Here is a 48,286-nt window from a genome sequence, read left to right as displayed (position 1 = left end):
GGGCCTGAAAGTCAGATTGACCGGCCCGACACGGAACATCCGTTCGTCGCGCTCATGGAAGTACGAGTGTGTGACGTCGCGCAACGTAAGGGTCTGGTACGGCGCGTGTGACGCGTTTTCATCCGGCGGCGGCGCGGTGCGCAGTGCGCCGAATTCGCTCATCACCTTTTCGATGCGGTCGAGCGAGACACGGGCGGCATTCAGCGTCGGCACGTTGTTCAGTAAGCCGTCCAGCGGCAGCAGCATGAACAGGAACACCACCACGTAGCCCGATGCGGAAGGCGCGTCGGCATGCACGCCGAGCGCCGGCCAGAATGCGGCGACGCCTAGAAACACATAGAACAGGAACACGATCCAGCCGACCCCGACCGCATAGGCGCTAAACGCCTGACGCCGGTGGTCGCGCACTTCGTCGATGGCCGAGCCGAGCTGACCGTCGACGAATTGACGCGAGCGGGCCTGGTGCAGTTTCAGTTCCTTCGCGCCCGTGAACAGCGCGCCGAGATAGCCGAACAGTTTGTCCTGCGAGCGGCCGGCGGCTTCGAGCGACGCGATGGCCCGCTTGTCACCTGCGTGATAGCCGAGCGAACCGACCAGGATTGCGGCGACCGCGAGCAGGCAGACCGGCCAGGACAGCCACGCCAGATAGCCGAGGCAGCCGAATACGATCGAGCCGTGCATCACGAGATTGGGCAGCGCGAAGAACAGCATCGACACGTTGGTGGCGTCGTCGGTCAATACCGACTGCACGGGCGCCGCGCCGATCCGTTCGACGTCGCGCAACTCGGCCTCGGCGACGCGCCGCGCGACATGCTCGCGCAACTGCGCCATTGTGTCCTGCGAGAGTCGCGCAAACAGCACACCGGTGACGACGCGCGTGACGAGCGCAATCACCGCGCATAGCGCGAAACGCATGGCGAGCGACATATCGCCGGCGCCCGGTTGTGACAGCGCCCGGCTCAAGGTTGCGACGAGCAGCACACTCGCGATGCCGTTCAGCACGCAGGCGGTGAGCGCGATCGCAAAGGCGCCGCGCGAGCGCTTGAGCAACGCCACGATCAGGCGCATGGCCGGTTTGCCGGGGGTTTGACTGGCGATTGAGGGAGAAAGCGAGGGTGGCGCGTCGTAGCGCTCGTTGGCAGCGGTCATCGGCAAAGGGTCGCAGTGGGTCGCAATGGATCGGTGTGCGGCGCATGCGGCAACACATGCGGGCGGCAAATCAGCAGGGCGCAAAGACACGCCCCTCGCCTGATTGACGAATGGCCGCCGCAAACATTTACCGTCTATCGCCGTTTTCCTCCGAAGCGATGCAGTCCGAATAAATCGACGGCGGCGGTAAAGATTTTCAATCGCGGAACGTCACACCAATGAAGCGGCCCATTGCGGCCTGCGACTTGGCCAATGCGGCCAGTTCTAACGGATTTCATGCCCATGAAGAGCTTCCCGATTGCGTTGCACCATCGAATCCACGCTTTGGCGCGTATCGAACCCGATGCGCCCGCGCTGGCGTCGTTCACGCCGCGTACCGTGCGGCTGACGCGAGGAGAGCTGGATAGCCGCGCGGCGCGGCTTGCCGCGCAACTGAGGGCGGCAGGCGTCACGACGGAGGTGCGCGTTGGCGTGTGTGTCGCGCGTTCATGCGATCTGTTTGTCGCATTACTCGCCGTGCTGAAGGCGGGCGGCGTGTTCGTTGCGCTCGATCCGCGACATCCGGCGGCACGCCTTGACTGGGTCGCGCAAGATGCGGGCCTTGCTCACGGGATTGTCGACGCTTCCGCCGATGTGGCCATGCGCACGCGTTTCGCGCAGTGTTTCGACGTTGAAAACACCGCTTTGGCAGATGTGGCCGCAGCGCGTTTCGATGGCGATGACGAGCCGGTGCATCCGCGCGCGGCCGCCTACATGATTTACACATCCGGTTCGACGGGCACGCCGAAAGCGGTTGCCGTCGAACATGGGCCGCTTGCCGCGCACGGCGACGCGCTTGCTGAATCGTTACCGATCGACGGCACGGATCGCGTGCTGCATTTCGCTTCGGTGAATTTCGATGTTTCGATCGAAGCATGGCTGGTGCCGCTTGCAGTGGGTGGCAGCGTGGTGATCAGCGATCCGCCGCCGTTTCCGCCGGAGGCCACACATGCCTTCATGCTGCGAGAGGGCGTGACCAACACCACACTGCCGCCTGCTTATCTGCGCGAGTTCGCGAACGTTTGCGAGCGCCTCGGCGTGCCGACTTCGCTGCGCGTGCTGCTGTTCGGTGGCGAAGCGATGTCGCAGGACAGCTTCGACGAGATTCGCCGTGTGTTCCCGTCGATCCGGCTCGTCAACGGCTATGGGCCGACCGAGGCGGTGATTTCGCCGATGCTGTGGCCGGTTGACCCGTGCACGACACCGGCGCTCGAGACGGGCAACGGTTATGCGTCGCTGCCGATCGGCTGGCCGATCGGGCGCCGCGTGGCGCGTATCGAAGGCGCGGCGCAGCGCGGTGAGACCGGCGAGCTACTGCTCGGCGGTGCGTGTCTCGCGCGTGGCTATCATGGCCGCGCGGCGCTTACCGCCGAACGTTTTCTGCCGGACGAGAACGGCGAACCGGGTGAACGGATCTACCGCACCGGCGACCTCGCGCGCGAACGCGTGGACGGCTCGTTCGATTATCTTGGCCGCATCGACGATCAGGTGCAAGTGCGCGGCGTTCGTGTGGAACCTGGCGAGATCGCTGCGTGCCTGTTGATGCATCCGGCGATCGCCGATGCGGGTGTGCTCGCGGAGACGACGGGTGGCAGGACGCAGTTGACCGCTTGCGTGGCGCTGAAGGAAGCACCCGGCGGAAAGGTGCAAGGCGAGGATGCGTGCGGTGCCGCACACGGCGACGTTGCACTCAGCAAAGCGGTCCGCGGCGACGAGGCTTGCGACGAAACAGCACTCAGCGACGCCGCATTGCAGGCGCATCTCGCGGCGCATTTGCCGCAAGCGTGGTTGCCGCATCGCTTCGCGCGCTTCGCACGTCTGCCCTATACGCTGAACGGTAAGCTCGATCGTGCTGCGTTGCGCGATACCGTGGCGGCGCTGCCCGTTGCGGCTGCTGCCGATTATGTCGGGCCTCAAACCGCCACTGAGGAGCGGCTTGCCAACATCTGGCAAACACTCCTGAACGATCTCACGCCGATCGGTCGCACCGACCGGTTCTTTGCGCGCGGCGGCGATTCGCTCGCGGCGATGCAATTGCAGGCAGCGATCCGGATCGAATGGCACGTGAATCTACGGCTCGATGCATTGTTCGACGATCACGCGCTCGAGACGCTCGCGGCGCTGATCGATAGCAGCGAGACTGAATCGGCTGTGAACAGGCACCAGCAGATCCTGGCACTACAGCCTTCAACTGCCGCGTTTGTCGACCGTGCTGCTTCATTCGCGCAGCAGCGTTTCTGGATTCTCGCGCAAACTCAGGACGCCGGCTCGGCGTATCACGTTGCCGTGCAATGGGACGTGCAGGGCGCGCTCCATCTGGGCACGCTGCAACGCGCGCTCGATTGTCTGATCGAGCGTCAGGAGGCCGGGCGCACTACGCTTGTCGAAACCGACGACGGCATCGTCATGCAGCGCATTCATGCCGCGTTGCCCGTGCGGATTGCCGAAAGCGATCTGCATACCAGTAGTGAGGCCGAGCGCGCATCGCGGCTCGCGGCATTGACGGAGCAACACGTCGGCGCGGCGTTCGATCTGTCGAATGGCCCCCTCGTGCGTGCCGCGCTCATCACGCTGACCAACAACACGCAACGCTTCCTGTTGACGACCCATCACGCGATCAGCGACGGCTGGAGCTCGCGTTGCGCTTTCGACGAACTGCAGGCGGCCTACGCGGCGATCGCCCAGGGACGCACGCTGCAATTGCCCGCGCTGCCAGTCCAATACGCCGACTATGCGCAATGGCAGCGGGACTGGCTCGCCGCGGGCGAAGGCGAGCGCCAGCTCGCGTATTGGCGCGACGCGTTGCGCGCTGCGCCCGAACCGCTGGCATTGCCGCTCGACCGGGCGCGCTTGCCGCAACGCGACTATCGCGGCGGTCGACTCGCATTGCGATTGCCGGAAGCGCTCTCCGACGCAGTGCGCGAAACGGCGCGGCGCGCGCAGGCGTCGCCCTTTACCGTGCTGCTGGCCGCTTTCAACGCATGGCTCTATCGACTGACCGGCGTAACCGACATTGCAGTGGCTGTACCGATTGCGCATCGGCAACGTGCGGAAACCGCACCACTAGTCGGCTTGTTCCTCAACACGCTCGCATTGCGCGCGCGTGTCGCGCCGGGCCAATCGTTCGCCGCCTTGCTCGACGGCGTGCGCCGCTCGACGTTCGATGCCTTCGCGCATCAGGATGTGCCGTTCGATCAGGTGCTCGATGCGATCAAGCCGCCGGTGCGGCGTGGCGAAGAATGGCTCAAGGTCAAATTCGCACAGCAGTTCGATCTGGAATTGACGGCTGAATTGCCGGGCGCGTCGGTGCGGATGTCGCCGGGGCTCGATCTTGCCGCGCGCTTTGATCTCGCACTCGATTTCACGGACGATTCGCGTGGTATCGAACTGGTGGTCGCGTATGCGCTCGACGGCATTGATGAAGCGACCGCGCAGGCTTGGCTCAACAGCTATGCCGGGCTAGTCGCCGACGCGGTGCGTGATCCGCAACGCGCGATTGCTGAACTGGATTGCGCGGATGGGGCTGGATTTGACACGGCGCGACATGGGCGGCTGTTCCAGCCTGAAGCGGATAGCGTGCTAGCGCTTTTTGCACGCCATGCGAGTGAAACGCCGCATCGCGTCGCGCTTACGGACGCCGACACGCAGCTTACGTTCGCTGAACTCGACGACGCATCGGAGCGCATCGCGTTCGGCTTGCAGCAACATGGGGTTGGTGCGGAGCAGCCGGTTGCGGTATGCATCGAGCGCTCGGTGCGCTTCGCGGTGGCGCTGCTTGGTGTGATGAAGTCCGGTGCTTACGCGGTGCCGCTCGATCCGGCCGCGCCGCGCGAGCGGTTGGCGGCTGCCGTGGATGCCTGCGACGCGCAATGGATGCTGAGCGCATGGGGGGCGCAAGGCGCGCTAGCGGTGGGCAATGCTACGTCGCTGGATATCGACGCGCTTGCGAATGGCTCATCGCTTGCTGGGCTGCAGATTGCTGGGCTGGAGATTGCCGCCAGCACCAACTCAAGTATCAACTTGGACGCTAAGGCAGAGGTCAGCGTAGGGGCCAACGCCGGCCATAACGCCAATGTCGATGGCAACGGCAACGGCAACGGCAACGGCCCACGTCAGGCGCCGTTGCCCGGCCAGGCTGCCTATCTGATCTTCACATCTGGATCGACCGGCACGCCCAAGGGCGTTGTGATCTCGCATCGCGCGCTGGTTGATTACGTTGCAGGGATGCTGGACGAACTCGCCTTTGCCGCCGGCGCCTCGATGGCAATGGTCTCCACCGTGGCCGCCGACCTCGGTCATACGACGCTATTCGGTGCGCTCTGCTCGGGCCGCACGCTGCATCTGCTGCCGGCTCAATGCGCGTTCGATCCGGATCGCTTCGCTCGCGAAATGCGCACACGCGACGTCGGCGTATTGAAGATCGTGCCCAGTCATCTGCATGCACTGCTCGATGCGCAGCAGGCGGCCGACGTGCTGCCCGCCCACGCGCTGGTGACGGGTGGCGAAACGCTGCCGTGGTCGCTTGTCGAACGGATTGCAACGCTTAAGCCGGCCTGCCGTGTTATCAATCACTACGGCCCGACCGAAGCGACGGTCGGCGCATTGACCTTCGATACGTCCGCACCGGCGCAAGCCGCATTGCGCTTAACAAATGCTCACGCCGTGCAAGCGGGGCATGCTGCGCAACCCACAGAATCCGGTCAATCCACGCAATCCGTGCCGCTCGGCCTGCCGTTGCCAAACGCCTATGCGTGCGTGCTCGACACGCACGGTGCGAGCGTGCCACCTGGCGGGATTGGCGAACTGCATCTCGGTGGTCCAGGCCTCGCACGTGGCTACCTGAACCGGGCAGCGGCAACCGCTGAGCGCTTCGTACCGCATCCGTTCGCCGCGGGCGAGCGTCTCTATCGGACCGGCGACCGCGTACGACTGCGCGCCGACCGTCGACTGGATTTTCTTGGGCGGCTCGACGATCAGGTCAAAATTCGCGGCTATCGCGTCGAACCTGGCGAAGTGAGTGCGGCACTGCGCGCGCTAGAGGGCGTCGCTCAAGCCGAAACGCTTGCCGTTGAACGTGAAGGCCGTTTGCGCCTGGCATCGTTCGTCGCCTCATCTAACGGTGCACGCCTCGACGAGTCGACGCTCCGTGCAGCGTTGACCGCGCGCCTGCCGGATTACATGGTGCCCGCAGTGTTGCTGATCGTAGCCGCATTGCCGGTGACCGCGAACGGGAAAATCGATCGAGCGGCATTGCGCGCGCTTGTCGCCGCGCCGACGCCATCCGTTGCCGAAGGCGACGCGCCGCAAGGGGCGACAGAGGAGGCACTTGCCACCGTCTGGAAAGAAGTGCTCAAAGCCGAACGCGTAGGCCGCGACGACAACTTCTTCGAACTGGGCGGCGATTCGATTCTGGTGTTGCAGGTGATCGCGCGCTCACGCAAACGCGGTCTGCGCTTTACGCCGAAGCAGTTGTTCGACGCGCCTACGCTCGCACAACTCGCATGTGTTGCCACATCGCTGGATGCGGCGGCACCGGCTGTACCGAAAGCGCATTCCACATCGGCCGCGCCTAAAGCACAAGCATCGCCGTCAGCGTCCGGACGGAGCACGATGCTCACTCCCGCCCAACTGCGCTTCTTCGCGCTGGATATCCCGCAGCGCGGGCACTGGAACCAGTCGATCGAACTCGACGCTCAGGCGCCATTCGACTCCGACGCATTCGCCCGCGCATTCGAAACGCTGCTGACGCATCACGAGATTTTCCGCCATCGGTTCGCACCGAGCGGTCCGCTTCGAGAATGGCGACTCACGTTTGCTGAGCGCGCATTCGAAGCGCCACCGTTCGCAGTCGCTTCCGCACGCAACGAAACCGATGCACTCGCTCAGTTCGACGCGCTGCAAAGCACGCTCGATCTGACGCATGGCCCGCTCGTCTGTGCTTTCGCCGCGCTGTTGCCGGACGGAACGACGAAGCTCTATCTGGCGATTCATCACCTCATCGTCGACGGTGTGTCGTGGCGTGTGCTGCTGGACGATCTCGACACTGCCTATCGCGCAGCGCGCGAGCGCCGCACGGTACGTCTTGCGTCGACGGGCACGAGCGCACAGGAATGGGCGGAGCGGCTCGCTTGCGCGGCGCGCGACGCAACAAACTCGCCATTTGCCGCCGAAGTGCCGTATTGGACCGCTCTCACCGCGCCCTACGACGACCTGCCGCTCGACCATCCGCACGCCACGGCGACTAACGCGGACGCGCAAACCGTTATCCAGACGATCGACGCCGATCTGACACGCGCCGCATTGACGGAGGCAAACGCCGCCTACCGTACGCAGATGATCGAACTGCTGATCGCGGCCTTGGTGCAGTCGCTCGGCATGCCACGATGCCGCATCGAGCTCGAAGGCCATGGCCGCGAGGCGTTATTCGACGATGCCGACGTGAGCCGCACGCCCGGCTGGTTGACGAGTCACTATCCGGTGCAGTTCACCGGCGAAAGCACGCCGGCGGCGACGCTCGGCGCGGTCAAGGACACACTGCGCGCGGTGCCGAACAAGGGGCTCGGCTTCGGTGTGCTGCGTCACTACGGCGACGCGACGCCGCGCGCGGCGCTCGCCGCCGTGCCGCGGCCGCATGTGACCTTCAACTACCTCGGCCAGTTCGACGCACCGCGCGAGGCTGCGCTGGTGCCGTGTTTCGGCGGCGTAGGCTGCGAGCGCGACCCCGCTGGTCCGATCAGCAACGCGCTGGCGATTCACGCGTATATCGACGGCGATGCCGCACGCACGCTAAAAATCCATTGGGTTTACGGTGCGACGCAGTTCGAACGCGCGACGATCGAAGCGCTCGCGCAGCGTTTCGAAACCGCGCTCGCCGAGTTGAGCGCCGCATGCGCGGCGCGTCTCGCGCAACGCGGCGGCGGGGCAACGCCTGGCGACTATCCGCTCGCGCGTATTGGAGGTTTCACGCAGGCTGCATTGGAGCGCCTGCCGCTCGATCTGCGCACCGTCGACGATATCTATCCGCTCTCGCCGATGCAGCACGGCATTCTGTTTCACTCGCTGTTCGCGCCGGAGCAATCGACGTATGTCAATCAACTGGTCGCAACGCTGATCGATCCGGATGTCGAGCGTTTGCGCGCCGCGTTTGAGGGCGCTGTGCCGCGCCACGACATCCTTCGCACCGGCTTTACGCCGGATGAAGCCACGCCGATGCAGATCGTGCATCGCCAGGCGCACATGCCGGTCGAGATTCTCGATTGGCGCGACCGAAGCGAAAGTACGCTCGACGCATTTGAAACCTGGCTCACGGACGACCGTGCGCGCGGTTTCGATCTAACGTCCCCGCCTTTGATGCGCGTCGCGCTGATCCGCGTGACGGATCAGGTGTGGCGTCTCGTCTGGACGCGCCATCATTTACTGCTCGATGGCTGGAGCACGGCGCGCTTCTTCGCCGACGTGCTGCGCGACTATATCGAGCCGCGGCGTCCGCAACCGTTCGCCGCCCCGGCTAAAACGCGCTACCGCGATTTCATCGCGTGGCTCGCCGCGCGCGATGCTGAAGGCGAGCGCGCGTTCTGGCAGCAACGTCTTGCGTTGATCGATGAACCGACACTGATCGCCGACCGCGAGCGTGACCGCACCCATGACCACGACGACAGTGAACGCGAAGATACGCATTCCCGCGAACCGAACCATAACGGTGGACGCGAACATGATCGCGCCCCCGAAACCGCACGCGTTGCCGGACATCTCATGCGCCGCGAATCCTTCGATGCCGATATAACGACACGTCTTACCGAAACAGCGCGCCGTCTGAAAGTCACCATCAACACAATGGTGCAAGGCGCATGGGCACTCGCTCTGCAACGGATGACGCATCACACCGCCGTCGCATTCGGCGCGACCGTGGCGGGCCGCCCCGACGCGCTACCCGATGCCGACACCGTGCTGGGCCTTTTCATCAACACGTTGCCGGTCATCACCGCGCCGTTACCACAACGCTCTGCATCGGCATGGCTGCACGAATTGCAACGCGACAATGCCGCCGCAGCGGAACATGCGCATACGCCGCTCTACGAAATCCAGCAGTGGGCGCGGCAAGGTGGCGGCGCGCTTTTCGACACGCTGGTCGTGTTCGAAAACTATCCGGTCGATGAAGCCTGGCAAGGACGCGACGAACGCGCCCTCAAGCTGCGTGATCTACGCAATATCGAAGCAACCGACTTCGCGCTCACCTTGGTGATCGAAGCCGGCACGACGCTCACGATCGACTACGGCTACGACGCCACGCAGCTCGATGCAGCCCGAGTGGCCGCTTTGCATCGCGCATTTGCCGTGTGCCTGACTGGCTTGATCGCCGATCCGCATGCGCCGCTAGGCACCATCTCGATTGCAACCGCCGACGATCTCGCCACCCTGGCGAACGCCAATGCGACCCTGCAATCGTGGCCGCAAGCGCAGCAGCAAGCGATGCATCGGCAATTCGAGCAGGCCGCTTTCGCATCGCCCGACGCAATCGCGCTTGAATTCACCGATCCGCAAGGACATACGCAGCACATGACCTATGGCGCGCTCAACACGAGCGCCAATCGGGTCGCGGCATCGCTCATCGAAATGGGTGTTCGGCCGGACACGGCGGTTGCGTTGTGCGTCGAGCGTTCGTTCGACATGGTCGTCGCGCTAATCGGTGTGCTGAAAGCGGGCGCGGCGTATCTGCCCATCGACCCCGACTATCCGGCCGAACGCATCGCATATCTCCTCAACGACGCGAACCCGGCGGTCGTGCTGACGCAGCCGCATCTGCGTGAACGTGTCGCCGCGGCGGTTGAAAATATCAACGTCAAGATTCTGACCGTTGGCGAGTTACTCAGTATCGAGGCCACGCTTGCTACATCCGTGGAAGTCGAGTCCGATCAACTCGCCTATCTGATCTACACATCAGGGTCGACGGGCAAGCCGAAGGGCGCGGGCAATACGCATCGCGCGCTTGCGAACCGGATTGCGTGGATGCAGGACGCCTATCGTCTGGACGCCAACGACGTCGTGCTGCACAAGACGCCGTTCGGCTTCGACGTATCGGTATGGGAGTTTGTCTGGCCGCTCGCGGTCGGCGCGAAACTCGCGATTGCGGCGCCGGGCGATCATCGCGATCCGGCACGTCTGGTCGCGGCAATCGAAACGCATCGCGTCACAACACTGCATTTCGTGCCGTCGATGCTTGCCGCGTTCCTTGCTCATCTGGAAGATTTCAAGGTTGCGGGTCGCTGCACGAGCATCGAGCGGATCGTGGCAAGCGGCGAAGCGCTCGCACCGGAACTCGTAGCGCGCGTCGCGCAGCATTTGCCGAATGCACGCCTCTACAACCTGTACGGCCCGACTGAGGCCGCGATCGACGTCTCGCACTGGCGTTGCGATGCGCGTGATGCAACCGCGGTATCTGTGCCGATCGGTCACCCGATTGCGAACCTGCAACTGCATGTACTCGATGCGGCGTTGCAGCCGTTGCCGCAAGGAGCGGTCGGCGAACTGCATTTAGGTGGAGTGGGACTCGCGCGCGGTTATCTCGGCCGTGCCGCGCTGACGGCGGAGCGCTTCGTCCCCGATCCCTTCATTGAAGGCGCACGTCTCTATCGAACCGGCGACCTTGCCCGCCGTCGCGCGGACGGTGCGCTCGACTATCTCGGCCGTATCGATACGCAAGTAAAGCTGCGCGGTCAGCGCATCGAACCCGGCGAAATCGAAGCCTTGCTGCGTGCGGAGCAAGGCGTACACGACGCGGTGGTGATCGTGCGTGATGAGCAACTGGTCGGCTACGTCGCGCGGGGCGTGGGTAACACGATCAATACACATGCGTTGCTCGACGCGCTGCGCACCCAGTTGCCCGCGTATATGGTGCCCGCGCAACTGATCGAGATGGAGGCGCTGCCGGTTACGCCGAACGGCAAGTGCGATCGCCATGCGCTACCCGCGCCGGTTCGCAACCCTTCCTCCGACGAGGGTGCAACGGCTTCTCTGCAAACTGATACCGAACGCGAACTCGCCGCGATCTGGAAACGCGTCTTGCGCCTGGAAGCGATCGGTCGCGACGACGACTTCTTCGCCCTTGGCGGTCATTCGTTGCTCGCGACGCAGGCCAACGCGCAGGCCAATCTGCATTGGACGCTGATCCTGCCGCTGCGCACGCTATTCGACGAACGCACGCTGCAACGCTGCGCCGCCGCAATCGATCGTGCGCTAGCGGAGCGCGACGCCGGTGCCGGCGAGGACACCGCGAGTGCGATCGACGCACTCCTCGGCGAACTCGAGCTGCAATAAACCATCCCGCCGACCAGCACTGAGCACTGAGACAACCCAGCATGACGACAGCCAAACCGGACCTGCTTTCTCTCGCGACACGTTTCGCGCTTTTGCCGGACGCGCAGCGCAAGGCTTTTCTCACGAAGCTCGACGCAGCCGGCATCGATTTTCGCGTGCTGCCGATTCCACCGCGAGCCGAGCGGACCGCGAGCGTGCCGGCTTCGTTCGCGCAAACGCGTCTGTGGCTGCATGCACGCATGATCGACGAGCCGGCCGCGTATCACATCACCGAACGTCTGCGGCTCGACGGCGCGCTCGACGCGAATGCACTGCGTCTTTCATGCGATGCACTGATCGCTCGCCATGAGGCGTTGCGTACCACCTTCACCGAGCGCGCGGACGGCGTGTTGCAGACTGTGCATGGGCCGTCGCGCTGCCCGTGGCATGCGAGCGACGTGAGCACGCTGCCCGCGCGTGAGCGCGAGACGCGCGCGGCTGCCATCGCGCGAGCGGATGAAGCGCAGGCCTTCGATCTGTCACTCGGCACACTGATGCGCGCGCATTTGATCCGGCTCGACGCGACGACGCACTGGCTCGCGCTGACGACGCATCACATCGTGTCGGACGGCTGGTCCGCGGACGTGATGCTCGCGGAGTTGGCGTCGTTCTATCACGCGTATGCGAAGAGTGAAGCTGTGTCGCTGGCGCCGTTGCCGATCCAGTACGCGGACTACGCGCTGTGGCAGCGCCGCTGGCTCGATGCGGGCGAACGTGAGCGTCAGCTGGAATTCTGGCGCGCCAGGCTGGATGCGAGCCGCGACGTGCTGATGCTGCCGGGGGCCGCACCGCGTCCGGCGCAACGGAGTGCGCGTGGCGCGCGGCACCGGTTCGCGCTGGTTGCCGCGCTCGTCAGGCAGGTCAAGGCGCTCGCCAATGCTCAGCGCGCAACGCCGTTCGCGGTGCTGCTTGCGGCACTCAGCGCCGTGCTCGCGCGCTCATCGGGCGAAGCGCAGATTCAGATCGGCGTGCCGGCTTCGAATCGAGAGCGTGGCGAAGTGGCCGGCCTCGTCGGCTTCTTCGTGAACACGTTGACGCTCGCGACGCCTGTTGCCGCAACGCAATCATTCGCTGCGCTAGTCGATGCGACCCAGCAAATGCTTATCGACGCTCAATCGCATCAGGATGTGCCGTTCGAACAGGTGGTCGAAGCGCTTGGTGTGGTGCGCAGCGCGAGCCACCATCCCCTGTTTCAGGTGATGGCGGCTTATGGTGCGCGTCGCCGTTTGCCTTCGCTTGCCGGCGTTCGCATGACGGAGTTGCCATCAGGGGCACCGTTCGCCAAGTTCGATCTGACGCTGAGCTTCGAGGAACGGGACGACGGCTCCGTCGATGCTTACTTCATCTACGCGCTGGATCTCTTCGAGGCAGATGCGGTTGAGCGACTGGCTGCGCGTTTCATCGAATTGCTGTCGAATGCAACGGGCGCACCCGGGACGGCGGTCGGCGATCTGCAATGGCTGCCCGAAGGCGAACGTGCGCAACTGGATGCATGGAACAGCACGGCAGTCCATCATCAGGAAGCCTTCAGACCGGTTCACCAGCGCGTGGCCGATCATGCGCATGCACGGCCGGATGCACGCGGCGTAGCGGATCTCGAACGCTCGCTCACACGCGGCGAAGTGGACGCGCGCGCGACGCGGCTTGCACAGCAGCTCGTGGCAGCCGGTGTGAGCGCGGAGATGCGCGTCGGGGTGGCGCTGGGCCGGTCGGTCGATCTGCTGGTCGGCCTGATTGCCGCGCTGAAATCCGGTGGCGCGTTCGTGCCGCTCGACCGGAGCCATCCGCGCGAGCGCCTCGCACAGATTCTCGATGACGCGCAGATTACCCATGTCATTACCGAGCGCGCCAGTCTGGGCGCGCTGCCGGTGTCGGATCGCTTGCGCCTGTGGTTGATCGACGAAGAGCCGCAGCATGAGGATCTATCGTCTGTGCCGATCGCGTTGCCGGCCGTCTCGCCGCATCAGGCGGCCTATGTGATCTACACCTCGGGCTCGACCGGCAAGCCGAAAGGCGTCGTGGTCGATCATGGTTCGTTCGCGTTGCACTGTGCAGCGATTGCCGAGCGTTACGGCGCGGGCGAAAGCGACGTCTTCCTGTTGTTCCAGTCGGTCAATTTCGACGGTGCCCACGAGGGCTGGTTCTCGCAGTACATGTCTGGCGCCGCGATAGCCATCACCGCCGACACACTGTGGCCACCCGCGCAAACCTGCCGGATGATGGTGCGCGAAGGCGTGACCATGACCTACGTGCCGCCTGGCTGCGCCACGCAGCTCGCCGAATGGGCACTCGCACACGGTGCACCGCCGACTTTACGTTCGCTGACGGTAGGCGGCGAGGCGACTTCGCGTGAAGCCTTCGCGCTGATGCGTCGCGCGTTTCCGAACGCACGCATCGTCAACGGTTACGGGCCGACTGAGACCGTCATCACGCCGATGCTGTGGATGTTCTATCCCACCGACGATGTCGCGAAGCTCGCCGACAGTGCGTATCTGCCGATCGGGACGCTGGTCGGCGCTCGATCCGCTCATGTGCTCGATGCCCGCCTGAATCCGCTGCCGGTCGGTGTGATCGGCGAGTTGTATCTGGGCGGCGAGGGCGTGGGCGTCGCACGCGGTTATCTCGACCGGCCCGCGCTCACCGCGGAGCGCTTTGTGCCTGATCCGTTCGGTGCGCCGGGCGCGCGTCTCTATCGCACGGGTGATCTGGTGAAGCGGCGCGCGGACGGTGTATTCGACTTTATCGGCCGTGTTGACCATCAGGTGAAGCTGCGCGGCTTGCGTATCGAGCTGGGCGAAATCGAGGCGCAACTCGCCGCGCATGACGATGTGCGCGAAGCCGTGGCGATCGTGCACGGCAAGGGAACGCAAGCGGCGTTGGTGGCGTATGTCGACTTGAGCGCCGAAGCGCGCGAACGCAACACGCGGGCGGACGCCGCCGAACTCGACGCGCATTTACGTCACACGTTGCCTGATTACATGGTGCCCGCGCATATCGTCGTGCTCGATGCATTGCCGCGTAATGCGAACAGCAAGGTGGACCGCGCTGCATTGCCGGAGCCGCAGCGCGTCGCGCGGGCCTATCAGGCGCCTGGCGCCGGTCTCGAAACGGCGCTCGCCCTGATTTTCCGGGAGGTGCTGGGCGTGGAGCGCGTCGGTCGTGGCGATCACTTTTTCGAACTCGGCGGGCATTCGCTCGCGGCAGTGCGTGTGGCGACGCGCGTAGCCGAACGGCTTGCACGCGATGTGCCGGTGCGCACGCTCTTCGAAGCACCGATCCTGGCTCACTACGCGCAACGGGTGCTGGCTGCGGCGCGGAGTGAGACGGTGGTTGAAGTGAATACCGAGTCAGGGTCGCATTCAGGCTTCGCGAGTGGGTCGGCGAAACCGCGCGTGTTTGCGGGAGCGCCAGACGTGTTGCCGCTGTCGGCCGCGCAATTGAGCCTGTGGTTCTTCTGGCGTGCGCAGCCGGAAAGCGCGGCCTACAACATTCCCGTCGCACTGCGTCTGCGCGGACCGCTCGATGTCGATGCATTGCGTGAAGCGTTTGCCGGGGCCTCCGCACGGCATCCGGCGTTGCGCATGCGTCTCGTCGAGCGGAAAGGGGATTTGCCGGGCCAACGGATTGCAGCGATGGCGCCTTTCGAACTGCCGGTGATCGATCTGCTTTCGCTCGAAACGGCAGGCACCGCGGATAACGTAGACAGTGCGCGCGCGGCCGCAGCGGTTACGCTCACCGACGAAGATGCGCTGACGCCATTCGACCTGCTCGACGACGCGCCGCTTTGGCGCGTGCGGCTATTGCGTTTCGGCGAACACGATCATGTGTTGTCGCTGGTCGTGCATCACATCGTGTCGGATGGACAGTCGATCGACCTGTGGCTTGACGAGGTCCGCACGATCTATGTGGCGATCGTGCGCGGTGCATCGCCCGCGGCTTCGAGCCCGTCGTCGCCGTTGCCTCACGCGCTGGTCCTGCCAGTCGCGGCACCGCGCGCGCGCCTGTCCTTCTGGCGCGAGGTGCTTGCCGACGCGCCCGCGCACGTTTTACCTGCGCCCCCGTCGGGCCGATCCGCAGCGCCAAGCTGGTCCGCAGGCCGCCTGGCGTTCGAATTTTCCCCGGACGTTGTGCGACGTGCCCGCGCGATGGCGCTTGAAGTCCACGCATCGCTGCCGATGCTGCTGCACGCCGCGCTAAACGTCGCGTTCTATCGTGCAACCGGCGCGACCGATCAGCCGGTCGGCGTTCTGGCATCGACACGTGAATTGACGGGCGAGACCGCACGCCGCGCGCTCGGGCTCTTCATTAACGCGGTAGTTGTGCGCACCCGGCTCGCAGAAACACACACGCCAGCCACGCTGCTGGCTGAAGTCCGCGACGTGGCCCTCGCGGCCTATTCGCATGCGGACACACCCTTCGCCGATGTAGTCGCGGCAGTGCGCGCGCCGCGCCCGCAACCCGGTAATCCGCTGTTCTCGGTGATGTTCAACTATCTGCGCCCCGCGGGCGCAGCGGAGCGTGACTGGGCGGGTCTCACGCTCGCCGATTTCAACGACGTCCGGCATCGCGTCGTGTTCGAACTGGAACTCGACGTGGTCGAGCATCCGGATGGCCGCGTGACGGGTGCGTTTTCGTATGCGGATGAACTGGTCGACGGCCGGTTCGTCGAGGCGTTGACGGCTGACTATCTGGACGTGGTGCAGCAGTTCGTCGATGAACCGCATGAAGCGCTCGGCACGTCGCGAGCGCGGTTTGCACTTGCAACACGTGCCGTTACTTCAGGCATGAATGCTCCCGGCGCACTTCACACTGAAGCAACCCGATTCGCTAAGGCGCTCGATCGCGTCTGGAGCGATCTCTTCGAAGGCAACACGCCGGCACATCACGACGATCTATTCGAAGCCGGTGCGACTTCGTTCGACGTGGTGCGCTTTGTCGACGCCGCGCAAGCAGCCGGTCATGCACTCTCGATTGCCGATGTGTTCGCCGCGCCGAGCTTCGCCGGCCTGGGCGCGCGGATCGTTGCAGGGGCATCGACCGTTGTCGAGGTACGGGATGCCGGTTAAAGCTCACGTCACGCGACAAACATTTTTCTCCGGCCAGCGTACCTTGCGCGCCGGCTCACACCGATAAGGACCTGCGACATGCACAGAGACACCGTATTTGATCTGATCGGCATCGGCTTCGGGCCGTCGAATCTGGCGCTTGCCGTGCGCCTCGCCGAAGAGGCCGGCGTATCCGACCTCGCGCATTGCTTTATCGAGCGGCAACCCGAGTTCGGCTGGCATCGCGGCATGCTGCTCGACGATTGCCGGATGCAGATTTCCTTCCTCAAGGATCTCGTTACGTTGCGCGATCCGAAGAGCCGCTTCACGTTCATCAACTATCTATTCGAGCGGGGACGTCTGGCGGATTTCGTGAATCTGAAGAGTTTCTATCCGACACGTGTCGAGTTTCACGATTACCTCAGTTGGGTAGCGGCGTCTTTTGATGACCGCGCGCACTACGGCCAGACAGTGATCGGTATCGAAGCGGTCAAATCTGCCGGTAACGTGAACGAAGTCGAAGCGCTGCGCGTGTTTTCGCGCGACGAAGAGGGCCGCGAGTGGCAGCGCGTGACGCGTGCACTGTCGGTTGGCATCGGTGGCGGTGCTCAGGTGCCGGAGGCTTTCGCCGCACTCGGTTCGCACAATATCGTGCACTCGTCGAAGTATCTGACGTCGATCGACCGCGTGGTGGGTGATGCCGGCGGCCCGCGCAAACGCGTGGCGGTGATCGGTGCCGGGCAGAGCGCGGCGGAAGTGTTCGTCGATCTGACGCGCCGCTTTCCGCACGTCGACGCGAGTCTCGTGATCCGTTCGAGTGCGCTCAAGCCCGCGGACGACAGTCCGTTCGTCAACGAGATTTTCAGCCCGGCGTTTACCGACATTGTCTACGCCCAGCCGAGAGACGGCCGCCGTTCGCTGATCGACCGCTTTCGCGACACCAACTATGCCGTGGTCGATCGTCCGCTGATCGAGCAGATCTACGAAATCCTCTATATGCAGAATGTTGCGGCAGAGCCGCGCCATCGCTTGCTCGCGAACACGGGCATCGAGACAGCGGTGCGCACGGCGGGCGGTCAGATCGAACTCACGCTGCGTGACCGCTTGAACGGTCACGCGCGTGCCGAGCAATTCGATGCGCTTGTGCTGGCGACGGGGTATCGCCGCGACACGCATTTCGAACTGCTCGAAGGCCTGGCGCCGCATCTGGGCGATGCGCTCGCGCAGGGCAACGTCGAACGCGATTACCGGCTTGCCACGCCCACGGGTTTCAAGCCACGCATTTACCTGCAAGGCTGCTGTGAAGACAGCCACGGGCTTTCCGACACGCTGCTGTCGGTTCTCGCGCTGCGCTCAGACGAAATCGTCGCGTCGCTCGCTCGCCACACATCACAAGACCGGTTGGCCAGCCGGACCACACAAACAGAAGAAAACGGGACGAGCAAGGGCCGCATGGCCTTCGCTCTTTAATAAAGCGCGGCCAATTGGCCGCATAACAACCTGGAGCATCGAGAGATGGAGTGGGCAATAGGCAAGCGTCGGCGTGCGATCGCAGCCGCGGCAAGCATGGCGTTTTACGCGGCGGCAGCCGGGCATGCGCAGGCGCAGCAGGTATCTCAAGCTGCTGCACAGCCAGCGGGCGACGCACTGCAAACCAACACAACACAACAGGACGCAACGCCTGCCAATACGCTGCCTTCGATCAGCGTCAAAGGGGCGGCTGAGAGCGAGCCGACGGTGGGCCTCGTCGCCCGCCGCAGCAGCACGGGCACCAAGACCGACACTGCGCTGAAGGAAATTCCGCAGACGATCAACGTCGTGACCGCACAGCAGATCGAGCAAACCGGCGCGACCTCCATCAATGAGGCCTTGCGCTACATTCCGGGTTTTTCGACGTATGGCGCGGACGTGCGCTCCGACTGGTATTCGGTGTTGCGCGGCTTTACACCGACCGTCTTCGTCGATGGTCTGCAGGTGCCCAATACGCTCAATCTTTCGAGCTGGCGTGTCGATCCGTACATGATCGACAGCATCACGGTGCTGCGCGGGCCGACTTCTGTGCTTTACGGGCAGGGCGATCCAGGCGCGATCATCGACGTGCAGAGCAAGCTCGCGAACGGCGAGCGCACGCGTGAAGTCGAAATGCAGTTGGGCGACTACGCGCGCAAGCAAGTGGCTTTCGATGTGGGCGACAAGATCGATAAGGACGGCACGCTGTCGTATCGTTTTGTCGGCGTGGGACGTGACGGCAATTCGCAGACCGGGCCGAATCCAGAGCAGCGGGTGGCGATCGCGCCTTCGGTGAAGTGGCAGCCGAATGCGAAGACCTCGCTGACCGTGGAGGCGAGTTATCTGCAGGATTGGGGCGACGCGTCGAATAACTTTCTGCCGGCGCAAGGCACGATTTTGCCGAATCCGAACGGCAAGATTTCGCCGGACCTCTATACGGGCGATCCAGCGTTTTCTCACTACCGCAAGAAGCAGTGGTCGGTGGGTTATCAGTTCGAATACAAACTCGATCCGGTCTGGACGTTCCGTCAGAACACACGCCTGATGCACCTCTCGCTCGATCAGGGGCAGGTATTCGGCGGCGGTCTTGACCCGGTGGACCCGACCGAGGCGTCGCTGCTGCGCTACGTCGGCTTGTATCAGCTGAACTACAGCCGCTTCGACGTCGACAATCAGGCATTGGCCAAATTCCGCACCGGCCCGCTCGACCATACGGTGCTGCTCGGCTTCGAATATAACCGGCAGTCGACAACCGATAGCGAGGCGATGGCGACCGGGCCGAGCCTGAATATGTACAACCCGGTGTATACGCCGATCACCAACGCGATCTTCGGCGGCCCCGACGCGTTTCCTCGCACCGATACGAAATCGACGCTCAATTCGTTCGGCGTGTACGCGCAGGATCAGATCAAGTGGCAGCGCTGGGTGTTGACGCTCGGCGGTCGCCAGGACTGGAGCGATACCACGCAGAATGATCTCGCGGGCGGCACACGCCTCACGCAGAACGATCATGCGTTCTCGGGACGCGTCGGGCTCGTCTATCTCGGCGATTTCGGGCTTTCGCCGTACATCAGCTATTCGACCTCGTTCAATCCGCTTGTCGGCGTGAAGATTGCGGGCGGCGGCATCGCCGAGCCGACCAAGGGTAAGCAGATCGAAGCGGGTGTGCGCTGGCAACCGGCCGGGAAGAATCTGATGCTGAATGCCGCGGTCTATCAGATCAATCAGACCAACGTCGTCACGCCCGATCTCGCGCTCGACCCGACTGGCAGTACTTCAGTGCAGACGGGCGAAGTACGCTCGCGCGGCATCGAGTTGAGCGGGGTGGGTAACGTCACGCGTAATTTCTCGGTGATTGCCGCGTACGTGTATCAGGACGTCAAAAACATCAAGGCCGGGGACGACACGCTGGGTAAGTGGCCCGTTGATATTCCACGACCGCGTCAGATGGCTTCGCTGTGGGGCGACTGGACGTGGCACGTCGGGCCACTGGCGGGCTTGGGACTCGGCGGCGGCATTCGTTATCAAAGCGGCGCAGCGGGCGCCGCCGACAACTCGCTGTACGTACCGAGCTACACCGTATTCGACGCGGCGATTCACTACGAAATGCGCAATTGGCGCTTCGCTGTTAATGGGCAGAACATTTTCAATCGCCGGTTCGTGAGCGGTTGCCAGTCAGTGAATACCTGCTTCTATGGGAATCCGCGCACGGTGATCGCTACGGCGAGGTACGACTGGTAAGGCAAGGGTGTTCGGATCGCTGTTGTGAGGTTATGTGCTGTCCGAACACCCATTGTTTTGATCTTATTCGCAACTATTGATACTCATTCGATCCGACTATGCCGAAGAAAAAGCTCGTTTACATCTGGTCTCTGAGAAACGCAGCCGCTGACAGAGCGGGGCAGGAAGTCGCGTACAAAGGCGGCACGCGTTATATGAAATCGGTGCTGGAATCGCTCGTGGAAGCACTCAATGACACCGAACTCGGTGAGCAGTACTCGTTGGAGAAGGTGATCTACGACGATGATGCGGGATCCGCGTTGGACCGCGAGAAGCTGAAAGAGTATGGGTTCTCGTATGAGCCGGGCAAGCGGTGGTTCTATCCGCCGAATTTGCTTGTTCAGGGTAAGGCTGTAAACGATCTGTTGCTTGCTATTCCTTCGACTTATCGGCGTGAGCCGCTTGGCGCGGCGGGGCGTGCGGCGGGTAAGAGCCGGTTTGAAAAGCATCTGCTCGATACGCTTGTTGAGCTTAAGGCCGATATTGTTGTGCTGGATGGGTTGTTGATTATTCTCGATGAGTTGGTGCGGCCGGGGGCGCCGTTCTATCGCAAGATTGTGAATATTCATCCGGGGGTGACGCGAGCGGAATCGCCTTATGAGCGGCGTGGGGCGTATGCGACACTGGATGCTTTGTATGGGGCGCGTGGCAAGAAGGTGATCGACTGGAAGACGATGGAAACTGTGGAGGTGGCGCCGCTTTATCTTACCGGGGCTTCGTTTCATTACGTCGATAATGGGATCGATTCGGGTGAAGTGATTCATGATGTGCTGAGCACCGAGATCGATAAGGACGATTCTATTTTGGAATTGCGCTGGAATAATTTTAATCGCAGCCTGTTCCCTGCGTTGAATGAGGGGCTTGCTATGTTGGCTGCTGCGCAGGATGCTCGGGTTGAGGTTTGATGTTCAATAGGTTGGGTTTTGTCTGTTTGCCTATGGTGTTGGCCTTTCCTTGAATTCTTATTGGTTTATTAGCGTCGCCCCTGTGCGGGGCAAGCACCTACTTTTCTTTGCCTGCCGCAAAGAAAAGTAGGCAAAAGAAAGCGGCTCACACCGCGAGCTTATAAGCGGGGCCCTCGCGCAGTTGCAGTAGTGGTGCATCTGGAATCTGTGTTCGCGCACACTTCGCGTTAGTGACAAGGCAGTCATACTTCCGGCGGCGCTGCGCGCGCCGAAGAGCATTTCTCAACACCGATTTCGGTAGAAGCGAAAGTACTGTTTTTATGCGAATGCACACACGGGCTGCATTGCGGCCCGCGTGTTTCTGCGGTTCAGCACGAGTCGCATTGAATGGACTGTCCTGCTGGCGCCGTCTCTACTTTTTTCAGTCTCCTCGAAGCACTTCCCGATACCACGAAGCTGAGCACCGCGAGTACCCATACTCCCACGCCGCCGTATAGCATCACCCAGCCGAAGCCATCAATCAGTGCCGCGTGAACGGCTGTCCCCGCGGGATCGATCTGCGCCAACGCCGGGATTCCTGCTCTGACTGCCTGGACATCTCCCGCGGCGATCTTCTCCGCCAGATGGCCGAGTGGCGCGGTGTCGAACGTCGACGGAAGTTTCGACTTCAGACTGAACAGGATGCCCGCCACCAGGATCACGCCCATCAACGCAATGTTGATCGCAAGCGTAATCATTCGTGCACTCATGTCGATGCCGGAGGCCATGCCCGCGCGCTCGGCGGGAACCGCGCCGGTCGTCGTGTTGGTGACGGGTGTGTTGGTCAAGCCGAGGCCGGCGCCGGCGAGTACGCAGCCTGGCAGCATGGCCAGCACGCCCGGATGCGCGGCATGACTGCCGTATCGCATCAGGATGAAGCCGAGGCCGATCGTAAAGAGCCCAACAGGGATGGCGATTCCCGAGCCATAACGCAACGCAAGCCGTTCACCAAGCGGCGGAAATAGCAACGTCGGCAGCGTATATGCGAGTAACGCCAATCCCGCGCTCACGCTGTCGTAGCCGAGGCCGATCTGGAAATAGATCGGCAAATAAATCATGAACGGCCAAAAGCTGAAATTCATGCCCGCGGAACCCATCAGCGCGCCGGAAAACTGCGGAATCCTGAAGACCGAAAAATCGAACATGGGGCGGGCGCTGCGTTGCTCCGCCCAGAGAAAGGCTGCAAAGGCCATTAGCGTCGCCACGACGATGATGATCGCGCGCGGACTCGTCAAGCCCATGCCAGATCCCTGCGTGATGAAGTAAACGAGGCCGAATACTGCCAGCGAGAGCGTGACGATGCCAGCAATGTCGAGCGTATGCGCCTGCGGATCGCGCGACTCCTGCACGCCGCTGAAGACGAACATCAATGTAATGGCGGCGAGTAGCGCGTGCACCCAGAAGACCCATTGCCAACCCGACAGCGCAACGATCATTCCGCCGATGATCGGCCCAAAACCAAGCCCAATGCCGAGGATAATGCCCCACGTGCTGAACGCGCGAGCGCGCTCAGGTCCCTCGCTGAACTGGTGCGAAAGGACGGCCACCTGGCATATCAACATCACGCCGCCGCTCGCGCCTTGCAACAGACGCGCGACGATCAGCGTCGGTACGCTCTGCGCAAATCCGCAAATCAATGACGTGATACCGAATAACGCAATTCCGATGACGAATATCCGTCTGCGGCCGTATCGGTCCGCAAGCGTGCCCGTCGCCATCAGCACGGTCGTTACTGCGAGCGTGTAGGCGTTCATGATCCATTGCATGCCCTTGAAGTCGCCATGCAAAAGTCGTTCGAGTGTGGGCAGGATCACCGGCACGCTGGAGATTTCCAGGCCGAACATCAATGAAGACAGGCAAACGGCGGCCAGCGCCAGCATGTTCTTCGGTATGGGGAAGGGGCTGGCCGCCTGCGCGGCCGGCGTCTTACGCGAAGTCAATGGGCGTTCTGTCGCAGCGGCCGCCTGGGGTTGCCTGTCGCGCCCTAGCGGAGCGATCCGATACCTGGGATACCTGGACATAGAAATTCACCTCAATAGTCGATGGCCTTAGCCACCATGGACTGTGTAATATAGTGGGAATTTAGGTCCCGATTGACGCGAATTAATCCCAGAAATGCGTCCTATGAGGAACCAATTAGGTGAAGTGATGAGCGACATCCTGGATGGTGTGACGACGTTCGTGCGCGTCGTGGAGGCGGGCAGTTTTGCGTTGGCCGCGGAACGCTTGAACCTGACGCGCTCGGCCGTCGGGAAAGTGATCGTCCGGCTCGAAAAGCGTCTCGGTGTGCGCCTGCTCAATCGCACGACGCGCAGTCAAAGTCTCACGGAAGACGGGCAAGCCTATTACGACCGCTGCGTGCGCGCGCTCGCTGAACTCGAGGCCGCGGAAGCCGATCTCGACTCAGGCCGGCGTGAACCCAAAGGGCGTTTGCGGGTGAGCGTGCCGCAGGCCTTCGGTCATCATTGTGTGGCGCCGGTGCTGCTTCGGCTTGCGCGCAGGCATCCGCAATTGAGGATCGATATTTCGATTAGCGATCGTTTCGTAGACATGGTGGAAGAAGGGTTCGACCTCGTTGTGCGAATCGGTCCGCTGGTCGACAGCGTCAGCCTCGCCGCGCGAAAACTCGGTATGCAGTATGCGAGTATTGGCGCCGCCCCTTCCTATCTGGCGCGGCATGGGACGCCGGGCAACGTGAACGAATTGCGCGGGCACGTCGGTGTCGCTTACTTGAGGGCAGGGACCGCTGACCCGTGGGATGTACTCGACGTCGATGGGCAAATCCGTCGCGCGGATGTTCGGCCGCAGCTTGCTTTCGACGACATGCAGGGAATTGTCGATGCCGCGATTGCCGGGTTCGGCCTCGCCTGGTTGCCGAGCTGGCTGCTGGCTCGCTATGCGGAAACGGGCGAACTGGTGACGGTGATGGAGAACTGCTTTCGGCCTTCTCAGGAGATCCATGTGGTGTGGCCGAAAAGTCGATATCTGCCTTTGAAAACGCGCTGCGCGATCGACGCGCTGGTTGCGGAGATTCCCGCTATGCTGGGTGCGCCTGCCGCAGGCGCACCCCATTGTGCGTCGTGACTAGAATTGCAACGTGGCGCTAGCCACGGCAGTCCGCGTTGGCGAAGGCGCCACGTAGTAGCCCCACGCTGTGGTCCAGTAACGGCGGTTGAACAGATTGTTGATCCCCGCCCGGAACGTCACATCCTTTCCAGCAATCTTGGTCTCGTACCGGCCGCTCAAATCGTAGGTGACATAAGCCGGCACGAACTGCGTATTAGCCGCGTCGACCGCCTGGTTGCCGACATACTTCCCACCAAACGCCAGCGTCAGTGGACGCAGATACGACGGGTTGTATTCGATACGACCGGTCACGGTGAATCTCGGTGCCCCATACACGCGCTTGCCTTCAACACTTGCGTCGTCCACATCGACTGCCTTCGTATCGAGCCACATTAGGCCACCCATCACGCGCCATTCGTTGGTCAGCGCAAGCCAGCCGCTTGCATCGACGCCGGTATAGCGCTTCGTGCCGTCCTGCACGAAGATGTTGGCCGAGTTCGTATAGTTGTAGCCCTGATCGACGCGGAACAGCGCGAGATTGGCGCCCCACTTGCTGTGGTCCGTCTTGAAGCCGATTTCGTACTGCTTGCTCTTCAGCGGGCCGAACGTAGAAGGGTAGTTGAGGTTTGTGTTCGATGCCGCGCCACCCTGTTCCAGCGATTCGACGTAACTCGCGTACACCGTGGAATACGGATCGGTCTTGAACATCAGCGCGAAGGTCGGCGTGACCGGGTCCGCGCTGTATTGCGACGATACGGCGCCGCTCGGGTCGTACACGTGCTCGCGGTATTGCGTGTAACGCACGCCGACCAGCGCGGACAGACGCGACGTGAACTGCACCGTGTCGCTGGCGTACACGGCGGCCTGCGTGGTGCGCTGCTGACGGTATAGTTCCGAACCGATGCTGACTTCGTCGTTGGTCAACAGCGTGCTGTTATACAGATTGCCATTGCCGAGGAAGTAGCCGTTGTTCCAGCCTTCGCTGTTGCTGTACTCGCTGGTTTGCGTCTCGAAGCCCGCGCCGATCACGACGTCATGCTTGATGCTGCCGGTGTTGAATTTGCCCTGCACCATTGCGTCGACGTTCTGGTAGAAGTAACGCGTCATCGCCGCATAGAGCGTGTTCGAGTAATTGCCCGCGTCATCTGTGACATACAGGAAGCTGTCCGAATTGGTGCGGTTTTCCTTGGCAAAGCGGTATTTCACGCTCGCATGCCAGTTTTCGGAGAGGCGGTAATCGAGGCCCGTGCCGAACGAGGCCATTTCGGTCTGGTAGTAATTCTGCGGCTGCGTCAGCGCATGGGTGACGGTGCTTGCGTCGGGAATGCCGAGGCCGCTGCCGAACATCAGGCCGAATAGCGTGCCGTTGGTTTTGCGCTTCTGATAGAAGGCGTCGGCGCTAAAGGTCAGGTCCGGCGTAATGCGGAAGTCGAACGCAAGCGAGGCCACCTGGCGGCGCACGTGACCGTGGTCTTCAGCGGTGTTGCCGTCTTCATTGACGAGGTTCAGGCGGTAGCCGAAACGGTTGTCGTTGCCGAAACGGCCACCCAGATCGACGGCCTCGCTGAACACGCCGGCCGATTTGTAGCCGATCGAAATGCTGCGGTACGGATCGTCGGTCGGGCGTTTCAGCACGTAGTTGACAATGCCGCCCGGCGATCCGAAGCCATACATGAAGCCGGACAGGCCCTTGAGCAATTCGACCTGCTCGAACGGCTCGAGCGAGAGATCGGTGTCCCACGAGGGGAACGTCTGGCCATCCACCTTGACGCTGTTCAACGTGTCGATCGGCATGCCGCGCACGGTGAACATGGAGTTCTCGCTGATCCCGTTTTCGCTGATGCTCGCTACCGCCGGGTCGTACTTGAACAGATCGTTGGCCGTGGCCGCCATCAAGTCCTGCGCCTCGTCGCTCGTCACGACGTGTGTCGAGAACGGTGTGTCCACCTGCTTGCGCGAACCCAGCGCGCCGGCGCTGACCGTGGCGGCCTGCGCCACGGCGCTGTCTTTCGTTGCCGAGACACTCACGGCTGGCAGCGTGGCGGCGGCGTCACTTACCGGCACAGCCTGCGCCCATCCCGATGACGACAGCGTAGACAACGATAAACCGACGCTGACGAAGAGCCCCGCACTGAGTAGCGACGGAGTGCGGCGTTGGCCGCGCATAAACGTTGGCCGCGCTGGGCGGCTGGCGACAAATAGATTCTGCATGTTGTTTGAATTGGGCAGGGTGGCGCCGCCGCGCACCAAAGATGTGCGCAACGGCAGCATTCGAGCGAGTGGTGGTTAAACGGATGGTCCAAACTGCAATGTCGTACGAATGGTAATGCATCTGATTCGCATTAACAATCTATTTTGCATCGTAGGTCATCTATAAGACATCTGTCTTAAGTCTTAGGGTAATGGGCTGTAAGCCTTGAGTGGCGGGGCTCGGCCCCTTTTGGGGCGTGGTGGCGATATGTTTGTTTAGCAGCGCCTGCTGGAAAACGCGCATATACTTCACGGTCGGGCCGTAAAAAGTAGTGCCGTGGGTCGCGCTGCGTTTTTGCTGCTTCGTCGCACCCGCGGGCTCAGCGCCACGAACGCTCTGTCTACCACTTCACTTAGCAAAGCATCAAACATGTCCACATCGCCTAAGATCATCTACACCCTGACCGACGAAGCGCCTGCTCTGGCGACTTACTCGCTGCTGCCGATCGTCAAGGCGTTCACGCGCTCGTCCGACGTGATCGTTGAAACGCGCGATATTTCGCTTGCTGGCCGGATCATCGCTGCATTTCCGGACTACCTGACCGCGGAACAGAAGGGTTCCGACGATCTGGCGGAACTGGGTGGACTCACCACGCGTCCGGAAGCGAACATCGTCAAGCTGCCGAACATCAGCGCTTCGGTGCCGCAACTGAAGGCTGCGATTACCGAGCTGCGCGACCAGGGTTTCAAGCTGCCGCCTTATCCGGACGTAGCGAATACGGACGCTGAAAAAGACGTTAAGGCGCGTTACGACAAGATCAAGGGCAGCGCCGTGAACCCGGTTCTGCGCGAAGGCAATTCGGATCGCCGCGCGCCGTTGTCGGTCAAGAACTATGCACGCAAGCACCCGCACAAGATGGGCGCATGGAGCGCGGATTCGAAGTCGCACGTGTCGCACATGAGCGGCGGCGACTTCTACGGCAGCGAAAAATCGGCGCTGATCGCAGCCGCCGGCGCCGTGAAGATTGAACTGATCGCGGCCGATGGCTCGACGAAAGTCCTGAAGGAAAAGACGGCCATGCAAGCGGGCGAGATCATCGACGCTTCGGTGCTGAGCAAGAACGCGCTGCGCAGCTTCATCGAAGCAGAAATCGCCGATGCGAAGAGCAAGGGCGTGCTGTTCTCGGTGCACCTGAAAGCCACCATGATGAAGGTGTCGGATCCGATCATCTTCGGTCACGTGGTGTCGGTGTTCTACAAAGATGTGCTGACCAAGCACGCTGACGCGCTGGCGCAAGCCGGCTTCAACCCGAACAACGGTATCGGCGATCTGTACGCGCGCCTGAAGGACCTGCCGGAGCAAACGCGTGAAGCGATTGAAGCCGACATCAAGGCGCAGTACGAACAGCGCCCGCAACTGGCCATGGTCAACTCGGACAAGGGCATCACCAGCCTGCACGTGCCGAGCGACGTGATCGTCGACGCTTCCATGCCGGCCATGATTCGCGAGTCGGGCAAGATGTGGGGCGCGGACGGCGCACTGCACGACGCCAAGGCTGTGATACCGGACCGTTGCTACGCCGGCGTCTACCAGGCTGTGATCGAAGACTGCAAGAAGAACGGCGCTTTCGACCCGGTCACGATGGGCACGGTGCCGAACGTCGGCCTGATGGCACAAGCGGCTGAAGAATACGGTTCACACGACAAGACGTTCCAGATCCCGGCAAACGGCGTGGTTCGCGTGACCGACGCAGCCGGTAAGGTGCTGATCGAGCAGGCGGTTGAAGCGGGTGACATCTGGCGCATGTGCCAGACCAAAGATGCGCCGGTCCAGGATTGGGTCAAGCTCGCGGTGAACCGCGCTCGCGCTACCAACACGCCGGCTATTTTCTGGCTGGACGCGGCCCGTGCGCACGACGCCCAGATCATCAGGAAGGTCGAGCAATACCTGAAGGACCACGACACCAGCGGTCTGGATATCCGCGTCATGACGCCGGTCGAAGCGACGAAGTTCTCGATCGAGCGCATCCGCGCCGGCAAGGACACGATTTCGGTCACCGGCAACGTGCTGCGCGACTACCTGACCGACCTGTTCCCGATCATGGAACTGGGCACCAGCGCGAAGATGCTGTCGATCGTCCCGCTGATGGCAGGTGGCGGCATGTTCGAAACGGGCGCTGGCGGTTCGGCGCCGAAGCACGTTCAGCAACTGGTCGAAGAAGGTTTCCTGCGTTGGGATTCGCTTGGCGAATTCCTGGCGTTGGCGGCTTCGCTCGAACACCTGAGCGGCGCGTATCACAACCCGAAGGCGCAGGTTCTGGCCAGGACGCTGGATCAGGCAACGGGCAAGTTCCTCGACAACGACAAGTCGCCGGCGCGCAAGATTGGCGGTATCGACAACCGCGGCAGCCACTTCTACCTGGCCATGTACTGGGCTGAAGCACTCGCCGCGCAAACCGAAGACGCCGCCTTGCAGGCGCAGTTCGCCGGCGTGGCGAAGGCCATGGCCGACAACGAAGCGAAGATCATCGAAGAGCTGGGTGCAGCGCAAGGCAAGCCGGTGGATATCGGCGGTTACTACCGTCCGACTGTCGAACTGACGAGCAAGGCCATGCGCCCGAGCGCTACGCTGAACAAGATCGTGGACGCGATTGCGTAATGCGTTGAATGAGGTGCGCAATGCAGTGCTGTATGAGGCACCGAGGCAGTTGCCAAACGCATTCGAATAGGCAAAGAAGTAAGCAGTAAGCAAGACGATGGCGCTCCTCAGGAGCGCCATCGTCGTTTCTACGGTTTCTACGCGTACGTGAGTGGCGGTCATGCCTGCCCTCACACGTGAACGATTTCCCAATCGCAGAGCTTTTCAGGAATCTCGAGCGTCGACGTGTCCACCTCGGTCAGCTGCGGGCAGGTCAGGCCGCGTGCGACTTCATCGGCGGCCTGTTGCGGGCTGGAAAATTCACCGAGCGTTTCGTTGCCGTAGGTTGCCTCCCAACCACCCTGGCCCGGCAAAATGTAGAACGCTCCCTGGGTCGATCCAAAGCGAAAGCCTTTCATTTTTAGTCTCCCAATTGCCAATTAAAAACCGCGATGCCGTGACGGCTTCATGTACGGGTGGGGGACTCGCTGCGACTGCGTTTTCGTCCCGTCTTTCGCTGCACCCTTTTCGCTGCGTCCTATGAAGCGTCGGCTCTTGTAAAAGAGTCTACGTCAGTGGGTCATGGCGTAAGGGGCTGTTAGACGGTTCATTCGATCAGAAAATATCGTTTAAAAATAAAGACTTGCAACCTACGTTTTACGATGTGCAACGTGGGGCGACATTGCGAAATGGCGAATTTGTGCCACGCACCACGATTTTTTACGAAGCAAGGGCTCATGCCACATCGTGAAATTTTGGCGTTGTGGCCAAATAGTGGGGCGTCATGCATTTGCGGCGGAGCGAAACGTCGTGCGCGATCGCTCCGTTCAGGGAAGAACCCGCTTCAGAAAAGCGAGCATCACGCGATTGAAGTGCGCTGGCCTTTGCAGCGGGGCGAAGTGGCTCACCCCAGGCAGGAGAGTCAACGCCGCGCCGGGGATGCTGCGGGCGAGATATTCGGCGTGTTCCGGTTTGATGAACTCGTCGTGCTCGCTTTGGACGATCGCAACCGGCACGCGAATCCCGGCCAGATCGTGCGCAGAATAGTTGGGCTGGGTTCTCATCATTTCACTGACCGCGCCGACAAATGCGTCGAAGTCGGCGGGTGTCGCGGAGAGTTGCGCATAGTCTTTGGCATGCCGCCCAAAGCAGCGATCGATGATCGGCGTCGGCACGAATTCTGTCGTGCCCGTCGGATCCATGTTGCAGCCGAAGAAAAACACGCCGGCAACCCGTTCCGGGGCCTGGATACCCAGCACCAGCGCGACGCACGCGCCGTCGCTCCAACCCACCATCGCCGCCTGGTCGAGCTGTAGCGTGTCCATCACGGCCAGAACGTCGGAGGCCATCAACTCATACATATAGGGGCGTGCGTCGCGGGTGCTGCGGCCGTGGCCGCGACTGTCGACCGCCACCACGCGATGCCCCGCAGCGACCAGCGCCGGGACCTGATAGCCCCAGTTGCCGCTGTGACCCAGGCCGCCATGCAGCAGGATCACCGGCGCGCCGGTGCCGTATGACGCGTACCAGATGTGCGCGCCTTCGTGCTCCACGTAGCCGTGGTCATTCGAGACCGGCAATGGGGCCGCGCCGTCTGCTTCGAAATGGGTGAGGTCGTCGTCGTGGAATTCCATAACCGGTTCCTTCCTGGTGAGCTCAGCAACCCAAGGATCCACTAGGTTGCCAGCGTCGCCACCAGAAAATCAACCAGGCTACGGATTTTCGCGCTCGGACGGCGGTTGTCTGGCGAGGGCGGTCTATCTGCCCGCGCCCCAAGTCCGAGGAGCGGGCAGACAGGCCGCCTCCGCCAGACACGTTCAATGATTTGTTTGCTCGAGCCCGTGTTGCGCGAGCGCATTCGCGTTGCCGGTCACGGCCGCATTCGACACGCCTCTCCCCGGCGCCGGAAACACCACCAGCATCAACACGACCCCGGCCAGCAGCACCACCGCCAATCCAATCAGCCCATATTGCGCACTGCCGGTCTGCGTCTTGACCCAGCCGACGAACGTCGGACTCACGAAGCCGCCGGTACCACCGAGACTCGTGATCATCGCGATGCCGCCCGCCGCCGACGAGCGCGGCAGGAAGGTTTGCGGAATCGTCCAGAACACCACAAAGGAGCTGTACGACGCGGCCGCCGCCAGCGCCAGCAAACTCACACCGAGCGCGACGTGATGGCCGGCGGCCGGCAGCAGCGCGAACGCCAGCGCGGTCACGCAGGCGCTGCCCGCGATGTGCCAGCGCCGCTCCATGGTCCGGTCGGAACTGGCGCCCACTACATAGGTACCGAGCGCAGCCGCAATGAAGACGAGCGCGGACAGAAGCCCAATGTCCAGCACGTTGGCAACACCCATGTCGCGGATGATGGTCGGCGCCCAGAAGCCGATCGCGTTGAACGGCATCATTACCGCGAAATAGACGAGCGCCGCGAAATACACGCGTGGGTTCGCGAGCGCGCCGCGCAGTCCGTCGAGATGACCGGTTTGCTTGGTCTTCTCATCGGCGGCGAGTTCACGCGACACCAATGCTTTCTCGCGTTCGTCGAGCCAGTTGACGTCTTCCGGCTTGTCGCCGAGCGCGAGGAACGCGACGATCCCGAGCGTCACGGCCGGCACGCCTTCGAGAAGGAACAGCCACTGCCAGCCCGGCAAGCCGCCGACGCCCGCCAGCCGCGTCATGATGAACCCGGACATCGGGCCGCCGATAATGCCCGCCACCGCCGTCGCCATCATCAGGAATGCGGTGACGCGGGCGCGCCGCGCGCCGGGAAACCAGCAGCTCAGATAGTAGATGATGCCGGGGAAGAAGCCCGCTTCGGTCACACCGAGCAGGAAGCGCATTGCGTAGAACTGCGTCGGCGTGCGCACGAACATCATCAGACTCGACACCAGTCCCCACGCGAACATGATGCGCAACAGCGTGCGGCGTGCGCCGACGCGCTGCATCCACAGATTGCTCGGGACTTCGAACAGCACATAGCCGATGAAGAAAAGCCCCGCGCCCAAGCCGTAAGTCGACTCCGAGAAGCCGAGGTCGTGCATGAACTGCAGCTTGGCGAAACTGATGTTGACGCGGTCGATATAGCTGATCACGTAGCAGAGAAACAGCAACGGAATCAGCCGGAAAAAGATCTTGCGGTAAGTGCGTTCGACTTCGACGGGCGTGAGGTCGTCTGTGGTCGATATGCCTGAATGCGAATAGCCGTGCATGATGGTCTCGCGAAGAATGCCAACTGCGGTGAACGTCGCTGTGCGTGTTGCGATGCATGTTGCCACGCGTCGTGCGGTTTTAGCGCGATGGTTAGCGCTATATGTACCGCGGCAAATCAGCGACGTCCGGTCTCAAAGCGGCCTGGCACCGCTTCACTATCCGTCTACGACAGCCGGAGCGCAATGCTCGCTTTCGTGCATGTTGTCGGCGGCGCCGGGAACATCTGCGGAGTCGGCCAAGCGCGGCATGCAGCGCGCCAACGCGTCGCCGGCCCGCACGCCCTTGCCTGCGGGCAGCACGAAAAGCGGATTGATATCCAGTTCCTTCAGGATCGCCTGCTGGTCGAGCGCCATCGCAGAGAGCGCGACGATCGTTTCGACAAGCGCCTCGATATCGCCAGGCGGTTTGCCGCGCGCACCGTCGAGCATCGCGAAGGCGCGCAGTTCGCGGATCATTGCGTGGGCGTCGGCATGCGAGACTGGCGCGAGCCGGAACGTCACATCTTTCAGCACTTCGGCATAGATCCCGCCGAGGCCGCACATCACAGCCGGTCCGAACGACGCATCGTTCTCGATGCCAACGATCATTTCGATCGCATCGCGGATCTCTTCCTGCACCAGCACGCTTTCGATTCGCGCGTGAGGCACATGGCGGCGCGCGTTCGCGATGATTTCGTCGAAGGCGTCGGCGAGCGTCGCTTCATCGCGGATGCCGACCCGCACAGCGCCGGCCTCCGTCTTGTGCGGAATGTCGGGCGATTGCACTTTGATCACGAGTGGAAAGCCGATCGATCTCGCGATGGCGCATGCTTCGTCGCGGGTATGCGCGAGTTCACTCCTGGGCGTCTCGATGCCGTAGTCTCGCAGCAACGACTGCGACGCATGTTCGGTCAGGTCGCCCCGACTAACAGCCAGCAACGCGCGAGCTTGCTCGACATCGTATTGCGGCGGTGCAAGTGGTTCGGCGCTGCACGCCGCTGCACGCGTCCGCCGCGCCTGCGCATAGTCCGATAATGCCGCGAACGCGCGTCCACAACGCACCGGTGTTGCATACAGCGGCACGCCATGCGTCTCGATCATCTCGTACGCTTCGCGCGCCATATCGCGTCGCGCGTTCCAGGCGAGCATCATCGGCTTGGGCGTGCTCTCGTAGACGCGCACGATCGCCTCGGCCATCGTGCGTGCCACTTCTCCGCTCGCTGCGGCTGCCATGATTGCGATGGCGTCGATGTTCGGATCGTCGGCAATGATCTGCAATGCGTCGGCAAAAATCTTCGGCTCGGCGAGGATGCCCGCAGTGAGGTCGATCGGATTGTTCAGCGAGGCAAACGTGGGCACGATCGGTTTGAGCCGTTCGAGCGTGGTCGCCGACAACGCGGGCACAGACATGCCACGTTCAGCACAGGCGTCGGTGATCAGAATGCCGGCGCCGCCTGAGAGCGTGACGACAGCGATCCGGTTGCCGTGCGGCAAGCGTTTGGCTTCGAACGCCTTGGCGTAGTCGCCGAGGTCCGCGACATCCGTGACTTCGATCACGCCGGTCTGGCGGAAAGCCGTGCGATAGAGCGCGGATGCGCCACCCAGATTCGCCGTGTGCGACGCGGCTGCCTTCGCGCCGTCGGCGGTATTGCCGACCTTCCATGCGAGCAACGGCTTGCCGGCGTCGAGCGCGCGGTTGGCGACTTCGACGAGACGGCGCGCATCTTTCAAACCTTCAATATATGCAGCGATCAGCGATGTTTGCGGGTCGGCGATACAGGCATCGACGAGATCGAGCAGGCTGACGTCGGCCTCATTGCCGGTGGTGATGAAATGCCGCAAGCCGATGCCGAGTTCGTCGGCCATCAGCAGCAGCGCGCAGCCGAAGCCGCCGCTTTGCGAAATCAGTGACAGGCCGCCGCGCCGGTAATCGACGCCGAACGGCGCGCCGAATCCGGCGTAGATGCCCACGCCTGTGCTGACGAATCCCTGGCAGTTCGGGCCAATCACGCGGATGCCGAAAGCCTTTGCGACTTCCGCGCATTCGCGCTGCAACGCGGCGCCGGCTTCGCCCGCTTCAGCGAATCCGGAGCTGTAGATGATCGCGAAGCCGATACCTTTTTCGCCGCATTGACGCAGCATGTCGGGAACGCGACGCGCCGCGACGAGGATCAGTGCGAGATCGGGCTTAGTGGGCAAAGCGGCGATGCTGGCATGGCACGCCACGCCGTCGATCTCCGCATATTTCGGATTCACCGGATACAGCGCGCCCTGATAACCGTGCTGCATGAGAAAGCGCATTGGCTGGCCGCTGATCGACTTCGGATCGTTCGAGGCGCCGATGATCGCAATCGCGCGCGGATCGACGAGCCGTTCAATGTCGAGCGTGTTTGCGCAGCGGGTGACGGACTTCATGGCGGACTTTATGATGGTGTTCATGGCTGCACTCATGCTGCACGCGCAGCGTCGGCTTTAACGCTGTCCTTTCCGCTATCCTTCTGTTGCGCCTGATCCCGTTCAGCCGCGCGCCGCAGCGTGATCTTCGCGATGTTCAGCTGATGAATCTGCGTGGTGCCTTCGTAGATACGAAACGCGCGCACATCGCGGTAGAACCGTTCGACCGCATTGCCCGCGAGATAGCCGCGTCCGCCGAGCATCTGGACCGCACGATCCGCGACACGTCCGCACATCTCCGAGGCGAACATCTTGCACATCGACGCCTCCAGCGCCACGTCCTCGCCCGCATCGCGTTTGCGCGCGGTTTCGAGAATCATCGAGCGCGCGGCGAAGATTTCGGTCTGGCATTCGGCGATCAACGCCTGCACGAGCTGGAACTCGGCTACGGGCTTACCGAACTGCTCACGCTTTGATGTGTAGGCAACGGCTTCTTCGAGCATCCGCATGGCAGGGCCCGTGCACAGCGCGGCCAGATGAATGCGCTGCTTGTTCAGCACCTTCATCGCGGTACGGAAACCTTGGCCTTCGACGCCGCCGATCAGATTGGCCGCTGGCACGCGGCACGCATTGAACACCACGTCGCCGACCGGCGAGCCGGCCTGGCCCATCTTGTCGTAAGGCGCGCTGGTGGAGAGACCCGGCATGCCACGTTCGACGAGAAAGGCGGAAATGCCACCGGCGCCTGGCGTAGCAGGATCGGTGCGGGCCATCACTGTGAACAGGTCCGCGATCGGCGCGTTGGTGATGAAACACTTGCTGCCGTCGAGAATGTAGTGATCGCAGTCGCGTCGCGCGGTGGTGCGCAACGCGGTGGCGTCCGAGCCGGCGTCCGCTTCGGTCAGCGCAAAAGCGCCGGTCAGTTCGCCCGAGGCGAGACGCGGCAGATAGTGCTGCTTCTGCGCGTCGGTGCCATCGGCGACGAGCGCTTCGGAACCGATGCCGGTATTGGTGCCGACCCGCGCACGGAACGCCACCGAAGCTTGCGAAAGCTCGAATGCGCCGCGCACGAGTTGTTCCGTCGAAAGTCCTGCGCCGCCGAAATCGCGCGGAATGCTCCAGCCGAAATAGCCGAGTTCGCGCATGCGTTCGACGAGATCCGCCGGCACGGCATCTGCCTTCTCGATCTCGTTTTCGCGCGGCATTGCTTCTTCACGAACGAAACGTGCGACGTCCGCGAGCATCGAGTCGAAATGTGAGGGGGTGCTTGTCATGCCTGTCTCCGTCATGTGAGTCGATTTATGGCTTCACTATCGAAGATTTACAGGCTGACGGTGTGATTTGTTCGACTCTGCAGAACAGAGTTTGGATATGCTGAACAGGGAGGGCAGAATGGGCTATCTGGAGGAAGACGATCATGGCAGCCAACAACAAGCTTTCCAAGGCGGCAGCGCTGACGAGCGACTATCTGGATTCGAAGGCGCGCTATGTGCCCGACGAATTCGACGGCGACCGGCAGTTCGCCACGACTTTGGCGCGTGGCCTCGACATCCTGCATTGCTTCACGCCGCGCGAATCGCAGCTGGGCAATGCGGAGCTGGCGGCGCGTACCGGCATGACCAAGGCCACCATTTCGCGCTTCACCTACACGCTCACGCGCCTCGGCTACCTGCGCGTCAATCGTATGAACAACAAGTTTCAGCTCGGTTCGGCCGTGCTGTCATTGAGCTATCCGTTGCTCGCGAGCATGAGTGTGCGGCAGATCGCGCGGCCTTCGATGAAGGACCTGGCGGATCAGATTCGCGGCTCTGTCTCGCTCGGCATGCGTGACCGGCTCAATGTCGTGTATCTGGAAAGCAGCCGCAGCACGACACCTTTGGGCTTGCCGGCCGATATCGGCCTGAGTTATCCGATCGTGCGCACGGCGATGGGCCGCGCGCTGCTCGCCGCGCTGCCGGCCGAGCGGCGCGAGGCGCTCTGCAATGAGATTGCGGTCAAGGCGCCGAATGAATGGAATACGTTTCGCGAGCGCGTGATGAGCAGCATCGATTACTTCTACGAGCGTGGATTCTGCGTCTCGTACGGGGACTTGCGGCAGGAAGTGCACGCCGTCGCCGTGCCGATGAAACCGTCGGCCGACGGCGAGATTCTGGTGTTCAACTGCGGGGTGCCTTCTTACCTGCTGAAGGAGAATCAGCTCGAAGGGGATATCGGGCCGCGACTGGTTTCGATGGTGCGCAGTGTTGAAGGCGCGATGGGGATTTATTAGGCCCTTCGGAGATATTCCTGCCCTGCAGGGTGGATTTCGACATTGCTGCCGATATCCACCGCGCGGCGCACGATGTATCTACTCGGACGTCGCGGTCGCGTCGCCGAGCTTTTCGATCAACACCGCAATGAAGGTTTCCGTAACGGGCGGCAGCGTCCTGCCGCGTTTCTTGATGAGCGCGATAGGGCGGGTGAACGCGGGATCGTCAACAGGCCGGACCACCAGTTCAGGTTCCGCTCTGACCTCGCGAGCCGATTCGGGCAGGATGGTCACGCCAAGCCCGGCGCGCGCCATGGCGACAGCGCTCATCATGTAGGTCGGCTCACAGGCGATCTCCGGCACACAGCGAGCATTTGCAAAGGCACTATCGACCACCGCCCGCACGCTCGTGCCGGGTGCGGTCAACACGAGCGGCACGGCGGCGAGGTCGGCCAGCGTAATGCGCCGCCGCCGTGCCAGCGCATGGCGCTTCGGAAAAACCGCCACCAGCCGGTCGATGCCCGCGTGCAGCACTTCGAAGCCGGCATCGTCCAGTTCGCCGCCGGTCAGCCCGATATCGACCTCCTCGTTGCGCACCAGCGTGTTGACCATGCTGGCGACTACGTCGCGCACATGGAAGCTCACGCGTGGCACCCCCTTCTTCATCTCCTGGACGAGTTCGGGCAAGACGCTGGCCGCGAACGTCGGCAGGCATGCGATCCGGACCGTGCCGCTGGTTCCCTCGCCGAGCGCACGCGCGTCGATCAGCACGTGTTCCATGTCGTGCAGCGACTTCTGCAGCAGGGGCAACAGTTCGCGGCCGGTCGGCGTGAGCGCGACATTGCGGCTGTTGCGGTCGAATAGCCGTATGCCCACGGTTTCCTCGATGCGGCGAATCTGCACCGTCAAGGCCGGTTGGGACAGGTGCAGCCGTGTCGCGGCACGCGTGAAGCTGCCCGTTTGCGCGACGGCGATAAACGCGCGAATGTCCCGAAGATTCAGATCCATGATGGTTTGTAATTGCTGCGATCAAATCATTTCGATTGATTTATTGCTGGCTCGAACTTACGCTGGATCGCAGTAAAAAACAACATCGGAGACAAGCACATGCTGCCATTGCTGGGGCTGGCCACCATCGTCGTGCTACTCGGCGCGATCCTGTCGAAACGGATGTCGCCACTGGTGGCGCTCATCATCGTGCCGATCGCGGCGTCGCTCATCGGAGGCTTCGGCTTTCAGACAAGCAAGTTCGTGATCGACGGGCTCAAGAGCCTCGCGCCCGTGGTCGGGATGTTCGTGTTCGCGATTCTTTACTTCGGCACCATCACCGACGCCGGTACGCTCGATCCGATCATCGACCGTATTCTGCGAGCTGTCGGCACGCGGCCCACGCGCATTGTGATGGGTACCACGCTGCTCGCATTGCTGATTCACCTGGACGGCTCCGGCGCGGTCTGCTTTCTCGTCACGATTCCCGCCATGCTGCCGCTCTACGATCGCCTGAAGATGGACCGGCGCGTGCTGGCCGCAGCCGTTTCGATGGCCGCTGGCATCAACTTTCTGCCGTGGACGGGCCCGATGATCCGCGCGTCGGCGTCGCTGCATCTGCCGATTTCGGCGTTGTTCAATCCGCTGATTCCGGTGCAGGCAATCGGCCTCGTGTTCGTCTTCGGCATGGCGTTCTGGCTTGGGCGGCGCGAAGAAAAGCGGCTTGGCCTCACAGGTGCGAGCGGTTCCGTGCCGATGCCGAAGCGTGAGCTGACGCCCGAGGAGCAAGCCTTGCGCCGACCGAAAAACTTCTGGTTCAACATCGTATTGACGCTGCTCGTACTCGGCACGATGGTCGTAATGGGCGAGAAGATTCCGCCGGCCATCATGTTCATGGTTGGGCTGTGTATCGCGTTGATGGTGAACTATCCGAACGTGGACATGCAGCGCAAACGTATCGACGCTCACGCGCGCGCCGCGTTGATGATGGCCGGCATTCTGCTCGCGGCCGGTGTGTTCACCGGCGTGATGCAAGGCAGTGGCATGCTGAAAGCGATGGCGCAGGCAGCAGTGGGCTTTGTGCCGCCCGCGATGGCGAGCCATATCCCCGTCGCGCTCGGCTTGATGTCGATGCCGCTGAGCATGCTGTTCGACCCAGACTCGTTTTACTTCGGCGTGCTGCCGGTGATCGCCGAAGTGGCCGGCCAACTCGGCGTGCCCGCCGTGCATGTGGGTCAGGCCGCGCTGCTCGGCCAGATGACGACGGGTTTTCCGGTCAGTCCGCTGACGCCGGCGACGTTTCTCGTGGTGGGCCTGTGCGGTATCGATCTCGCCGACCATCAGAAATTCACGTTCCCGCTGCTGTTCGGCGCGTCGATCGTCATGACGATCGCCTGCGTCGTGCTGGGGATCTTCTCGTTGTGAGCTTGACTATTTCACTGAATGGATGCGACCAGCATGATGACCACTCAAGCTAGACGCCAGGTGCGAATCGGCGCGGGCGCCGGATATTCCGGCGACCGCATCGAACCCGCAGTCGAACTGGCGGAATATGGTGCGCTCGATTACCTCGTGTTCGAATGCCTCGCCGAACGCACCATTGCGATTGCGCAGCAGGCGCGCAGCAAAGACCCTGAGCTCGGCTATGACCCGTTGCTCGAAACGCGTATGAAGGCGGTGTTGCCCGCAGCGATACGCAACGGCGTGCGGATCATTTCGAACATGGGCGCGGCAAATCCGCTCGCCGCGGCGCGCAAGACCGCCGAGATCGCACGCGCGCTCGGTCTCGGTGATGTGAAGATTGCCGCGGTCACCGGGGACGATGTGCTCGACGTCGTGCGTCAGGGCAATTTCCGTTTCGAGGAGTCCGGTGAAAGCGTCGCTTCGTACCAGGATCGACTCGTATCCGCGAATGCGTATCTCGGCGCGGCGGCGATTGTCGATGCGCTTGCCGCAGGCGCGCAGATCGTGTTGACCGGACGCGTCGCCGATCCGTCGTTGTTCGTGGCGCCGCTGATCCACGAATTCGGCTGGCAGATGCACGATTGGCAGACGCTCGGGCAGGCGACGGTGATCGGTCATCTGCTCGAATGCGCGGGACAAATCACCGGCGGTTATTTTGCCGATCCGGGTTTCAAGGACGTCCCCAATCTGGCGAGACTAGGCTTTCCCATCGCCGAAGTTGCGCTCGACGGCTCGGTGGTCATCACCAAGCTCGCGCAATCCGGCGGGCAAGTGACCGAGGCGACGTGCAAGGAGCAACTGCTGTATGAGATTCACAACCCGCAGCGCTATCTGCAGCCGGACGTGGTCGCCGATTTCACCCAGGTGCGTATCAGGCAGGAAGCGCCGGACCGCGTTCACGTGAGCGGTGGACGTGGCACGCCGCGTACGGATACCTTGAAGGTGTCGGTCGCTTACTTCGACGGCTATATCGGCGAAGGGCAGATCTCCTACGGCGGACCCGGCGCGCTGGCGCGTGCCCGGCTGGCACTCGATATCGTGCGGGAACGGCTTGCGCTGACCGGCGTGGAAACGCGTGAGTTGCGCTTCGATCTGATCGGCGTGAATGCCTTGCATGGCGACGCGGTGGCTGCGGGTTACGCCGAGCCTTATGAGGTGCGAGCGCGGGTGGCAGGGCGCACTACATCGCTGGCGCAAGCGGTGCAGATCGGCAACGAGGTGGAGACGCTTTACACCAATGGACCCGCGGGCGGTGGCGGCGTCACGAAGTCGGCGCGCGAAGTCGTTGCGGTGCAATCGGTCCTGCTGCCGCGCGAGCATGTGAAGCCGGCTTTCTCGCTGGTGGAGGCGTGATATGAAACTACGAGAGCTTGCTCATTCGCGTACCGGCGACAAGGGCAATACGCTGAACATCTCCGTCATCTGTTACGACGCGAAGCACTATGAGCATCTGCGCGCGGTGTTGACACCGGAGCGGGTCAAGGCGCATCTGGGCGACGTCGTTCAAGGTGACGTGGTGCGTTACGAACTGTCCGGCATCGCCGCGTTCAACTTCGTACTCGGCCATGCGCTCGGCGGAGGCGTGACGCGTTCGCTTGCGCTCGACGCACACGGCAAATCCTTGAGTTCGGCGTTGATGGCGCTGGATGTCGAGGCGGCCACGCCGTAGATCTGGTTTGAGCCCGTGCGATAGCGCTAACCGTTAGCCGCTCGCCTTGCTCAACTCGTGTGCGCGCCGAAGTCTTTCGCGGCTGTTGCTCAGATGCATCCGCATTGCGGCGCGTGCGTCGTCCGCGTCCTGGCGTTCGATTGCCCGATAAATCATCCGGTGCTCGCTGAGCACGTTGCGCAGGTGCTCGATATGGTCGAGCTCCGCGATCTCGGCGGAGCCAAGGCGCGTGCGCGGGCTCACCGCGCGGCCGAGTTGGCTGAGAACATCGAAGAAGTAGCGGTTGCCGCTTGCGCGCGCGATCTGCAGATGAAACTCGATGTCGTGCGCCAGCGTGTCCGTACTCCCCCGCTCGAGTTCGGACTCGAAACGCTCCAGCGCGGCACGAATCTGCTTGAGATTCTGCTCGGTACGTCGCGCCGCGGCGAGCGCCGCCGAAGCTGCCTCGACGTCGATACGGAATTCGATAATGGCCATGACGTCCAGCATGCTGGACAGATCGGCGGCGGGCAGTTGCATGGACTGTTCCGTGACCGGCTCCAGAACGAAGGTGCCGATGCCATGGCGCGTCTCGACCACTTTGGCCGCCTGCAGGCGCGAGATCGCTTCGCGAACCACGGAGCGGCTCACCGAGAGTTGCTTCATCATCGCGACTTCTGTCGGGATGCGATCCCCCGGCCTCAAGGTGCCGCGTCGGATTTCATCGGAAAGGGTGGCGACCACCTTCTCAGTTAGGCTGCTCATCTCTGTTGCTTATTGACTAATCGGATGGAAATACACACGTTGCGTGTGCGAGTGGCGTCGTGTGACGTATCGACGTAGCCATCATAGCGTCAGTCGGAATGATAGCGGCTTGAGTCTCGCGCGCCCGGTGCCGGTTGGGATGGTTCATTGCCCCAACTACGGCTGGCGTAGCCAGAACCGATTTTATTATGTCATCAGACGTCTTATTTTGAATTGCTATTTGAGGAGGCTGGTCGTTATGTTGGTCGCTGTATCCTGATCAATATGGGCTCGAATAGCAGGGTAAACACCTCGTTTGAGTCAATGAGGGGAAGAGGGTAGACTGTCGTCAGACAACGTATCACGCATTTAAAGACCGGATCACCCTGTTCGAATGCGTCGTGGTGCGTTCGGGCAGGCCGCGGGAGCGGCCGACACTGGAGACAACCTTGACATCTGTTCTCACCACGACCGCCGACCCGCTTGAGTCCGCGGTCTCGAAGGTCAAGCGGCACGTGCTGCCGCTTTTTCTGATCATGTTCATTGCGAACTACATCGACCGCGTGAATATCGGATTCGTCAATTCCCATATGCAGACCGACCTCGGCATCGGCGCGGCCGCATACGGACTGGGGAGCGGCTTGTTCTTTATCGGCTACGCGCTGTTCGAAGTGCCGTCGAACGTATTGATGCAGAAGTACGGGGCGCGCGCCTGGTTGACCCGCATCATGGGCACCTGGGGGCTGGTCGCGGCCGCTATGGCATTTGTCTGGAACGATACGTCCTTCTACCTGCTGCGCTTCCTGCTCGGCATCGCCGAGGCCGGCTTTTTTCCGGGCGTGGTGTTTTACTTCACCCAATGGCTGCCGCAAAAAGAGCGCGGCAAGGCGGTGGCGGTCTTTCTCGGCGGTTCTGCACTCGCTTCGGTGCTGTCCGGTCCGATTACCGGCAGCCTGCTGTCCATTCGCGGATTCGGCCTACACGGCTGGCAATGGATGTTTCTCATTGAAGGCGCCTTCTCGATCGTGCTGTGCGGTGTCAGCTGGATGCTGCTGAAGTCGCGCATTCGCGATGCCTCGTGGCTGACGGCTGAAGAGCGGACCGTTCTCGAATCGTCGATTGCGGCGGAGCAGGCCGAGCGCGACGCACACGGCGGCGCGCATCTGCCCGCGATGAAGCTGCTGAAGGACCCGCAGATTCTGCTGTTCTGTTTCTTGTACTTCGCGATTCAATTGACCATTTACGCGGCTACCTTCTGGCTGCCGACGATCATCCGCAAGATGGGTGGGCTCTCGGACTTCCAGGTCGGCATGTTCAACGCGATCCCGTGGCTCATCGCCATGGTCGCGATGTACTGTTTCGCGGTGTTGTCGGCGAAATGGCGTTTTCAGCAGGCGTGGCTGGCCGTGGCGCTCGTCATCGCGGCGTGCGGTCTGTTTGCCTCGACTTCGGGTAATCCGGTACTGTCATTCGTGGCAATCTGCTTCTCGGCGATCGGCTTCAAGGCAGCGTCTTCGCTGTTCTGGCCGATTCCGCAGGGTTATCTGGATGCACGCGTGGCCGCTGCGGTCATTGCGCTGATCAATTCGGTGGGCAACCTCGGCGGATTCTTCGCGCCAGCCGCGTTCGGCTATCTGCAGCAGCATACCGGCTCGATTACCGGTGGCCTGTATGCCTTGGGCGTGGCTTCGCTGATCGCGGCGGCGGCCGGCTTCCTGACCCGCAATCGCCGTGTGAATCACGACGTGTTGCCGGAATCGCTTCATAGCAAAGCCCACTGACCGGCGAAAATCGTCGACTATGAATAACGCATTTCTCACTTTCTGTCCGGCACGGGTCTTTAGCGCGCTTGTCCAACGCGCGGACGCCCACTTGCTGGCTCACTAACTCAACCGGGCCTATTCTCATGTCCACGAACTCATCTCAATCGAACGCTACGCCGATCGTGACCGAACTGCGCGTCGTGCCCGTCGCCGGCCGCGACAGCATGCTGATGAATCTGAGCGGCGCGCATGGCCCGTTCTTCACGCGCAACATTGTCATTCTGCGCGACAGTGCCGGTCATACCGGCGTCGGCGAAGTGCCGGGCGGTGAGAGCATCCGCAAGACGATCGACGACGCGCGTCCGCTGGTTGTCGGTCAGTCAATCGGTAATCTTCAAGCTATCCTGAACAAAGCGCGCACACAATTCGCTGACCGTGACGCCGGCGGGCGCGGTCTTCAGACTTTCGATCTGCGCACCACTATTCACGCGGTGACCGCGCTCGAAGCCGCGCTGCTCGATCTGCTTGGCCAGCATCTGGGCGTGCCCGTCGCGGCACTCCTCGGCGAAGGCCAGCAACGCGACGAAGTGGAAATGCTCGGTTACCTGTTCTATATCGGCGACCGCAATAAAACCGATCTGCCGTACGCGAGTGGCGCAGAAGGACTCGACGACTGGGAGCGCGTTCGTACCGAAGAAGCGATGACGCCCGAGGCCGTGGTGCGACTTGCCGAGGCTGCGCAAGCGCGCTATGGCTTCAACGATTTCAAGCTCAAGGGCGGTGTGTTGCCCGGTGACGCTGAAATCGAAGCGGTTACGGCGCTCGCTGAACGCTTCCCCAACGCCCGCGTCACGCTCGACCCGAATGGCGCATGGTCGCTCGCGGAAGCGGTGCGTCTGTGCCGTGACCAACACGACGTGCTCGCTTACGCGGAAGATCCGTGCGGCGCGGAAAACGGCTATTCGGGCCGCGAGGTAATGGCCGAATTCCGCCGTGCGACCGGCTTGCCGACGGCGACCAACATGATCGCTACCGACTGGCGCCAGATGGGTCACGCAATCCAGTTGCAGTCGGTGGATATTCCGCTTGCCGATCCGCACTTCTGGACCATGCAGGGCTCGGTGCGCGTGGCGCAGATGTGCAACGAATGGGGTCTCACCTGGGGCTCGCATTCGAATAATCACTTCGACATCTCGCTCGCGATGTTCACGCATGTCGCGGCGGCGGCACCCGGCAAGATCACGGCGATCGACACGCACTGGATCTGGCAGGACGGTCAGCGTCTGACGCGTGAGCCGCTGCAGATCGTCGGGGGCAAGGTCAAAGTGCCGCGGGCCGCGGGCCTCGGTGTCGAGCTGGATATGGACGAGATCGAGAAGGCGCACGCGCTGTATCAGCAACATGGTCTCGGCGCGCGCGACGACGGCGTTGCCATGCAGTATCTGATTCCGAACTGGAAGTTCGATAACAAGCGCCCGTGTCTGGTGCGCTGAGCTTCTTACGCTGTGCCTCTTATGATCTGAGCGACGGTCCGTGTGTTCAACTTCATTCCGAAGACCGCGATGGATTTCTATCGCGCGATTACCGCGGACGATCATGCGACCGTGGGCAAGCTGCTCGACGAATTCTTCCTGCCGTATCTGGCGATTCGCAACCGCCGCCAGGGTTACGCGGTGAGTATCGTGAAGGCCGGTGCGAAGCTGGTCGGACGTAGCGCAGGTCCGGTGCGCGCACCGCTGAACGATCTGACCGAAGAAGAGGTGGCGCAACTCGACGTGCTGATCAGGAAGCTCGGCGCGCAGTAAGCAGTCAACTACGCCGAAACACAACGTGTGAAATACGCTGCACGAGTAACGCGGCCACCAGTGCCGCCACCGCCGTCAGCCACACGCCGATATGAATCGACTGCACCAGTGCATCGCGTGCCGTGTCGATCAGCGCCAGCGTATTGAGCCCTGACGGCTTCATATCCGCAATCAGTTTCGCGCGCGATGCTTCGTCGATCAGGATGCGCAGATCGGCGAAGCGCGGCTGCCATTGCGATACCGCCGGCTCGCCGAGCACGCTCATCGTGCGCGTGACCACGTCGCGATAGTGGTGCGATACGACGGTCGCGACGATGCTGGTGCCCAGCATCCCGCCCACCATCCGCGTGGATTGCAGCAGCGCTGTCGTGATGCCGAAGCGTTCGCGCCCGGCAATTTCCTGGCCGAACACATTCAGATTGTTCAGGATGAAACCCAGGCCGATGCCGACGGCCGCCATCGGCAATTCGATCCACACGTGCGGTGTCTCCGGATTGGCGAACGCCAACGCGATCGATGCGAACAGTAGCAGCGCGAAACCGATCGACAGGATCCGCGTGGGCTTCTTCATGTGAATGACGATGCGCGTATTGAGCAGGCTGCCGAGTGCGATGCAGGCGGCGATCGGCGTAGCGAGCAGACCGGCTTGTTGCGGCGACAGCCCGAAGCCGCCTTGCAACAGCAGCGGCGCGAAGAAGATCAGCGAGAACATCACGAAGCCGGACAGGAAGCCGAGAATGAATAGCGTGACGAGTTGCGAATCCTTGAACAGGTCGAGCGGAATGATCGGATGCGTGGCGCGTTTCTCGCACACCAGCAACGCGATGGCGCCCACAACCACGAAAGCCGCCAGGGCCAGGTTGCCGGCCGTCAGACCGTGTTTCGGCACGGCTTCGATGAGCGCCTGAAGGCCGCCCAGCACGGCGGCGACCAGCGCTGCGCCGAGCCAGTCGATCTTGACTTCGCCTTCGTGCGGCCGCTGGAGGTTGGGCAGATGCGCCCAGATGAAATAGAGTGCCGCGGCGCCGACCGGCAGATTGATCAGGAAGGTGGAGCGCCAGCCCCAGTGCTCGCTCATCCAGCCACCCAGCGAGGGACCCGCCGCGGTGCCGATCCCGTACGCGGCCGCCATCACAACCTGCCAGCGCACCCGTGCGCGTGGATCGGGGAAGAGGTCAGGTATCGACGCGAACGCCGTGCCTACCATCATTCCGCCGCCGACCCCTTGCAAGCCGCGCGCGATCACGAGGAACAGCATGTCGTTCGCGACGCCGCAGAGCACCGAAGCGATCGTGAACGTGATGACCGCGGCGATCACGAAACGCTTGCGGCCGAAATAATCGCCGAGACGGCCGAACACGGGGACCGTTACCACTGACGCCAACAAGTACGCGCTGGCAATCCATGCGTAGTATTCGAAGCCATGCAGTTCGGCGACGATCGAAGGCAGCGCGGTGCTGACGACGGTCTGGTCGAGTGCGACCAGCATGTTGACGAGGCCGATACCCAGCATGGCTAGCAGGGCATTTCGGAAAGGCAGGGCAGCAGTCGGATTCACGGGTCTGAGAGAGAAGGGCTTTTCAGGGCAGGCGCTGCGCGGGCAGTGCGCGGGCCAGGGTCGTGACGACAACTACGTCCTATAGTTGTCTGACCTCTCGTCATTATACGGGTTTTCCCTTACGCTAAACTATTGCCGTTGCTCGTTTGATCCGTATCTTTATGACGCCCCCCTCCTGGCTAATGTAATGGCGCGTTCGGGGCAAACGGTCACGCACAAGCCGCATGCCCGGCACGCATCGGCGTTTGGCGTGTACGCGACTTAAACGACTCTCACTCGTGGAGCGACCCCGCATGACTACCGATTGCCGACCGATGGTTCGAACTCAAACGCATCAGCGACGACATCACGCTACTTTGGGAGCCTCATGTCGTCCCGCTGATGCGTTGCAATATCTGGCATGTGCGTGGCCGTGACCGGGATCTGATGATCGACACGGGGATGGGCATCGTCAGTCTGCAGGAAGCCGCAAAGCACTTGCTGCAGAAGGACGTCACCGCCGTTGCGACGCATACGCACTCGGACCATATTGGCGGCCATCATGAATTCGAACACACGCTGGTTCACGAATTAGAGGCAGACAACCTGCGCGCGCCGCGCGAGCAGGGCACCCTTCTGGCGTCGGTATTGGGCGACGAAGCCATTCGCCGGTATCGCGAAGCAGGCTATCCGTTCGACGGCGATCTGATCACGGCCCTTCCCAGCGCTGATTATTCGATGACCGACTATCGCGTGCGGGCTGCAACGGTCACGGAGATCGTCAAGGAAGGGAACATCGTGGATCTCGGCAACCGGCATTTTGAAGTCCTGCATCTGCCCGGCCACTCACCGGGCAGCATCGGTCTATGGGAAGCGGCGTCCGGCACGCTGTTCTCGGGCGATGCGATCTACGACGGCCCGTTGCTGGATGAGATCGGTGGCGCGGATATTCCGACCTATGTGCGCACCATGAAGCGCCTGCGCGAATTGCCCGTGCAAGTGGTGCACGCTGGACACGACGGGAGCTTCGGGCGAGAACGGCTGGTCGAGTTGGTCGACGCCTATCTGGCTAAACGTATCTGACACTGGCCGGGGCGATGGCCTGGTGCGTTGCCTGCTGCATTTCGCGCGCCAAGGAAACGGTTGGCTTTTAGCCGGCACGGTCCTGAATCTGGTCGTGCCCGTTTCCAACCCCAATAGCCCGTTTTTACGCGTCTTTCAGCCAGGGCATTTCCACCGGTGACACCACCAGATGCCGGGCCTCCTGTTTCAGTTCGAAGATGAACCCGACC

24 protein-coding genes and 4 pseudogenes are annotated in these 48,286 nt (G+C 62.3%); 15 read left to right on the top strand and 13 right to left on the bottom strand.

Features of this window, described 5'->3' with window-relative positions:
- Positions 1–1,149, bottom strand: a pseudogene (locus tag VFE81_RS24695) (cyclic peptide export ABC transporter); the annotation flags it as partial.
- Between the two features lie 282 nt (positions 1,150–1,431).
- On the opposite strand from VFE81_RS24695, the gene VFE81_RS24690 reads away from it, so the two are divergent.
- The 5 genes from VFE81_RS24690 to VFE81_RS24670 all read left to right on the top strand — a co-directional run bounded on the left by VFE81_RS24690 (position 1,432) and on the right by VFE81_RS24670 (position 21,280).
- A complete protein-coding gene (locus VFE81_RS24690) occupies positions 1,432–11,502 on the top strand; it encodes a non-ribosomal peptide synthetase (protein ID WP_325047088.1) in 10,071 nt (3,356 codons plus the stop codon).
- A 41-nt stretch (positions 11,503–11,543) separates the two neighbouring features.
- Positions 11,544–16,607: a non-ribosomal peptide synthetase gene (locus VFE81_RS24685; protein WP_325047087.1), complete on the top strand. Its 5,064-nt coding sequence runs from the start codon at positions 11,544–11,546 to the stop codon at positions 16,605–16,607.
- A 78-nt stretch (positions 16,608–16,685) separates the two neighbouring features.
- The gene (locus VFE81_RS24680; protein WP_325047086.1) at positions 16,686–18,056 is read left to right on the top strand and encodes a lysine N(6)-hydroxylase/L-ornithine N(5)-oxygenase family protein; all 1,371 of its coding nucleotides are present in this window, start codon (positions 16,686–16,688) and stop codon (positions 18,054–18,056) included.
- A gap of 45 nt (positions 18,057–18,101) precedes the next feature.
- The gene (locus VFE81_RS24675) at positions 18,102–20,336 is read left to right on the top strand and encodes a TonB-dependent siderophore receptor (RefSeq protein WP_325047085.1); all 2,235 of its coding nucleotides are present in this window, start codon (positions 18,102–18,104) and stop codon (positions 20,334–20,336) included.
- Positions 20,337–20,434: 98 nt separating this feature from the next.
- Positions 20,435–21,280, top strand: a complete 846-nt coding sequence (locus VFE81_RS24670) for a N(5)-hydroxyornithine transformylase PvdF (protein ID WP_325047084.1) — start codon at positions 20,435–20,437, stop codon at positions 21,278–21,280.
- Between the two features lie 368 nt (positions 21,281–21,648).
- On the opposite strand, the gene VFE81_RS24665 is transcribed toward VFE81_RS24670, so the two are convergent.
- Complete coding sequence (locus tag VFE81_RS24665; RefSeq protein ID WP_325047089.1) at positions 21,649–23,199, bottom strand: MFS transporter; 1,551 nt, start codon at positions 23,197–23,199, stop codon at positions 21,649–21,651.
- A 268-nt stretch (positions 23,200–23,467) separates the two neighbouring features.
- Here VFE81_RS24665 and VFE81_RS24660 point away from each other — a divergent pair, with 268 nt between their 5' ends.
- Positions 23,468–24,403, top strand: a complete 936-nt coding sequence (locus VFE81_RS24660; protein WP_325047083.1) for a LysR family transcriptional regulator — start codon at positions 23,468–23,470, stop codon at positions 24,401–24,403.
- On the opposite strand, the gene VFE81_RS24655 is transcribed toward VFE81_RS24660, so the two are convergent.
- Positions 24,404–26,596 carry a TonB-dependent siderophore receptor gene (locus VFE81_RS24655; protein WP_325047082.1) on the bottom strand — a complete coding sequence of 731 codons (2,193 nt, stop codon included), beginning with the start codon at positions 26,594–26,596 and terminating at the stop codon, positions 24,404–24,406.
- Between the two features lie 409 nt (positions 26,597–27,005).
- On the opposite strand from VFE81_RS24655, the gene VFE81_RS24650 reads away from it, so the two are divergent.
- Positions 27,006–29,234 carry an NADP-dependent isocitrate dehydrogenase gene (locus tag VFE81_RS24650; RefSeq protein ID WP_325047081.1) on the top strand — a complete coding sequence of 743 codons (2,229 nt, stop codon included), beginning with the start codon at positions 27,006–27,008 and terminating at the stop codon, positions 29,232–29,234.
- Between the two features lie 170 nt (positions 29,235–29,404).
- On the opposite strand, the gene VFE81_RS24645 is transcribed toward VFE81_RS24650, so the two are convergent.
- The 5 genes from VFE81_RS24645 to VFE81_RS24625 all read right to left on the bottom strand — a co-directional run bounded on the left by VFE81_RS24645 (position 29,405) and on the right by VFE81_RS24625 (position 36,072).
- Complete coding sequence (locus VFE81_RS24645; protein WP_325047080.1) at positions 29,405–29,632, bottom strand: hypothetical protein; 228 nt, start codon at positions 29,630–29,632, stop codon at positions 29,405–29,407.
- 408 nt (positions 29,633–30,040) lie between these two features.
- The gene (locus VFE81_RS24640) at positions 30,041–30,847 is read right to left on the bottom strand and encodes an alpha/beta hydrolase (RefSeq protein WP_325047079.1); all 807 of its coding nucleotides are present in this window, start codon (positions 30,845–30,847) and stop codon (positions 30,041–30,043) included.
- Positions 30,848–31,030: 183 nt separating this feature from the next.
- Complete coding sequence (locus VFE81_RS24635) at positions 31,031–32,425, bottom strand: MFS transporter (protein WP_325047078.1); 1,395 nt, start codon at positions 32,423–32,425, stop codon at positions 31,031–31,033.
- A gap of 156 nt (positions 32,426–32,581) precedes the next feature.
- Positions 32,582–34,843 (bottom strand): acetate--CoA ligase family protein, encoded by a 2,262-nt coding sequence (locus tag VFE81_RS24630; protein ID WP_325047077.1) that lies wholly within the window; start codon positions 34,841–34,843, stop codon positions 32,582–32,584.
- 8 nt (positions 34,844–34,851) lie between these two features.
- Complete coding sequence (locus VFE81_RS24625; RefSeq protein ID WP_325047076.1) at positions 34,852–36,072, bottom strand: acyl-CoA dehydrogenase family protein; 1,221 nt, start codon at positions 36,070–36,072, stop codon at positions 34,852–34,854.
- A gap of 143 nt (positions 36,073–36,215) precedes the next feature.
- On the opposite strand from VFE81_RS24625, the gene VFE81_RS24620 reads away from it, so the two are divergent.
- A complete protein-coding gene (locus VFE81_RS24620) occupies positions 36,216–37,067 on the top strand; it encodes an IclR family transcriptional regulator (protein ID WP_325047075.1) in 852 nt (283 codons plus the stop codon).
- Between the two features lie 78 nt (positions 37,068–37,145).
- Here VFE81_RS24620 and VFE81_RS24615 read toward each other — a convergent pair whose 3' ends face one another.
- Positions 37,146–38,054, bottom strand: a complete 909-nt coding sequence (locus VFE81_RS24615; protein WP_325047074.1) for a LysR family transcriptional regulator — start codon at positions 38,052–38,054, stop codon at positions 37,146–37,148.
- Positions 38,055–38,153: 99 nt separating this feature from the next.
- On the opposite strand from VFE81_RS24615, the gene VFE81_RS24610 reads away from it, so the two are divergent.
- The 3 genes from VFE81_RS24610 to VFE81_RS24600 are packed head-to-tail and all read left to right on the top strand — an operon-like array spanning position 38,154 to position 41,166.
- On the top strand, positions 38,154–39,458 hold the full coding sequence (locus tag VFE81_RS24610; RefSeq protein ID WP_325047073.1) for a CitMHS family transporter: 1,305 nt from the start codon (positions 38,154–38,156) through the stop codon (positions 39,456–39,458).
- A gap of 33 nt (positions 39,459–39,491) precedes the next feature.
- The gene (locus VFE81_RS24605) at positions 39,492–40,850 is read left to right on the top strand and encodes an acyclic terpene utilization AtuA family protein (protein WP_325047072.1); all 1,359 of its coding nucleotides are present in this window, start codon (positions 39,492–39,494) and stop codon (positions 40,848–40,850) included.
- Position 40,851: 1 nt separating this feature from the next.
- Positions 40,852–41,166: an AtuA-related protein gene (locus VFE81_RS24600; RefSeq protein ID WP_325047071.1), complete on the top strand. Its 315-nt coding sequence runs from the start codon at positions 40,852–40,854 to the stop codon at positions 41,164–41,166.
- Positions 41,167–41,199: 33 nt separating this feature from the next.
- On the opposite strand, the gene VFE81_RS24595 is transcribed toward VFE81_RS24600, so the two are convergent.
- Entirely contained in the window at positions 41,200–41,910 is a 711-nt protein-coding gene (locus VFE81_RS24595) for a FadR/GntR family transcriptional regulator (protein ID WP_325047070.1), read from the bottom strand.
- A 428-nt stretch (positions 41,911–42,338) separates the two neighbouring features.
- On the opposite strand from VFE81_RS24595, the gene VFE81_RS24590 reads away from it, so the two are divergent.
- From VFE81_RS24590 to VFE81_RS24580, 3 genes and pseudogenes are all read left to right on the top strand, one after another.
- Entirely contained in the window at positions 42,339–43,670 is a 1,332-nt protein-coding gene (locus VFE81_RS24590; protein WP_325047069.1) for an MFS transporter, read from the top strand.
- Positions 43,671–43,795: 125 nt separating this feature from the next.
- Positions 43,796–45,145: a glucarate dehydratase gene (gene gudD, locus VFE81_RS24585; protein ID WP_325047068.1), complete on the top strand. Its 1,350-nt coding sequence runs from the start codon at positions 43,796–43,798 to the stop codon at positions 45,143–45,145.
- A gap of 42 nt (positions 45,146–45,187) precedes the next feature.
- Positions 45,188–45,457 (top strand): annotated as a pseudogene (locus VFE81_RS24580) (dihydrodipicolinate synthase family protein); the annotation flags it as partial.
- A gap of 4 nt (positions 45,458–45,461) precedes the next feature.
- On the opposite strand, the gene VFE81_RS24575 reads toward VFE81_RS24580, so the two are convergent.
- Positions 45,462–46,970 (bottom strand): MFS transporter, encoded by a 1,509-nt coding sequence (locus VFE81_RS24575; protein WP_325047067.1) that lies wholly within the window; start codon positions 46,968–46,970, stop codon positions 45,462–45,464.
- Positions 46,971–47,174: 204 nt separating this feature from the next.
- Positions 47,175–47,276 (bottom strand): annotated as a pseudogene (locus VFE81_RS24570) (4Fe-4S binding protein); the annotation flags it as partial.
- 120 nt (positions 47,277–47,396) lie between these two features.
- On the opposite strand from VFE81_RS24570, the gene VFE81_RS24565 reads away from it, so the two are divergent.
- Positions 47,397–48,077, top strand: coding sequence for an MBL fold metallo-hydrolase (locus tag VFE81_RS24565; RefSeq protein ID WP_325047066.1), 681 nt, complete (start codon positions 47,397–47,399; stop codon positions 48,075–48,077).
- Positions 48,078–48,201: 124 nt separating this feature from the next.
- Here VFE81_RS24565 and VFE81_RS24560 read toward each other — a convergent pair.
- Positions 48,202–48,286, bottom strand: a pseudogene (locus VFE81_RS24560) (helicase); the annotation flags it as partial.

The sequence above is a fragment of the Paraburkholderia sp. genome (assembly GCF_035656215.1).
In the GTDB taxonomy this organism is placed as follows: Bacteria; Pseudomonadota; Gammaproteobacteria; order Burkholderiales; family Burkholderiaceae; genus Paraburkholderia.
This window is presented reverse-complemented; position numbering and strand designations above follow the sequence as displayed.

What these genes read in the sequence shown, in the direction of transcription:
- VFE81_RS24660 (WP_325047083.1), top strand. Translation starts at nt 23,468, where the DNA reads ATGAGCGACATCCTGGATGGTGTGACGACGTTCGTGCGCGTCGTGGAG.
- VFE81_RS24640 (WP_325047079.1), bottom strand. Translation starts at nt 30,847, where the DNA reads ATGGAATTCCACGACGACGACCTCACCCATTTCGAAGCAGACGGCGCG.
- VFE81_RS24630 (WP_325047077.1), bottom strand. Translation starts at nt 34,843, where the DNA reads ATGAACACCATCATAAAGTCCGCCATGAAGTCCGTCACCCGCTGCGCA.
- VFE81_RS24665 (WP_325047089.1), bottom strand. Translation starts at nt 23,199, where the DNA reads ATGCTGGCGCTGGCCGCCGTTTGCCTGTCTTCATTGATGTTCGGCCTG.
- VFE81_RS24680 (WP_325047086.1), top strand. Translation starts at nt 16,686, where the DNA reads ATGCACAGAGACACCGTATTTGATCTGATCGGCATCGGCTTCGGGCCG.
- VFE81_RS24610 (WP_325047073.1), top strand. Translation starts at nt 38,154, where the DNA reads ATGCTGCCATTGCTGGGGCTGGCCACCATCGTCGTGCTACTCGGCGCG.
- VFE81_RS24655 (WP_325047082.1), bottom strand. Translation starts at nt 26,596, where the DNA reads ATGCAGAATCTATTTGTCGCCAGCCGCCCAGCGCGGCCAACGTTTATG.
- gudD (WP_325047068.1), top strand. Translation starts at nt 43,796, where the DNA reads ATGTCCACGAACTCATCTCAATCGAACGCTACGCCGATCGTGACCGAA.
- VFE81_RS24670 (WP_325047084.1), top strand. Translation starts at nt 20,435, where the DNA reads ATGCCGAAGAAAAAGCTCGTTTACATCTGGTCTCTGAGAAACGCAGCC.
- VFE81_RS24675 (WP_325047085.1), top strand. Translation starts at nt 18,102, where the DNA reads ATGGAGTGGGCAATAGGCAAGCGTCGGCGTGCGATCGCAGCCGCGGCA.
- VFE81_RS24650 (WP_325047081.1), top strand. Translation starts at nt 27,006, where the DNA reads ATGTCCACATCGCCTAAGATCATCTACACCCTGACCGACGAAGCGCCT.
- VFE81_RS24635 (WP_325047078.1), bottom strand. Translation starts at nt 32,425, where the DNA reads ATGCACGGCTATTCGCATTCAGGCATATCGACCACAGACGACCTCACG.
- VFE81_RS24690 (WP_325047088.1), top strand. Translation starts at nt 1,432, where the DNA reads ATGAAGAGCTTCCCGATTGCGTTGCACCATCGAATCCACGCTTTGGCG.
- VFE81_RS24645 (WP_325047080.1), bottom strand. Translation starts at nt 29,632, where the DNA reads ATGAAAGGCTTTCGCTTTGGATCGACCCAGGGAGCGTTCTACATTTTG.
- VFE81_RS24685 (WP_325047087.1), top strand. Translation starts at nt 11,544, where the DNA reads ATGACGACAGCCAAACCGGACCTGCTTTCTCTCGCGACACGTTTCGCG.
- VFE81_RS24620 (WP_325047075.1), top strand. Translation starts at nt 36,216, where the DNA reads ATGGCAGCCAACAACAAGCTTTCCAAGGCGGCAGCGCTGACGAGCGAC.
- VFE81_RS24595 (WP_325047070.1), bottom strand. Translation starts at nt 41,910, where the DNA reads ATGAGCAGCCTAACTGAGAAGGTGGTCGCCACCCTTTCCGATGAAATC.
- VFE81_RS24625 (WP_325047076.1), bottom strand. Translation starts at nt 36,072, where the DNA reads ATGACAAGCACCCCCTCACATTTCGACTCGATGCTCGCGGACGTCGCA.
- VFE81_RS24605 (WP_325047072.1), top strand. Translation starts at nt 39,492, where the DNA reads ATGATGACCACTCAAGCTAGACGCCAGGTGCGAATCGGCGCGGGCGCC.
- VFE81_RS24615 (WP_325047074.1), bottom strand. Translation starts at nt 38,054, where the DNA reads ATGGATCTGAATCTTCGGGACATTCGCGCGTTTATCGCCGTCGCGCAA.
- VFE81_RS24575 (WP_325047067.1), bottom strand. Translation starts at nt 46,970, where the DNA reads ATGCTGGGTATCGGCCTCGTCAACATGCTGGTCGCACTCGACCAGACC.
- VFE81_RS24565 (WP_325047066.1), top strand. Translation starts at nt 47,397, where the DNA reads ATGCGTTGCAATATCTGGCATGTGCGTGGCCGTGACCGGGATCTGATG.
- VFE81_RS24600 (WP_325047071.1), top strand. Translation starts at nt 40,852, where the DNA reads ATGAAACTACGAGAGCTTGCTCATTCGCGTACCGGCGACAAGGGCAAT.